The following is a 56,762-nucleotide window of genomic DNA, read 5'->3' on the forward strand; positions in this document are numbered from 1 at the left end:
CTTGGATGGTTAGCCAAGCGCCGTAGCATCAAAATCCGGTGGTGCAAAAAACCGGAAAACTGGATGGCTTTTCTCAAACTCGCCTCGGCTCATATCCTCCTCTGTCTAATTTTGGGATAGGTTCTAAACCACTTCTACGCCGTCCACCAGCGGCCATGAAAGCCTCCTATTCTTGATTGTACATAGGACATCTCTAGCTAATTATACGGCAAAACCAGAATCGCACAAATGTTCCTGACTATATATTTTTGTAAGGATTGCAAGCAATATGCCATTTTCTCAATAAATTCGGAAAAAAAGCAAAAGAAAAGACCCAACCAAGCGGCTGGGTCTTCATCTTTTACTCAAATGGTTTGGATACGGTAGCCGTACTAGACAGCGTTCACAATATTGGAGAAGATCTTACCGATCGCGGGGCCGAGGAGGGCGAGAATAACAATGACGACAACAGCCACCAAAACGAGAATCAACGCGTACTCAACCAGACCTTGACCTTTTTCCTTCGGAGCGAACAACATGTTTTTCACCTCCTTCCTGTTCATAAAGTCGTTCTTTTTTGAACTTGTCCATATTATAAGTGGTTTGAAAAATATTACAAGATCTTTGACATTACAAACACCTTACAGGAACTATTCCGTTTTTTCCCTTTTCTGCCTCCAGCGGGGCGTGGGCAGGCTGGAGGTGCAACTTTTGGGGGCTGTGAGCGTATATACATGCAGAGTGTGATCGTGAATTAGGGCCAAAAATCTACAAGGAGTGCGCTATTGTGCGGGTTTGGAATTAAGCTATAATCAACTTAGCAATTGGAGGAGACCCGAAGGATGGGTTTCTATACGGAAACAATTCTGAAAATGGAGGACGGAACAAAATGAGCGATTTGTTCGAACGGGTGACTGGCGATCAAGATATCTTCAAGAAACTGCTGAGCAAGATCCCTGGCTTCAGCGGCTATATTGAACGCTCCAACCGGCGGCAGGCAGATCAGATTCTGCGCCAGGCTGTCGCGCAGCGTTACGAAGATCAATGGCAGCGCATTTCGGGCTTGCAGCGCGATTTGATCAGCACGGGCGGGATTGCCTATGTGGACGATATGGAAGCTGCGGCGATTAAGCTGCGCCAGTTCATTGACCGGGTGCGCACCGCCTCCTACGGATATTCCGGCTTTTTTGATGCGGTCAAGATCAATGAAGAGGAATTGGCCCAGGTCTATCAATATGATTTAGCTCTGTTGGACGCGGCCGATGAGGTGAAAAACGCGGTGGACAACGTGGAAACCTCGATGGGCACAGACGGCTTGCCGGCGGCCATCCGCCACCTGACCGCTATCGCCCAGCAAAGTGTGGACGCTTATAACCGCCGGTCGGAAGTGATGATCGGCGGGATCACGGGATCGGCCCAGTAATTTGGGCAGCCTGCTGACGACCGTATTTACAGAATTGGAGCGAAAACATGGCTAGAATTTTTGATGTCGTTGAGTATCCCAGTGAGATGGCTGATGAGCTGGTACACCGTTTTCCTGAAACCGGTGTGGCGGACCTGCGCATTGGCTCACAGGTGATTGTACGCGAATCGCAGCGGGTGGTCTTCTTCCGCGACGGCCAGGCGTTGGACAGCTTTGGCCCTGGCCGGCATACCATCGTCACGGCCAACATTCCCAAGCTGATTGACCTGGTGGGAAAGCTGTTTAACGACCGCACGCCTTTCACCGCGGAAGTGTATTACGTATCGGTCAAAGAATTTGCGGATCGCAAATGGGGCACCCCGCAGCCGATTATCGTGCGCAACCCCGGCATGGGCCTGGGCGTGGCGCTGCTGCAGGCGTTTGGCTCCTACAGCTTCCAGGTGAAGGATCCTCAGCAGTTCATCACCCAGATCGTGGGCGCGCAGGGCATTTACCGCACTTCAGACATTGAGAACCGCCTGCGCACGATGCTGCTTTCCAAGCTGCAAGACCTGCTGGGCGAGACCGCTGCCAAGAGCAGCGTGGTGGAACTGATCGGTCTGACGGATGAACTGAGCGCGGGCGTGCGCGCCAAGGCGCAGGATGACTTCGCGGCCATCGGTTTGCTGCTGAAGAGCTTCTACATTGGCAACTTGAAGCCCTCCGAAAAGTCTGCCGAGGAACTGCGGGCGATGGGTATGCTGGACATGACTACCTATACCCAACTGCAGGCGGCGGATGCGCTGCGCGATGCGGCTCAGAACCCGGCCGGCGGCGCTGGCCTGACGGCTGGCATCGGCGCTGGGATGGGTATCGGCAACGTGCTCAGCCAGTCGCTTTCGGGCATGACCCCGGCGGCGGGTGCGGCGGCCACAGGGGCTGCGGTGGGCGCGGGCGCGACCGCAGGAGCGGCAGCCGGTGGGGCGAATATCCCTTCGGTGATGACCCCGGCAGAAGCTGCCCAGATCTTGCGGGTGTCGGAAGAAGATGTGGTCGCGGCGATCAACGCCGGTGACCTGAAGGCGCGCAAGATCGGCAGCGCTTTCCGCATCAGCAAAGAGGCCTTGGAAGAGTTCCTGAAGGGCTAATTGGCCCAGAAACGAATTTTAGCAACCCGGTCCACTGTGGCCGGGTTGTTTTTTCTGAGGACCTGGCCTGGCCGCGAAACCCCTGGGGATTGTCAAAACTTTGCAGGGGCCTTCCATGATATAATTTTTTCGTAGGTGCTTGGACATCCTTCTTTAGGAAGCCTGGGGAGACCGGATGAAGCTTCACGAGTACCAATCCAAAACCATTTTTTCACGCTATAAAATACCGATACCGCGCGGCCGGGTAGCCGCCACGGCCAGCGAAGCCAAGCAGATTGCCGAAGAGCTGGGCGGCCGTGTGGTGATTAAGGCGCAGGTGTTGGTGGGCGGACGGGGGAAAGCCGGTGGAATTCGACTGGCCAAGAACTCAAAAGAGGCAGAGGAACTGGCCACGGTGATCCTGGGCATGGACATCAAAGGGCTGCCGGTGCGCAAGCTGCTGGTGGATGAGACCGTTCGCATTCAGAAAGAGATTTACCTGGGCATCACCAATGACCGCACAATGAACCGGCCAGTGATGATGGCTTCCTCGGAGGGGGGTGTTGAGATCGAGGAAGTGGCGCGGATCAGCCCGGACAAGATCATCAAGACTCATATTGATCCCCTGCTGGGCCTGCGGGACTATCAGGCGCGCGACCTGGCGGTTTCGATTGACTTGCCTCGCGATTTGTGGCGAGGGTTTCAGGAGATTTGCCACGGGCTGTGGAACGCGTACAGCCAGTCAGATGCGTCGTTGGCGGAAATTAACCCGCTGGTGATCACCGTGGAAAACCGGCTGTTGGCTCTGGACGGCAAGATGGTAGTGGATGATAACGCCCTGTTCCGCCATCCTGACCTGGCGGATATGCGCGATTTGGATGTGGAGGCTGCACCTGAAGTGGAGGCGCGCAAATACGGCCTGTCTTACATCCAGCTGGACGGGGAAATTGGCTGTATGGTGAACGGGGCCGGCCTGGCGATGGCCACGATGGATATCATTCAACTGTACGGCGGGACCCCGGCCAACTTTTTGGACATCGGTGGGGGGGCCAGCGCCGAAAAGGTGGGGGCGGCTTTCCGCATTATTCTCAGCGATCCCAAAGTGAAGGTGGTGTTGATCAACATCTTTGGCGGCATCACCCGCTGTGATGAAGTGGCGCGGGGGATTTTGGGGGCGATCTCGGAAGTGAAGCCGAAGATCCCCATGGTGGTGCGCCTGGTGGGGACCAATGCGGCCGAAGGATTGCGGCTGTTGGGGGATGCACACATGGTCACGGCGGAAACCCTGGTGGATGCAGCCCAGACCGCGGTTCGCATGGCGAAGGGAGAGGGACGATGAGCATTCTAGTGGATAAAACCACGCGCTTATTGGTGCAAGGCGTCACCGGCCATGAGGGCTTGTTCCACACCCAGCAGATGGTGGAGTACGGCACGCAGGTGGTGGCGGGGGTAACGCCTGGGCGCGGCGGCGAATGGGTGCTGGACGGCAAAGTTCCCGTGTTTGATTCGGTGCGGCTGGCGGCGGATTACACCGGCGCCAACACCAGTGTAATTTTCGTCCCAGCGCGGGCCGCGGCCGACGCCATGTTTGAGGCGGCGGACGCGGGGATTGAACTGGTGGTGTGCATCACCGAAGGCATTCCGGTGCGCGACATGATGGAAGTGCGGCGTTACTTTGACCAGAAGAATGTACGTCTGATTGGGCCGAACTGCCCGGGGCTGCTGACGCCTGGGGGGGCCAAGGTGGGCATTATCCCGGGGAATATCGCGATACCAGGGAATATCGGCATTGTCTCACGCTCTGGGACGCTGACCTATGAGGTGCTGTACGCGCTGAAGATGGCGGGGATGGGAGCCAGCACCTGCGTGGGCATCGGCGGCGATCCGGTGAACGGGACCAATTTTGTGGATGTGCTGCAGCTGTTTGAAAATGATCCTCACACCGAAAAAGTAGTACTGATCGGTGAAATTGGCGGCAGCGAAGAAGAAAAAGCCGCGGATTTCATCAGCCATCACATGACCAAGATGGCGGCGGCCTTCATCGCCGGCCAGGCGGCACCGCCTGGCAAACGCATGGGCCACGCCGGGGCGATCATTGAATCGGGGTCGGGGACGGCAGCGGAGAAGATTCGGGCGCTGGAGGCAGTTGGCGTGCGTGTAGCCAGGCACCCTGAGGAAATTCCAGCGTTATTGGCGTAGAGTCAGCGGCACAGACAGCCGTAAACCACAACCAGCCGGAGCAGATTGGGTCCACTTCTGGCTGGGCGGTTTACGGCTGAATTGTGAAGTAAGCGCGGGTTAGTTTTTATGTGTACTGATATAGTTCACGGCGTCGCCGACGGACTTGATGGCGCGGGCATCATCGTCAGAAATATTCAGACCGAATTTTTCGCAAAAGCCGTCAATCAGGAAAAACTGATCCATCGAATCCGCTTTGAGATCCTCAATAAAGCGGGTTTCCATGTTGAGGTTGCTGGCATCGATTTTCAGGACTTCGGCGATGACGGTTTTCACATCTTCAAAAGTATCACTCATTTGTAGTTCTCCATTTACCAGGGATGGGTTGATCCATGTATGTATGAATTGTATCTTCAGCGGAAGATCTGTCAAGTCCTCCGCGCCTTGTTCTGGTTAATGATAACCCCGTGATGGGCGCCGGGGTGCGCTGCCGCCGAAAGCTTCGACAGACCGCTCGGCCGGCGCGGCGTATTTTTGATACAATACTTCAAAAAACAGGGCAGGGAACCATGCCAGATAACAGTCAAGTTGCGGGCCGTAAAGCGGATCACATCCGCATCAACCTGGAAGCAGACGTACAGTCGGGAGTCACCACCGGTTTGGAGCGCTATCGTTTTTTAAACGAGGCCCTGCCGGACCTGAATCTGGCCGAAATTGACCTGAGCCAGGAATTATTTGGGCGAACCGTACGCGCGCCCATCCTGATTTCTTCGATGACGGGGGGCACACAGGAGGCGGGTGAGATTAACCGGCGGCTGGCCGAGGCAGCCCAATTTCACGGCATCGCCATGGGCTTGGGTTCCCAGCGGGCGGCGATTGAGCATCCGGAACTGGCGGACAGCTTTCAGGTGCGGAAATTTGCACCGGATATTTTGCTGCTGGCTAACCTGGGGGCGGTACAGTTAAATTACCGCTACGGCACGGCGGAATGTCAGCGGGCGGTGGAACTGGCTGAGGCCGACGCGCTGATTTTGCACCTGAACGCCTTGCAGGAGGCTCTGCAGCCGGAAGGCGAGACGCAGTTTAAAGGACTGCTGCACAAAATTGAGGCGGTGTGCAAGGCGCTGAGCGTGCCCGTAATTGTGAAAGAAGTGGGCTGGGGATTTTCGGCGGCTACGGCGCGGCGGCTGGCACAGGCCGGCGTGGCCGCGATTGACGTGGCGGGGGCAGGCGGCACCTCGTGGTCGCAGGTGGAGATGTACCGCATCGCCGATCCACGACAGGCGCGGGTGGCGGCAGCTTTTCGCCATTGGGGTGTGCCGACCGCGGATTCCATTTTAGAAGTAAAGAGCGGCGCACCGGACCTGCTGGTTTTTGCATCGGGCGGTCTGCGGGATGGGTTGGATATTGCCAAGTCCATCGCGTTGGGAGCCAGATTGGGGGGGATGGCTGGGCCGTTCTTAAAGGCGGCGGCGGTTTCCACCGAAGAGACCATCGGCGCGGTGGATGAAATTCGGCAGGAACTGCAAATCTGCATGTTCGCGGCGGGAGCTGGCAGCCTGGAGCAGTTGGCCCGGACGCGTTTGATTCGGACAGAATAAGCCAGGCGGCCCTGGCATGGGAGGCAGACAACATGGCACTGCGTGAGATGATGACGGCGATGCGGCCCGATGTGGAAGCGCAATTGCAAAAGGTGGTCTACACCATTCAGCCCTACCCAGAACTGCTGAGCATGCTCACTTACCATATGGGTTGGCAGGGGGAAGGGGCCGGCCCCGAGGCACAGGGCAAGCGCATCCGCCCGATTTTGGTGCTGCTGAGCGCGGCGGCGGTGGGCGGCAATTGGCGGGCGGCGCTGCCCGCGGCGGCAAGTGTGGAGCTTCTGCACAATTTCTCGCTGATTCATGACGATATTCAGGATCAGAGTGAGGTGCGGCGGGGACGCCCCACGGTTTGGAAGAAATGGGGTGTGGCTCAGGCGATCAACGCCGGGGATTTGATGTTCACCCTGGCCCAGCAGGCGATCTTGGAACTGGGCACCAGCGCAAACCCGGGTGTGGGGCTGGAGGGCGCGAGAATACTGAACCACACCTGTGTGGCGTTGACCGAGGGACAGTATCTGGATATGGCCAACGAACAGGCGCGCAGCCTGCCGCTGAGCGATTACTGGCCGATGGTGGGTGGAAAAACCGCGGCGCTGCTTTCGGCCTGTGCCGAATTGGGCGGGTTGGCGGCGGGGGGCAGCGAGACTCAGCGCATGGCCCTGCGCACCTTTGGCTGGTCTTTGGGGTTGGCTTTTCAGGTGTTGGACGATTGGCTGGGGATTTGGGGCAACGCCGACAAGATCGGCAAATCAACCAGCAGCGACCTGGTGACGGGCAAGAAAACCTTGCCGGTGGTGTATGCCTTGGCACAGGGAGGTGCCTTTGCCCGCCGCTGGCTGAGCGGGCCGGTGAGCGCTGAAGAAGTGGGTGAGGTGGCGGCCATGTTGGCGGCAGAAGGTGCCGAAGCTTACACCCTGGCCGAGGCTGAACGCCTGACGCGCCAGTCGCGCGAGGCGCTGGACAGCCTGGAAGGTGAGGCGGAAGCCTGCGCGGCGCTGCGCGAGCTGGCTGACGGCCTCTTGCAGCGCCAGGCGTAACCGTCCGCGCGTTCATTTTCTGTGTTTTCAGGGTATAATCAGCCTGTCTGCAAAGCGCGCCCGGCTGTCGGCTGGGCGGCTTTATCATACGCGAGGATTATGAAGGGAGCCGCGCAGTTCGCCACGAGGAACGGGCGCGGGTAAACAGAGCACGATATGGCAGGAAAAAACGGTTCGCTGATTCAGGCCGCGGCCTTACTGGAAAGTCCCACGATGGACCATGACGCAATTCAAGATGCTGTCCGGAAGATTCTTTCGGCGGTGGGGGAAGACCCCCAGCGCGAAGGCTTGCAGCGCACGCCCGAACGGGTGGCGCGGGCCTACGATGAATTGCTGGCGGGGTACCGTATGGACCCGGAAGCTTTGATCAACGGGGCGCTGTTTGAAGATTCGTACGATGAAATGGTCATTGTGCGGGACATTGAATTTTACAGTTTATGCGAACACCACATGCTGCCGTTTATCGGGCGGGCGCATGTGGCTTATATGCCCAATGGGCGCGTTTTGGGGCTTTCTAAGATTCCACGGGTGGTGGATCTTTTTGCGCGGCGCTTGCAGGTGCAGGAGCGCATGACCCGCCAGATCGCGGACTTTTTGAACGAGCTGCTGAAACCGCGCGGGGTGGCAGTGGTGGTGGAAGCCCTGCACCTGTGTTCGATGATGCGCGGCGTGAAAAAGCACGACTCGCGCATGACCACCTCAGCCATGTTGGGCGCATTTCGCAATAATATGGCCACGCGCATGGAGTTTTTGGATAATATCTCGCGCAGTTCCATGCCCCTGCATTTTTAAATTGCTCTCATTGTAGATCCTCTCCGGACGGCTGGCATCTTCGTGGGTGAAGGCTGGCAGCGTTGGAGATCATCGGCAGGCGAGCCAGGCGAATTATTGGACGGTAGATTATTCTCCGCCTGGGCAGCCTCATTGTTCCCTCGATTCATAGGAGAAACGCGCATGGATATCTTCAAGAAGTGTTTTGAGTACACGGACGTCAAAGAAGCCATTGAACAAGGGTTTTACCCATTTTTCATCCCTTTGACTGACAACGAAGGCACAGAGGTGGTGTACCGCGGCCACCGGTTGATTATGTGCGGTTCGAACAATTATCTGGGTCTGACGACCCACCCCAAAGTGCGCGAGGCGGCCATTCAGGCCACGGCGCGTTACGGCACAAGCTGCACAGGTTCCCGCTTTTTGAATGGGACGCTGGAGATGCACGAGCAGCTGGAAAAAGAACTGGCAGAGTGGGTGGGCAAGGATGCCTCGCTGGTCTTCTCGACAGGGATGCAGGCCAATTTGGGGGCGGTGAGCGCGCTGGTGGGGCGCAGCGACGTGGTGATTTTGGACAAGGACGACCACGCCAGCATTGTGGATGGGGCACGGCTGGGGTACGGCAAGATTGAGCGCTTCCGCCACAACGACATGGAGCACCTGGAACGGGTGATGGAATGTCTGCCGGAGAACGCCGGCCGATTGATTGTGGTGGACGGGCTGTTCAGCATGGGCGGTGATTTGGCCCCGCTGCCGGAACTGGTGAAGGTGGCCCAGAAGTTCGGCGCGCGCCTGATGGTGGACGACGCGCACGGCATGGGCGTAATGGGCGGCGGCCGGGGGACGGCGGCGCATTTTGGCCTGACCGAATCGGTGGATTTGATCATGTCCACCTTCAGCAAGTCCTTCGCTTCACTGGGCGGGTTTGTGGCGGGGGACGCGGATGTGATCAGCTACATTAAGCACCACGCGCGTTCGCTCATTTTCAGCGCCAGCATCCCGCCTGCCAACACGGCCGCGGCCCTGGCGGCCCTGGATGTGATGCGCACCGAGCCTGAGCGGGCGCAGCATGTCAACGAAATTGCGGAATACATGCGCAAGGGCTACCGCTCGATGGGGTTCAACGTGGGCGAGTCGGTGACGCCCATCATTCCGGTGATCATTGGGGATGACCAGAAGACTTTCGCTTTTTGGAAGCTGCTGTTTGACGCGGGTGTGTTTGTGAACCCGGTGATCAGCCCGGCGGTTCCGCCGGGAATGCAACTGCTGCGCACCAGCTATATGGCCACCCATACCTATGAACAGATGGACCGCGTGTTGGAGATCTTCGGCCGGATTGGCAAAGAAATCGGCGTGATCTAAGCGATATCCAAAAAAAACGCGCGTGAGGGCCGGTTTCACTGCCTCACGCGCGTTTGATTTTAACCCGGGGAGGGCTTATTTTTCCAGGTAGATGATGCCCAGGGTATTGGGGCCGCAGTGGCTGGCCACGGTGGCTCCGGCATGCGTGATGCAAATCTCCTGGATGGGGGCCAGGGCAGCAATTTCTGCGGCAACAGCCTGAGCGTCTTCGTCACAGCCGGTGTGGGTAATGAACACGCGGTGCAGATCCATTTGCTCCAGATTTTTGCGGAAGGATTCCACCAGGCTGGCGAGGGCTTTTTTGCGCGTGCCGCGCACTTTGCTTTGGATGCCGAGGGTGCCGTCGGGGCGGCACTCAATGACGGGGCGAATTTGCAGCAGGCTGCTCATGACGTTCTGCATGGCCGAACAGCGCCCGCCCATGTAGAGATATTCAAGGGTGTCGATGATAAAAGCAGTGCGAATTTTGGGCGCGGTTTGGGTGATGTCCTGGACAATTTCATCCAGGCTTTTACCAGCGTCACGCAGCTCCGCGGCGCGCAGGGCCAACAGACCGATGCCGGTGGACAGATTGAGGGTGTCCACCACACGGATGGTGCGCTCGGGAAAGGATTGGCTGGCCAGGACGGCACTCTGGTAGGTGGCGGAAAGCTGGCTGCTGATGGTGAGCACCAACAAGTCGCCGTCCAGGGCCTGAAAGGCCGCTTCGAACCTGCCCTGGGGCACGGCGGAGGTTTTGGGCAGCTGGTTGTGGTGCTTAACCCCGGCGAACAGATCCGCCAGGCCAATTTCTTCACCGTCCAGGTAGGTTTGGCCGCCCAGGAATACGCTGAGGGGGACTGTGTGGATATGATAGCGTTCTTTGAGGGCTGGGCTGAGGTCAGCGCAGCTATCGGTTATAATGTGAATCATAATGGGCACCTTTGTATGATTTTCGGATGAAAACAATGGCAACATTATAGCAGGCTTTCTGCTGTCTGCGCGCAGGCTGAACGGCTGAGAGAAAGCTCAGCCGTTTTTATTCCATCACGGCGAGGTGTGTTTTGAAGCGTATTTTGCTCTTTGATCTGGACGGTGTGTTGATTCTGCCGCGCGGCTACCGGGCTGCTGTTCACGACACGCTGACGTATTTTCTGGAAGATCTACACCTGAGCCATTTGGCGGTGGATGACGGCCTGCCGCCGCTGTTTGAATCCCTGGGGGTGACCTCCGAATGGGATATGATCGCCGTTTCGTTGGCGGTGGCGTTGGACGCGGCGGCGGGAGCCTTTCCGCACCTGGCGCAGGTGGGCACACTGGTGCAGATGAAGACCGCGATGGAGAATTTGGACCTGCACGAGCTGCGGGTGGAATGGCGGGAGCGCGTGCGCGCGCTGGGGCCTTTTATGAAGCGCGAGCCTTCGCCTTCAGAGGCGCTGCTGGCGGCTTGCCGCGGGAACGGTACGCATTTGCTGCCAAACCTGAGCGGGCGGGAGATTTTGGAAGATTTGCTGGGGCGCACGCGGGCGCTGTGGAGCTGCCCTACCACGCGCTTTTTCCAGAATCTGGCGCTGGGGGCGGAGATGTTCCGCGAGTATTACGACCAAGAGCCGTATTTGGAGGTGCCCTCTTACCTGCTGGCGATGGATGAGCCGCTGGCGACGCCGGAAACCTCGGCGCGCATCTTGGCGGGGATGCGCAGCGGGGCGCATTTTGCTGCGGCGCTGACTGCCCGGCCCAGCCTGCCGCCGCGTGGGGTGACCAACGAGCCGCGCGAGGAATATTCACCGGAGGCCGAGCTGGCGCTGCAGGCTGTGGGACTGAGCGAGCTGCCCTCGGTGGCCTGGGGGCGGCTGGTGTATCAGGGGAAGAAACTGGGAAAATCACCGGATTTGCTGTTGAAGCCCGCGCCTACGCAGGCCCTGGCGGGCATGGCGGCGGCCCTCACCGGCGACGAGGTGGGCGCGCTGGATTGGGCGGCGGAGATGTTGACCAGCCCGACCCCAGCAGAGACAGCCAAACGGATGCTGCCGGAGAGCCTGGAAGTGCATGTGTTTGAAGATTCGCCGGTGGGGATCCTGGCGGTGCAGCGGGCGGCGGACTTGTTAGCTCAGGCGGCCGTTGCTGTGCAGGTGCGGGGCTGGGGGATTGCCTCGGGGCACCCCGAGAAAACGGAAGCGCTGCGCGCTTTGGGCGCGGAGATCTGCGAGGATGTGAACCAGGCGGTTGCCAGGGCTTTGGGCTAAAACCAACCGCGCTTTTTGAAGAAAAGGACCATTCCACCCGCGATGAGGGCAAACACAACCCACACCAGGGGATATCCCCAGGGGTGGGTTAATTCTGGCATGAAATGAAAATTCATACCGTAGACTCCGGCCACGAAGGACAGCGGCAGGAAGATGGTGGAAACGATGGTGAGGGCCTTCATGACTTCGTTCAGGCGCAAGGAGGTTGAATTCAGGTAGATATCCAGGGCGCTGGTGGCGATATCGCGCAGGGTTTCGGTGAGGTCCTGGATGCGCACCAGATGATCGTAAATGTCGCGGAAGTAGATCTGGCTTTGCTTGTCCACCATGGGGAATTCATCACGGGTGAGGCGGTTGATGATTTCTCGCTGGGGGCTGAGGATGCGGCGCAGGGTCATCAGGCTGTGCTTGATGGACAGGATGCGTTGGAGAGTGATGGGGTGGGGTTTTTGCAGCACGGCGTCTTCCAGGTCATCCAATTCATCATCGAGCTGATCCACCAGGGGCATGTAATCGTCCACCAGGGCGTCGATGATCGCATGACAAAGGAAATCAGAGCCGTTGAGATAGACGCGTTGGTCGCGGGCCAGGCGCTGAATGACGCGTTCGACGGGCGGCATGCTCTCTTCGGCGTAGCAGGTGACCACAAAGTTCTCACCCAGATAGAGGTTTAGTTCGAAGGTTTCCAGGGTATCCAGGCGGTGATCAGGGTGTAAGGCGTGAACGATGAGGAAAAGGTAGCTGCCGAAGTCGTCAATTTTGGGGGGTTGGTAGCCGACGGAGAGGCAGTCTTCAATGGTCAGCGGGTGAAAATTGAATAGGTCTCCCAACACATATTGCGTTTCCTGGGGGGTGGCATTGGCCAGATTAACCCACAATAAATGATCCGGATTCGGCAGACTGATGCGGATTTGGTCAAGGGTGAGGTCTTTATGGCAGTTCTTTTCTTCGTCAAACAGAAAAATTTGGATCATGGCCGAGTTTCCTATCCCATCGCCGTATGAAGTGCACGAATTTGCGGGATGAGTCCGTGAGTTTGGGGTGATAACCGTTATAATTATACTGGTAGATAAGGAATTTCTGACGGCTTGCCGGTGGGTGGGCTTCTTTTACCGCCCTTGTGAAAGGGTGTTTTCTGGGAGAAAAAATGAGCGAATATACCATTGCGGAACTGTTGGAACGAATGCCGGAAGCCTTTGTGCCGGAACGCGCGGCAGGGGTGAATGCCACCGTGCAGCTGCATTTGAGCGGGCCGGGCGGCGGGGATTGGGTGATCACCATCGCCAATCAGCAATGTAAGACGGAAGTGGGCACGATCCCCAACCCGAATTTGACCTTTTTAGCGTCGGCACAGGATTGCCTGGATATTTTTACAGGCAAACTGGATGGAATGAAGGCGTTTATGCTGGGCAAGCTTCAGCTCCGGGGGGATATGAGCCTGGCGATGAAACTGGTGAGTTACTTCAACGTCAACCGCAGTTTCTAGGCAGCACCTGGTGAACAAAAACCGCCGTGGGAAGGCTCAGCCATCTCACGGCGGTGATGTTTCTTGCGGATGAAGGCAGACTTAGAACAAACCCCAATCGTCGGCCAGCCCTTCTTCCATCATCGAAAAATCCCACACATCCAGACCCAGGTCCACATGGGTGGGGCGCTCTAAAATCGATTCAGCCTTTTGGCGGGTGCTTTCGATCATGGCTGGGCCGTAAGGGCAAAAGGGGGTGGTGAGGATCATGCGAATCAGGGCGTGATCGGCTTCGATAGTGACATCGCGAATAAGGCCAAGCTGAATGATATTGAGGCCAATTTCGGGATCAATCACTTCCCGCAGTCCATCGCGCAGAGCGGCGCAAAGTTCGGGATGTTCACTTTCAGCCTGCCAAACAGGCTGGTTGGATCCTGGGGGGGTGGGGGTGGTCATGCGGGTTGATCCTCCGAGGGAGCAAGATCTGAAACGATATAGGTGCAGTGCTGGTCGCCGCGCAGCAGGCATTGGACCTTGGCGGTGGGGATGGCCAGGACGGTGGAGATGAGGGTTTGATCCAGGGAGCAGACTTCGGGGTGCTGTTGGCCCACCTGGTAGTAGGGGCAGCTAATTTCGTGGATCAAATAATGATCGCCTTGTTTTTCCCATTCCACGGAAAAACCTTCTTGAGAAAGCACTTCTTTGATCACTTCCAATTTCTCTTCAATGGGCAGGGCCTGCACTTTTTGGGCGATATCTGTGCCCAGGTCGGTGGCCATCTGGACGAAGAGGCGGTCCACCACCTCGGACGGCAGGGTTTCTTTGAGCTGATCCAGCAAACGGTTGGTGAGGCGAAGGTAGCGGGTGGGGAAGCGCTCCATGCCTTTTTCGGTGAGAGAGTACACCAGGCGAGGGCGGCCCACACCGTGGCGTTCTTCTTCAACGGCAATCAGCCCATCGCCCTGCAAATTGCTGAGGTGGTGGCGGACGGAAATACCGTTAATGCCCACCGCATCAGCCAATTCGTTGATGCTGCAGCGCGGGTGATTAAGCAGGGTGTGTAAGATTCGGTCTCGGGTGCTTTTCATCGGGACATCACGTATGCTATCCATAAAAGGGTACAGCCTTCTCTCTGCGCGGGGCGAAGAGAGATGCGGAACGTACCGCATGTGGGCAGTATATCACAGGCGTTTCAATAATGTCAATATATAAGATTTATATCCTAAATATTCGCTGAGCGGGAGAGTGGGTACAGCTGCACGGAATCAATTTGGATATCTCACGTTATAATACGTACAGGTGCAATTCTTTCGAAGGTTCAAAGGCAGGTGGATTTGAATTCGATTGGGCGAATTTTACTGGCGGCTGCCGCGGCGTTGGGGGGACTGTGGTTTCAGGGGGCGACCCGCGGGCTAACCCAAACCAAAGCGGTGAGCTGGGTGGTTTACGCGGCGGAAAACGCCGGAGGCACAGATCTGTATTGGGCGCGCTCCGACGGGGGGACAGCTGTGGCCCTGACAGATACCCCGGCGCGTGAAGATTTGCCGCGCTTTTCACCGGACGGTACGCGCCTGGCCTTTTTGGAGGGGCAAGGGGAGGCCGCTGGGCTGGTAGTGATGGACGCCGGAGGTCAAAACCGGCTGCGGCTGAGCCCCGACACATTAACGGTGCGGGATTTGGCCTGGTCGCCGGACGGCCAGCAGCTGGCCTTTTCAGCGGCGCCTATTGCGGGCGGTAAGCTGCGCGTTTACACCGCTGCGGCGGACGGCAGCGGCAGTCTGAAGGCCCACAGCGCGGAAAATGAGGCCTGTTGGCAGCCGGTTTGGTCGCCGAGGGGAGACCAACTGGCGGCGATCTGCGCTCCGTTTGGCCCTTCTGAAACCCCTTACCCTGAAAGTCAGGTGGTGCTGATCCAAACGCAAAGCGGTGAACGCCGCGCGCTGATTTCGCAGCTAGGGACGGCCCAGTTTTCACCCGCCTGGTCGCCGGACGGGAAACGCATCGCTTATGCGGCTGCGGGCGGCGGGCAAAGCGGCATCCATGTAGTGGAGACGGCGGAAGGCAGCGCGGATCTGGCTTTGAGCGCGCACGAGGGGGATCATTCGCCGCAGTGGTCACCGGATGGAAGCTGGATTGCCTTTGCCTCAGACCCCGCTATGGGTCAGCGGGCTTTGTTTACCCCGCAGCCCGACGCTCAAGCTGAGATCTATTTGGTGCGGCCGGACGGCAGCGGGCTGCTGCTGCTGGTTTCAGGTTTGCCGTTTGCAGATTTCTGCTGGACAGCGGAGGGAGATCGGATTGTTTTCACGCAGCGGCCTGACGCTCAGACGGGCAATGCGGGATTAAACCTGGCTTCGGTGCGCACTGACGGATCGCAGATGCAGTGGATCACCTCGGTGGAGGGGGCGGCCTTTAGCCCCAGCGCTGCGGCGGGCGGAGGGCTGGAGCCGAGCCTGACTCTGGAGGGGGTGGTGCGAACAGCGGATGGGCAGCCCCTGGCGGGAGTGAGCGTGCATTTGGCGGATTCTGAGCCGGCCCTGACCGGTGCGGACGGACGTTTCAGCTTCCAGCATTTGAGCGCGGGCAGCTACGCGCTGCGGCCGGTGTTGAGCGGGTATCAATTTCAACCGTCAGAGCAGCAGGTGAATTTGCGCCAGGGGGGTGAGGCGGTGGTGTTTGAGGCTGCCCAGGCGGACGGGCTGTTTATCTCTCATATTCAAGCGATTCAAGCGGTGGACGGAGAAGGGCAGCTGACGGCGGGCAAGCCCACTGTGGTGCGCGTGTATGTGGACTGCGGCGAGGGCTGTACCGAGCTGGCGGGGGTCACAGGGACGCTGCGGGGGGTGAGCGGAGAAGGACGCGATTTGGGGATGCTGATGCCGGAACCGGTCAGCATCACGGCTTTCCATGAAGATTGGACGCAGCAGCAGGGCGACCCGCAGCGCAGTCTGAATTTCCTGCTGCCTGAGGAGTGGCTGAGCGGTACCCTGCGGCTGACTGCGGACGTGGGGGGCACACAGCGCGAAACGAGCCTGACCTTTGCGCCGGGGATCCGACTGCGGCTGGCCTGGTTTGATCTGGGATACCGCCCAGCGGCGGGAGCCGGCACGCCGGAACCCGCGCAACAGACCCTGCTGCCAGACCGCAGCGCAGCTCAAGAGGCTGTGCGCGATTTGTGGGATATGCTGCCGTTGGCTCCGGATGGGTTGACCTATGTGTACCAGCCGGGGATTTTTCAGACCTTTGAAAGCACCCTGGATTGCCCGGCTTTGAGCGGCGGCAGCGGCTGCCCGGCGGTGACGGATTATCTGCTGACCCTGCGGCTGCTGTATGAGCGCACGGCCCGTGAAGGACGGTGGGCAGGTGGGGAAGCCCCCGGTCGGGTGATGGCCTGGACGCACCCGGATACACAAAACGACGGGCAGTGCAGCCTGGCGGATACGGGCTGGTCGCACGGCGATACGCTGCCTTCGATCGGAAGAGTGGCTGTGGGCGCTTCCACCTGCACCTTTAACCTGAAAACGATGGATTCCGGCCAGACGCTGACGCGCGAAATGGGCCATTTGCTGAACGCGAACGGGCTGCGCCCAACGGCTGCCAAAAACCGTCTGGCTTGCTGGTGGGGCGAGGCGAACACCACAGGTACCCTGGGAGGCTGGGGAGCGCGGGTGAGCGCATCGGGCTTTGAGCTGTTTGACCCGGCGGCCACTTTTGATGTGTTGTCGTACTGCACACCGGCCTGGGTTTCTCCGGCGACGGCGCAGGCTTTTGGTACCGGCTTTGCCAATCAGGATGTGTTCCTTTCGGGCGGAGATCTTCCCGTAGGCGGGCGGCTGGCGGCGGGGCTGCCGCGAGACATGCGCGCGCCCGCGGAAGGGCAGCTGCTGACGGCTGCGGTGATCCGACAATCGGGGCAAGCGGAGATTCTGCCGGCTTTCCGCATCGCCTCACGCATGCCGCCGCTGGTGGGGGGTGAAACGGGGACCTGCCTGCAGGTGCGCGACGCAGAAGAAAACGTGCTGGAGCAGATGTGCCAGGAATTGGATTACCTGCATCCCACCCTGGGGCAAAACATCGGCGTGGATTTTATCACGGCCAGTTTTACCGCGGACACAGAGCTGGCGGCTTCTTTGGTGGTGGTGCGGGGTGAAACGGAATTGGCCCGGCGGACGGCTTCGGCTAACCCGCCGATGCTGACCCTGCTGGAACCAGCAGGCGGAGAAGCCTGGGCGGACGGGCAAACGGCCTGGGTGCGCTGGCAGGCTTCGGACGCGGATGGGGACGCCCTGAGCTACACGGTTTCGTATAGCCAGGATGAAGGACAGACATGGAACCCCATGTCGACGGGGATCCGCGCCAGTGAACTGGCTGTGGACCCCGCCCGGCTGCCGGGGGGAAAGCCGCTTTGGCTGCGGGTGGACGCCAGCGACGGCTTCTACAGTACCTCGGCCCAGTCGGCTGGAGCGGTGACGGTGACGGATCACGCGCCGGTAGCTGTCATTCTTTCGCCGTTGGATGGGGGCGGCGCCTCAACTCAGGGGGTCTGGCTGCGCGGGTACGCATACGACCTGGAGGATGGGGCCATCACCGGCGAACGGATGGAATGGAATTCCAATCTGGACGGTGTGCTGGGCAGCGGGCCGCAAGTTTTTGCGCGACTGAGCGAAGGGGTGCATGATATTTCGCTGACGGCATCTGACGCAGCGGGAACCTACCGCGGGGTGAGCGTGCGCGTGGACGTGCGCCAGGCGGCCGCGGCTCCCACCGAAGATGCGCCGGCTGGTGCGGTAGGTGAGCCGACTCCGGCTACTGCCCCTGGCATTGTGCTGCCGGGGCTGCCGAATTTGAATATGAATACGCCGGTGTTGTGGTTGGTTCTGGTCGGGCTGATTTTGCTGCTGTTGGTGCTGCTGTTGTGGGTGCTGATTCGGCGGGGGATTCGCCGCCGCGAACGCGAGACGGAAGCCCGCCTGGAGGCTGCCGCGGCCACTGAAAGCCAGCCGGAAGGGTTGGAAGGACGACAAGCGCAGTTTGCTCCCACGCCAGAGCCTGCACCGGAGCAGGCTGCGGTGGTGACCCCGGCGCCCGCGCCGCCCGCAGCGCCAAAGACGGAAGAACGTATGGCGGCGCGTCCGCCGCAGGTGGTGCCGCGCGAGCGCGTGGATGGGGTGGATCTGTTGGCACAGGGGATTCAGCAGGTGAAGGGCGGCAACATCCGCCAGGGGTACGCAATTTTACGCAAGGTACTGGAACAGCAGCCGGACAACGCGGATGCGTGGCTGTGGCTGGGGTGGGCGGCTGCCCGCCAGGGGGATCGGGCGACGGCGCAGCGCTGCTTCTTACGGGCGGCAAAGCTGGGGCACGGCGCAGCAGAGCAGGCCCTGGCCTGGCTGGAACGACAGGCTTAACCGCTGATTTTTACACCAACCGCCGCAGAAGACCGCGGCGGTTGGTTCTTTAAGATATTAGAATATATAAGAATATTATAATAAATATTGACCGAATTACCTCTATTATGATATAATCCGGCCAGATTTCATACATCAACTGCATTTCGGTTCGCCGAAATGAAATTGTGCAAAAAGGAGCAGCGCTTCCATGTCCGTTCTGGAGATTCGCAATTTACATGTCAGCATCGAAGGAAAAGAAATCCTCAAGGGATTGGATTTAACTGTAAAATCCGGCGAGGTGCATGCCATCATGGGCCCCAACGGCACGGGGAAATCCACGCTTTCGTACACGATCATGGGCCATCCGGCCTATGAGGTGACAGACGGCGAGATTTTGTTTAACGGCCAGAACATTCTAGAGATGGAAACGGACGAACGCTCTCGGCTGGGGCTTTTCCTGGCGTTCCAGTACCCGGTGGCGATCCCGGGGGTGACGCTGGCGAACTTCCTGCGCACCGCCCTGAACGCGCGCCGTAAGGCAGTTAACCCGGAAGATAAGGGCATGCCTATTCCCGAATTCCGCAAGATGCTCAAAGAAAAGATGGATATGCTGCGGATGGATCACGCCTTTGCCGGACGTTACTTAAACGACGGCTTTTCGGGCGGTGAGAAGAAGCGCGCCGAAATTTTGCAGATGGCGACACTGAAGCCGGAAATCGCCGTGTTGGATGAGACCGACTCAGGGCTGGATATTGACGCGCTGCGGATTGTCTCCGAAGGCGTGAACACGCTTCGCGGAAAAGACCTGGGCGTGATGGTGATCACCCATTACCAGCGCATCCTGAATTACATCCAGCCGGATTTTGTGCACGTGATGTTGGGCGGGCGCATTGTGGAATCGGGCGGCCCGGAACTGGCCCTGAGCCTGGAAGAGCACGGCTACGAATGGGTGCGTGAAAAGTACGAAGGCGAAGCGGTTAACGGCTAAATTACTGGTATGTGACCTGACTGCCTGGAGGCGATGATGAGTTCAAACCCGCAAGCCGAATATTTAGAGAAGCTGGGTGAGTATAAATACGGGTTCAGCAACCCCGACACCTCGGTGTTTAACACCGGCAAAGGCCTGAATGCGGAAGTTGTGGCGCAGATTTCGGCCATGAAGGGCGAGCCGCAGTGGATGTTGGATTTTCGCCTGAAGGCCCTGGCCCATTTTCAGGCGCGGCCCATTCCCACCTGGGGGCCAGATTTATCGAGCCTGAATCTGGACGATTTGATTTATTATGTGAAGCCCTCGGACAAGGAAGGCCGTTCCTGGGACGATGTGCCGGATGATATTAAGAAGACCTTTGACCGCCTGGGCATCCCCGAAGCCGAGCAGCACTTCTTGGCTGGGCTGGGGGCGCAGTACGAGTCGGAGATGGTGTATCACCGCGTGCAGGAGCACCTGGAAAAAGCGGGCGTGATCTTTGTGAGCATTGAGGACGGCCTGCGCCAGTATCCTGACCTGTTCCGCGAACATTTTGGCACGATCATCCCCATTGAGGACAACAAATTTGCGGCCTTGAACAGCGCGGTATGGTCGGGCGGTTCGTTCGTGTATGTGCCCAAGGGGGTCAAGGTGGATTTGCCGCTGCAGGCATATTTCCGCCTGAACGTGGCCAACATCGGGCAGTTTGAGCGCACCCTGATCATCGCGGATGAAGGCGCGCAGCTGCACTATGTGGAAGGCTGCACGGCCCCGCAGTACACCACCGATTCATTCCACAGCGGTGTGATTGAAATTGTGGTGAAGAAGGGCGCGCGCGTGCGCTACTCCACCATTCAGAACTGGTCGACCAACGTTTATAACCTGGTGACCCAGCGCGCCATCGTCCACGAAGAAGGCACGATGGAATGGGTGGACGCCAACCTGGGTTCGAAGGTGACGATGAAATACCCCTCCTGCTACCTGGTGGGGCGCGGCGCGCACGGGGAAATCCTTTCGATGGCCTTTGCTGGGCCGGGTCAGCAGCAGGACGCGGGCGGTAAAATGGTGCATCTGGCACCCGATACGAGCAGCAAAATCACCTCGAAATCCATCAGCCGCGGCGGCGGGCGGTCTTCGTACCGCGGGCTGCTGAAAGTACACCGCGATGCGGTCAATTCGCGTTCGAATGTGGTCTGCGATGCGCTGCTGTTGGATCCACAGTCGCGTTCGGATACCTATCCGTATATTGAGATTGATCAAGAGCGGGTCAATATTGGGCACGAAGCGTCTGTGTCGAAGGTAGGCGAGGAACAGCTCTTTTACCTGATGAGCCGCGGGTTGAGCGAGGAAGAAGCGACCACGATGGTGGTTTCTGGTTTTATTGAACCGCTGGTCAAGGAACTGCCCATGGAATATGCCGTGGAAATGAACCGCCTGATCCAGCTCCAAATGGAAGGCTCCATCGGTTGAGGAAGGACAGCGAACACTATGGCAGACACCCCTAAAATTGTTCGAGGCGTGCGCCGCAGCGCGGCCGCCCAAGATTTTGTTTTTACAGAAAAAGACCTTCCTGCTGGCGGGCCGAACTTTCTGCAAGCCTTCCGGCAAAACGCCTGGACGGCGTACCAATCCCTGCCCATTCCAACCGTCTCTGAAGAGGCCTGGCGCCGCACGGATTTGAAAGCCTTGCAGCCGCAGCAGTTCCGCATTCCCGCGGAAAACGCGTATCTGGACCTGGAGCCGGCCCCGGCGGAGCTTTTGCGCCCGTTGACAGCCAACCAACACGGCGGTCAGGTGATGCTGATGGCGGGCGGGTCGCATGTGACGCTGGACCCGGAGGTGGCAGCGCAAGGCGTGATCTTCACCGATCTGCGCACGGCCCAGGCGCAGCACCCTGAGCTGTTGGAAAAAGTCATCGGCAAGGTTGTGCGCCCGGGCGAAGGCAAATTCGCGGCGATGGCCGCGGCGCTGGCGCAGAACGGCCTGCTGCTGTATGTGCCGCGCGGCGTGCGTGTGGAACAGCCGCTGCACAGCCTGCTGTGGGGCGCGGGCGAAGGTCTGGCGCATTTCTCACACCTGCTGGTGCACCTGGAAGAAGGCGCTGCGGTGACGTATGTGCACGAGGCAGCTTCCCCCGAGGGCAGCCTCCAGGCGGCCATGCACGCCGGTATTGTGGAACTGTATGTGGGGCCGGGCGCATCGCTGACCTTTGTGGAGCTGCAATCCTGGGGCGAGAATATCTACAATTTCAGCCATGAGCGCGCGCGGGTGGACCGCGACGGCACGCTGGACTGGGTTTTCGGCGCGGTGGGCAGCCATCTGACCAAGAATTTCTCCGACCTGGAACTGGCTGGGCCGGGGAGTGTGGGCAAGATGTCGGGCTTCTACTTCACCGACCATGATCAGCATCTCGATCACGATACCCAGCAGAACCATCTGGCTCCGCATACCACCAGCGACCTGCTCTTCAAGGGCGCGCTGCTGGATCGCAGCCGCTCGGTGTGGCAAGGCATGATTTATGTGGCCCCGGGAGCGGCCAAGACCGACGGGTATCAGGCGAACCGCAATCTGGTGCTGAGTGAGCACGCCCGCGCCGATTCGATCCCTGGTCTGGAGATTTTGGCGGACGACGTGCGCTGCACGCACGGCGCCACGGTGGGCCGGTTGGATGAAGAGCCCGTGTTCTATCTGCTCAGCCGCGGTATCCCCCGACGGATGGCTGAACGGCTGATTGTGGAAGGCTTTTTTGACCCGATTATGCAGCGGATTCCTTTTGAGGGTGTGCGCGCCCGGTTCCAGGCGGCCATTCAAAAGAAGATGCAGGCGATGGGTGACTGACCTTCGATGATTTACCCAGGCTGCGGCCGTGCGGCCACAGCCTGGGTATGATACAATATTCCGTTAAATCTGAACGGCGGAGAAATTAAATGGCACCGGTTCCTTTCATGCGTCCCCCTGATTCTGAATATGTGTTTGATGTGGGTGATATTGTTGAGGTGTTTTGCGACCACGAAAAAGGCGGCCAGCGCATTCGCGGATGGCTCAAGGGGATTGTGGTGCAGGTGGACTCCAAAATGGCGGCTGTGCAGTTTCGCAGCAACGTGTATTTGACCGACGGCTGGATGGTGCCGGACCATATTCTATGGTATCCGGTGAATTCAACCAATATTCGCCTGCCCCGCAAACCAGCCAAACCCAACCTACCGCGGGCGGAGTAATCTCTTTTACCGCATTTGAGTCAACAGTCGAGGATTTCGGTGAACTCTTCCATCCCCTTTGATTTGCAGCGCATTCGCTCCGATTTCCCAACCCTTCAGCGCCAGATTCACAACGGCGTGCCCTTGATCTATCTGGATTCAACCGCGACCGCCCAAAAACCGCAGTCCGTGCTGACGGCGATGGATGAGTATTACCGCCGTTCGAATGCCAATATTCACCGCGGAGTGCACACCCTGGCGGAGGAAGCCACGGCGGCCTATGAAGGCGCACGCCAAAGCATCGCCCAGTTCATTGGAGCGCGTACCGCGCGCGAGGTGATCTTTGTGCGCAACACCACAGAGGCGATCAACCTGGTGGCGATGACCTGGGGGCGGACGCAGCTTCAGACGGGTGATCTGGTGATTTTAACTGAGATGGAGCACCACTCCAACCTGGTTCCGTGGCAGATGTTGGCGGCGGAGCGGGGTTTGCGCCTGGAATTCATCCCGGTGACGGACGACGGCCTGCTGGATCTGGCGGTGTACCAGCAGCTGCTGGAGCAGGGGCCCAAACTGGTGGCTTTTACGCACATGTCCAACGTGCTGGGGACGATTAACCCGGCCAAAGAGATGATCGCGGCGGCACATCAGGCGGGGGCATTGGCTTTGGTGGACGGGGCGCAGAGCGTGCCGCATTTACCGGTGGATGTGCGCGACCTGGACGCGGACTTTTTGGCCTTCTCAGCGCACAAGATGGTGGGGCCGACCGGTATCGGTGTGCTGTACGGCAAAGAAGCTTTGTTGAACGCCATGCCGCCGTTCATGGGCGGTGGGGACATGATCAAGAAAGTGACCCTGCGCACGTTTGCGGCTAACACCCTGCCGCATAAATTCGAGGCGGGGACGCCCGCCATCGCCGAAGGGATTGGCTTTGGGGCGGCGGTGGATTATCTCAAAACCGTGGGCATGCAGGCGGTGGAAGAACACGAACAAACCATCATCCGCTACGCCCTGGAGCGCTTTGCCGAAATCAGCGGGGTGACGGTGATCGGCCCGGCGGCGGAACACAAAGGGGCGGTGTTGGCCTTCACCATGCAGGAAGCGCACCCTCACGACGTGGCGCAATTATTAGACCGCGAAGGCATCGCCGTGCGGGCGGGACATCACTGCGCCATGCCGCTGCACGAACGCTTTAAGCTCCCGGCCACCACACGCGCCAGTTTTTACCTGTATAACACGATCGAAGAAGTGGACCGCCTGGCAGAAGGGGTAGAGAAGGTTAAGCGCATGTTTGCGTAGGGGCAAAGGAGTTGGTTATGGACGACATGTACCGCGAAATCATCATCGAACGCTATAAAGACCCCCATTACCGCGGGACCCTCGATCCGCATGATTACACCTTTGAGGATGAAAATCCCCTGTGCGGCGACCAGATTCGGGTGGATGTGCGCGCGGACGAGGCAGGCATGATCACCGAGGCGGCTTTCAGCGGGCACGGCTGCGCCATTTCTCAGGCATCGGCAGACCTTTTGATCGAGTCCATCCTGGGCAAAAACGTAGAAGACGTGAAGAAAATGACCAAGCAGGATATTCTAGACCTGCTGGGGATTGAATTGGGGCCGGTGCGCCTGAAATGTGCGCTGCTTTCCCTGAAGGTGGTGAAGGCGGGACTGTACGGCCTGGGTGAAGCCAGCGATGCTCTGGTGGACGACGACGAGGAGTTTTAAGCATGGCGGATGAGCACAAAGCGGAGTACACGTTCTACGGCGTGGCAGATGTGGACGAATTACCCAATGGGGAGCGGCTGTATCTGGAAATTGACGGCCAGCCGGTGGTGGTGTTTAACATCGCGGGGTACTTTTACGCGATTTCGGATGTGTGTACGCACGATATGGGCCCGCTGGGGGACGGCGAGGTGGAAGGGCATGAGATTGTTTGCCCGCGGCATGGAGCGCGCTTTGATATCCGCACCGGGGAGGTGAAGAAACTTCCGGCGGTGGGGGATATTGCGGCCTATCCAGTGCAGGTGGTGGAGGGCGAGATCCAGATCGGAATTCGTCACAGTTAAGTTGTTTTTGTCAGGGGGCAATTTCTGCGATGATGGGCAGAATCAATAAAAAGTTTGTACAAACCCTATAACGATTATCGCGATCGAGCGTATAATCATAGGTATGAAGCCCAAATCCCAACTCCGTTTTGATCAAATTGCCCCTGACGCCGACGTGGTCACCGGTGAAGGACGCAGCTTGCGGCTTTCAGACTTGTGGCAAGCCCGTCCTATTGTGCTCGCATTCATTCGTCATTTTGGCTGTCCGCAGTGCAAGACTCTTTTGGATAATTTATCTCAACTGCGCCCGATAATGGAAGAAAATAACCTGGGACTGGTGGTGGTGACCCAGGGTACGCAGGAAGAAACCGCGGTTTTTTGCGCGGAGCGCATCCCCGGCACGCTGTGCCTGGCGGACCCCACGCGGAGCCTGTATCGGGCCTATGGGGTGGGGCGCGGCGGGCTGCGCGAGACCTTCCTTTCAGCTGAGGTGTGGCGGGCGAACGCGCGCGCGGCGAAGAAAGGATTTAAGGCAGAGCTGCCGCCCAAGGGGCAAGATGCTATGCTGATGTCAGCGCTGTTTGTAATTGGGCCGGATGGGCGCATCCGCCTGCCGTACTACTATGACCACATCGCCGATCATCCGCCGGTGGAGGTTTTATTAAGCGGGTTCTTGGGCACGCGCTGGGAGCAGCCTTTTAACGGGGCGATTCATTCAGAGGGAGGCGCGCATGGCGACTAAGGTTTCGAATCCCTCGGCAGACCTGCCAGTTTTTCTGTCTTTCAAAGAAGTATGGCGCAACCGCGGGCGGTTTTTGCTGTTCAGCCTGGTGATCGCCCTGATCACTTTGTTGGTGCTGTTCATTGCGGCGTTGGGTGAGGGGTTGGGCAACGGCAACCGTGAATATTTGGCCAAGCTGGATGCACAGCTGTTGGTGTATTCGGAGAAATCCGATTTCTTGATCGCCGCCAGCCGCGTGGACCCGGCACTGAGCACCTCCATCCGGCGCGTGCCGGGGGTTGAGAACGCCGGCCCGCTGGGGACCTCCTCGGTGAACCTGGTGTCGCGTGAAAGCGGCCAGACTTTGAAGATCTCGCTGATTGGGGCTGAGCCGGGGCGCCCGGGGCTGCCGCCGGTGATTTCTGGGCAGCCGCTGCGTGCCAGCAAAGCCAACGAGATGATCATTGATTCGAATGTGGCTGAGCGCTCGGACATCAAGGTGGGCGATACGGTGGTGGTGCAGTCCACCCAGGGGACGGATACGGAAGAATACCGCCTGCGGGTGATTGGGCTGACTGACAGCCGCCAGTATTCGCTGGCCCCCACGGCGTTTGTGCCTTTTCAGACCTGGGATAAGGTGCGGCCCAAGTCACAGGCGGAGGTGAACAGCAACAACCCCACCGCCAACGTCATCGCGGTGCGGGTGAGCAACCCGGCGGAGATGGAAGTGGTGGAAGCGCGTATTTTTGAGAACATTCAGAATGTGGAGACCGCCACGATTGAAAAGGCCATTCAAAACGTGCCCGGGTACAGCGCCCAGCAAAGCACCATTCAGACCCAGGGCGTGTTCACCCTGTTTATCGGTTTGCTGGTGATTGGCGGCTTTTTCCAAATTCAGGTGCTGCAAAAAGTACCGCAGATTGGGGTGCTGAAGGCGATTGGCGCGCCCAACCCGGTGATCGCGGCAGCTTCGGTGCTGCAAATCTTGATCGTGACGGCTTTGGGCGTGGCCATTGGCGGGCTGCTGACCTTTCTGTTCTCTTTGAGCTTTCCGCCCACGGTGCCGATTGTGTTCAACGGTCAGCGTACGCTGCTTGCCCTGGGGCTGCTGCTGCTGATTGGCCCTGTCGGCGGGCTGGTTTCAATCCGCTACGCAGTTCGCATCGAGCCTTTGAAGGCTTTGGGCTTATCCAGTTAGAGGAAAACAAGCATGGACGCGCAAATTATGGAAGCAGCAACAGCATACGAGATCAAGCCCAGGCAAGCAGTGGCGCTGGAGACGAGACGGGTGGCCAAAACTTACCCCAGCGATTTGGGGCTGATCCGGGCTGTGGATGATGTTTCGTTTGAGGTGCGGCAGGGTGAGTTTGTGGCACTGGTGGGGCCGAGCGGCTCGGGCAAAACCACCATGCTGGCCATGTTGGCTGCCCTGCTATCGCCCAGCTCAGGCCAACTGCTCTTGGATGGGATGGATCTGGCGCAGATGTCGGATATCGAACGGGTTCGGCTGCGGCGGGAGAAGATCGGTTTCACCTTTCAGGCCAACAACCTGGTGCCGTATTTGACCGCGTTGGAGAATGTGGAGCTGATGCTGCGCCTCAACGGGCGGCTGGATAAGGCCGGGCGGGTGCGCTCGCAGGAGCTTTTGGCGCGGCTGGGGCTGGGTGAACGCATGGCCAATTTGCCTTCGCAGATGTCCGGCGGGCAGCAGCAGCGCGTGGCGATTGCACGGGCGCTGATCCACAACCCCAGCCTGGTGCTGGCGGACGAACCCACGGCCAGCCTGGACACGGAACGGGCGTATCAGGTGGTGGAAACCTTTGCCAACTTGATTCACGAGAACAATCGGGCGGGGATCATGGTGACGCACGACCTGCGCATGGTGACCTACACAGACCGCGTGCTGCAAATGCGCGACGGCAAGCTGGTAAAGCAGTACGTGACCCGCGAAGAGATTGAAGGGCTGGCGGGCGGCCGACTGGAGCATTAGGCTTAATCATCGTTTGGCATCACGAGAGGGACGGCGGCCGCTGTCCCTTTTTGATTCTCTTTGCCGTTTTTCCATTTAAGAATTCAGTTGACTTTTGCGATCAAGTTCTATACAATCATCATGCACCTGAGGGGGGTGACGGTGATATTTTCCAGAATCATCGGAACTTAAAATGCAATTGATCGGAGGATGACCAGGGAGACCCCCATTCCCCTCATTATTCTATTCATTCCCTTGTTTTATTCTGTCGCGGACAGAGTAAGAACCCACCCAACCCAACAGGAGAAAGTGTCATGAAGAGAAACGCTGGATGGATTACTTTGTTGTTGTTGGTCACGCTCTTATCTGGCATTCTTAGCGGCTGCCAGCAGGAGAAAGTGGTCAAAATCGGCCTGAATGCGCAGTTGACTGGCCCTGATTCGTATGTGGGGCAGGCAGCCCAGCTGGCGCTGCAGGACCGCGTGGACGAGATTAACGCCAACGGCGGCATCAAGGGTTACAAGGTGCAGCTGGTGGTGTACGACAGCCGTTCCGAAGTGACGGATGCGGTGGCGGTGGCCAAGCGCTTGATGGAGCAGGACCGCGTGGCAGCCATCATTGGGCCGGAATGGTCGGGCGCAGCCATCCCGATTGCAGAAATTGCCAACACCAACAAAGTGCCGGTCGTGGCGACCACGGCTTCCAATATCAACGTGACCGTGACGGAAGACGGCAAGCTGAATCCGTACATGTTCCGCGTGTGCTTCATCGACCCCTATCAGGGTTATGCTCTGGCTGATTTCGCCTACAAGGAATTGGGAATGCGCAAGGCCGCCTTTATTTATGACGTGTCGGCTCCCTATTCCGTGGGCATCATGAACTTCTTCGAAGAACACTTTGTGGAATTGGGCGGTGTGATGGCCACCAAGGAAGGCTATATGGCCAACGATACCGAATTCCGCGCACAATTGGCCAAGGTGCAGGATTCGGGTGCGGATCTGCTGGTGGTGCCGACTGGAACCTACCGCGATATCGCTCTGATCGCCCAGCAGGCGGCGGCTTTGGGCTTGAAGATCCAGTTCCTGGGCGGCGACGGCTGGGTGGCGGATGAGCTTTTGAGCATGGCCGGCAAGGAATTGGAAGGCGCGTACCTGAGCAGCGGCATTTCTTCGGATGCGCCGGAATTCGCCGATTTCAACGCAGCCTTCGAAGCCAAGCACAAGACTGCGGCGAATGTGTACGCTTACTACGCTCTGGATGCGCTGTATTCGATCGAATATGCTGTGGGTGTTGCCATTGATAAGACCGGCAAGCCCGATCCGGCAGCGGTGCGGGATGCGTTGGAGACGATGAAGGATGTGCCGGTGTTCACGGGCAAGATGACCATGGAACCCGACACGCATAACCCCCACAACAAGCCTATCCTGCTGATGCGGATCACCGACAGCAAATGGGAAATTGTGAAGATTTTTACCCCGGGAGAGTAATTCTCGCAGGGCAAATGTTTTGTGGCGGGCTGTCCAACGGGCGGCCCGCCCTTTTGATTCACGCAGGGATTTCTTCCACGGTGATTTCGCGACCCAACTGCTGAGAGAGATAGATGCCGTCGGAGATGCGCTGGGTGTTGAGGGCGATCTCGGCGGTGGGGAGGGGCGGCACCTCGCCGCGCAGGGCGGCGATGAAATGCTGCTGGGGGCCGTCGTAAGCCGTGCCCTGCTGGCGCACGGTGTGCTGGCGGTAGGCGAAGGCGTCCAGATCGGCTGCGGAAGAGAGGGACAGATCGCCGAAGGATTGGAAGAGGCCAAAGGGCTCCAGGCGTAAGCCGCCGCGCGAACCGAGGATGTAAGATCCGCCAAAGGTATCGAGATGCGCGGCCCAGGCCTCGATGATGTGCAGGGTGAGGCCGCCTTGCAGGCGCACAAAGCCAGAAGCAAATTCCTCCACATCGTAGCCGCTGACGCGTTGGCGGGCGGCGTCCATCTCGGTTTCCTGGGCGGTGATGCCGCTGATGCGCAGGGGGGCGGGGTTGCCGAGCAAGTAGAGTAGGGCGGCAATGTGATAGACGCCCATATCCAGCAAGGCTCCCCCGGCGGCCTGACTCTTCTGCACAAAGGCGGGCGTGCCGTAGCCGTCCACATAGGGGCGGCCCTGGCGGCGGAAGCCGGTGGAGGCGGCGTAATAAGGATGCCCCAGCCAGCCCTGGTCCACGGCATGCCGAGCGGCTTTGATTTCGGGGCTGAAGAGGGTAGAAAGCTGGACGGCGAGGTGCTTCCCGGCCGCCTGGGCCGCGGCGAGCATGGCCAGACCGTCTGCATAGGTTCCGGCGATGGGTTTTTCACAGTAGACGTGCTTGCCCGCGCGCAGGGCGGCCTCAGCGGCGGGGCGGTGCAGGTGGTTATGCAGGCAGATGCTGACAGCGTCGATGTCCTCACGGGCGAGGAGCTGGTGATAATCGGTGGTCCACCAGGCTACACCGGTTTCTTGGGCGGCCTGGGCGGTGCGCTGCGGGTCGCGGCCTGCCACGGCAACCACCTCGACGCCGGGGATGGTGCGGTAGGTTTTCAGATGGTGGCGCCCGATTTGGCCGATGCCGATGATGCCGATGCGGATGGGAGAAGGGGGCATGGGATGCTCCTTATTTGCAAAAAGTGGGTAGGAGGTACAAAACCGCCCGAAAGTGAGAACCTTCGGGCGGCGGGGAAAGCAGGGGTCAGGAGGCGGTCTGCGGCGCTTCCGGCGGGCGGCCAAAGACGCTGACGATGCGAAGGATGTCGAAGCCTTCGGCATAGGGGCGTTCAGCCAGGGCGCCGTGACGGATGAGGGTGGAACGGGTGATTTCGGGACTGAAATAGTAGCGGTTGGTGTAGGTCTTATATTCTGCTAAGGCCGCGATTTTCTTCTCCACGTCCTCTTCGCTGACTTCCACCAAGAAGTTGGGGAAGAAGCCGTAGCTGGAGCGCAGCACGTCAAAACCCAAGACGGTGGCCCCGCGAAAAGCGCGCAGGGCTTCTTCCATGACGGTGTTGTGATCCTGGTGAATGTCGTTGCGGGTGTGGGTAAGCACAATTTCTGGCCGGAACTTGCGGCGGATGTCCAGAATGTATTCCAGGATTTCCTGGCGGGCGTGGGGGAAGCGGCGGGTTTCGAAGGGGCCGAGGATGACTTTTTCGGACGGCATGCCGAGCACACCCATGCTGGCGTAATGTTCTCCTACCAGATGATTCAGCTCAGGATTCTTCTGGTTATCCGAGAGGGTGACGCAAAGAACATCCGAAACGGCGGCCATTTGATGCAGCAGGGCGCCGCAGCCGAGTTCGATGTCATCAGGATGGGCGCCAAGGCACAGAATGCGGCGTCCGGTGAAAATCATGGCCTCATTCATGGCGGGCTACTTGGTGGCGAGGAAACCGCCAACCACCTTGGTCATCACCAGCTTGCCGTCACGTTCCAGGCGGGCGGCTGCCACGCGCTGAATTTCGGTCATAACGCGTTCAAAATCATCCTTGCCAGAGAAGAAAGACGACCAAATTTTGCGGTCTTCGTTGAGGGAGGCGCGGGTGTAGGCCACGAAGGGTTCCACTTCGGTGAAGGTCAGGGGGTTTTCGAAGAGGTGAACCTCGACCTTGGAGAACATGGCGCGGATGACCGGCAGGAACTGGCTTTCATAGCGCGAAGAGCCGGGCATGGGCGGGATGGGCTTATTGTTGGTGGCCTCGCGGATCACGTCGTAGAAAAGCTGCTTGTTGGCAGGCATGGGGCCGGTGAGGAACATGCGGCCGCCGGGCTTGAGCACGCGGTGCATCTGGCCCATGGTGAAGGGCACATCTTCGGCATAGTAGATGGCAAAGCAGCAGGAGGTGAGATCGAAGCGGTTGTCTTCGAAGGGGAAGGCTTTGTTGAAATCCAGGTCGATAAAGGGGATACCGGTGCCGCGTTTGGCGTCTTCGGCGCGGGCCTGAGCCAGCAGTTCCTGGTTCACATCACCGCCGGTGATGGTGGCGCGGCCTTTGAGGTAGGTATGATACGAGAAGCACTGTTTGCCTGCACCGCAGCCGACATCCAGGATATCCATGCCGGGCTGAAGTTTAAGCAGATCGAGCATCCAGGCGTCAATGTCACGCCCGCCGAATTGATTGTGGATGTTAATGCGGGTGGCCAGATCGCTGGTGGTTTCCTGATAGTTAATTTTCATAGGTCCTCACATGAAAGGATCGAATTGGGTACAGCGCAGCAATTATACCGGATTTACCCGCGGCTAACAAATACGGGGGAGCATCTCACCAGCCAGTTTGTCCAGCAGGCGCGTGCCGCCGATTTGGGTGCGCAGCAGGACGCGCCCAGGGTCCTGGGACTGCACGGTGCCGATATGGGCTGCCTGAGCGCCGTAGGGGTGGGCGCGCAGGGCGCTGAGGGCGGCGGGAAGCTCTTCGGGGGGGACGATGGCGATGAGTTTGCCTTCGTTGGCCACGTAGAGCGGGTCGAAGCCCAGCATTTCACACACGGTGCGTACGGTGGGCAGGATGGGCACGGCGGTTTCGTCAATGCGGATGGACACCTGAGACTGAACGGCAATTTCGTTCAGCGTGGTGGCCAGACCGCCGCGGGTGGGATCGCGCAGCACATGGGTGTGAGGGGCGGCGGCTAACAGCTCCTGGATGAGACCGTTGAGGGGGGCGACATCAGAGGTAATTTCTGCCTGAAAGCCAAGCTCGCCGCGGGCGGCCAGAACGGCCATACCGTGCTGACCGACGGGGCCGGAGAGCAGAACCTGATCTCCGGCAGCGGCCAGCTCCCCACCGATTTGGCGGCCTTCAGGCAACCAGCCCACGCCCGCGGTGGTGATGAACAGTCCGTCGGCTTTGCCTTTTTCGACCACTTTGGTATCGCCCGCCACGATTTGAATGCCAGCTTCCTGGGCGGCGGCCTGCATGGAGGCGACCACGCGCTCGAGGACGGCGATGGGCAGACCCTCTTCGAGGATAAAGCCCGCCGTCAGGTACAGGGGAACCGCGCCGGACATGGCCACATCGTTAACCGTGCCGCACACCGCCAGACGGCCGATATCACCGCCGGGGAAGAAAAGGGGGGCAACGATGTGACAATCGGTGGATACCGCGATGCGGCCAGAGGGCAGGGTGAGCCGGGCGGAATCGTTGGCCTGGTTAAGGGCTGGGTTGGAAAACGCGGCAGAGAACACGCGCTGGATGAGGTCGTGGGACATGCGGCCGCCGCTGCCGTGCCCCATGACGATTTGATCCTGGTGATCGAGGGGGCGGGGGCAAACAGGGCCTTCAAAAGCGGGTGTGGCTGGGTTCATAGCACCTCATCAACACGGCTCAGCCGGTCAGCGGCTGCGGCCGTAGCGGTAGTAGGCGGCGCAGGCGCCTTCGGAAGAGACCATGGTGGCGCCGAGCGGGGTTTCGGGGGTACATTGCTGGCCAAAGGCGGGACATTGAGGCGGTTTTTTCAGCCCTTGTAGAATTTGACCGGCGATGCAGATGGGGGATTCCTGGGTCTGGATGTGCGCGACCGAGAAGCGCTGCTCGGCGTCGTAGGCGGCCCATTCGGGGCGCAGACCCCAGCCCGACATGGGGATGGGGCCGATGCCGCGCCAATTGCGGTCGCAGGGCTGGAACACGCGTGAGATGATGGCCTGAGCGCCCAGGTTGCCTTGCAGGGTGACGGCGCGGGAGTAGGCGTTTTGCACTTCGTGGGTCCCGGCTTCCAACTGGCGCACGGTGAGCAGGATGCCCTGCACCAGATCCAGCGGTTCAAACCCGGTGACGCTCATGGGGACGCGGTACTGCTCGGCGATGGGCAGGTATTCCTGATAACCCATAACGGCGCAGACATGCCCGGCGGCCAGGAAGCCCTGCACGCGGCAGGTGGGGCTGCCCAGGATGGCGTGCATGGCGGGGGGGACGCACACATGCGAGACCAGCAGGGAATAGTTTTTCAGGCCCAAGGCGTGCGCCTGGAGCAGGCTGGCGGCGTTGGCGGGGGCGGTGGTTTCAAAACCGATGGCAAAAAAGACCACCTGATGGTCGGGGTTTTCGCGGGCAATGCGCACGGCATCCAGCGGGGAATAGACCACGCGCACCTGCGCCCCGCGGGCGCGCAGCGAGAACAGATCCTCGTGCGAGCCGGGAACACGCAGCATGTCGCCGTAGGAGGTGAAGATAACGTTAGGCTGGGCGGCGATGGCCAGGGCCTTATCAATTAGCTCCAGCGATGTGACGCACACGGGGCAGCCAGGGCCGTGCACCAGCTCAATTTCGGGCGGGAGCATTTCATCCAGGCCGGTGTTGAGCAGGGCATGGGTTTGCCCGCCGCAAATTTCCATCAGCGTCCAGGGGCGGGTGACGGTGCGGCGAATTTCTTCAATGCCCTTGTGAACCAGGGCTGCATCGCGGAATTCGGCGGTGAACTGCATGGCGGTCAGCTTTGCGCCGGGGGCGCGGGTAGGTCAAGCTCGTCGTTGAGCAGCTCAATTTCGCGCAGGCAGTCCAGGGTGGCCTGAGCTTCTTCTTCAGAGAGGATACTGAGGGCAAAACCGGCATGGATGATGGTCCATTCGCCGGGCTGAATTTCGGGCAGGGCTTCTACGCACACTTCGCGGATGACGCCGCCAAAATCTACTTTGGCCATGTGCATGCCGCTGTCTTGATACACTTCGATGATCTTACCGGGGACACCCAGACACATGTTAAACCTCCGAAGGCAAAAGCACGTTTTCATTCCGGCTGTGGGCGGCGATGAGGGCCTGACCCAGGGCGATGCCGCCGTCATTGGCGGGCACACGGCGGTGGATGAGGACGGTGAAGTTCGCGGCGCGCAGACCGGAGAGGGTTTTGGTGAGTAAGGTACGATTCTGCCACACTCCGCCGCTGAGCGCAACCGTGCGGGCGGAGCTTTGCTGGCGAATGTTCAGGCACATCTGTACGGCAAGAGCGGCCAGGCTGTTGTGGAAGCGGGCGGATAAGACCGGTGCGGGCGTTCCGGCGCGCCAATCGGCCAACAGAGCCTGCCAGAGCGGCCCAGGGTCAATTTGTACGCCGTGCAGGTCAAATTCATAGTACCCAGTCTCCTGCGGGTCTGCCAGGGCTTCCAGTTCAATGGCGGCCTGTCCTTCGTAGGTGGCTTCGGCGCGCACGCCGATGAGAGCGGCGGCGGCGTCAAACAGGCGGCCGGCGCTGGAGGTGAGCGGAGCGTTGATGGACTTCTCTAACTGAATGCGAATCAGGGTGCGCTCTTCGTAGCACAGGGCCTGGACCGGCGGCAGGTCGGGTTCCCAATCGAGACCGGACTGCCACAGGTGAGCCAGGGCCATGCGCGCAGGTTTGCGCACAGACTGGTCGCCGCCGGGGAGGGGGGTATAGGCCAGATGATAGAGACGCTGGCAGTTGGCGTAGTGGCCCAGCAGAAATTCGCCCCCCCAGATGGCCCCATCCGGCCCCAGACCAGTGCCGTCAAAGGACAGGCCGATGACCGGATCGGGGTTGAGCCAATCGTTATCGGCCAGGCAGGCGGCCAGGTGGGCGTGGTGATGCTGCACCTGCAAAATGGGCAGGCCGCTTTCGGCGGCGCGCTGCTGGGCGTAGCGGGTGGAGAGATAATCGGGGTGCAGGTCACAGACAAGGGTGTGGGGCTGCACGCGGAAGAGGCGTTCGTAATGGGCAACGGCTTCTTCGTAGGAGCGCAGGGTTTCGTAGTTTTCCAAATCGCCGATGTGATGGCTTAGAAAGGCGTAGCGGTCCTGGGTGAGGCAGAAGGTGTTCTTCAGCTCGGCGCCCGCGGCGAAAATGGGCGGCAGGGCGGGGCCGGAGAGGCGGACGGGATCGGGCGCGTAACCGCGGGCGCGGCGGATGGGGTAGGGCTGACCATCGGCCAGGGCGAGGACTGAATCATCCACGCGCATGTGAATGGGGCGGTCGTGCAGCAGGAAGGCGTCGGCCAGGGAGGAGAGGCGTTCCTGGGCTTCACCGTCCACATACGCGATGGGCTCTTCTGAAAGGTTGCCGGAGGTCATCACCCACAGATCGGGGTAGCCCGGCTCTGGTTCCAGCAGCAGCAGGTGCAGGGGGGTGTAGGCCAGCATGACCCCCAAAGTCACCTGGCCGGGGGCCACCTGGGGGGCGACGGACGCGCCCGGCAGGCGGTTGAGGAGCAGGATGGGGCGCTGGGGGGCGGTGAGGAGGGCCTCGGCGGCAGGGTCTAGCTGACAGTGGCGGGCCACAGCGGCGGTGTCGAAGGCCATGAGGGCGAAGGGCTTATCGGAGCGCTTCTTGCGGCGGCGCAGCTCGGCCACGGCCTGGGGGTTGGCGGCGTCGCAAGCCAGGTTGTACCCGCCCAGGCCCTTGACGGCCAGGATGGCGCCTTCTTTGAGCATTTTGCGGGCCAGGCGCACCGCTTCGTCCCGCTCGGCCAGGCGCGTGCCGTCGGCGGCTTGCAGCCAGACCTGGGGGCCGCAGACCGGGCAAGCCACCGGTTGGGCGTGAAAACGGCGGTCGAGGGGGTTTTGATACTCTCGCAAACAGTCGGGGCACATGGGGAACCCGGCCATGCTGGTGAGGGGGCGGTCATAGGGGATGTCGCGGATGATGGAAAAACGCGGGCCGCAGTGGGTGCAGTTGAGGAAGGGATAGCGGAAGCGGCGGTCGGCGGGGTCGAAAAGCTCGCGCTGACAATCGGGGCAGATGGACATATCCGGCGAGACCGGAATGAACGCGCCGGGTTCGGGGTGACTTTCCAGGATGACAAAGGCGCTGCCCGCGGCGGGGGGGATGGACTCGGTGACGACCGAATCAATTTGCGCCAGGGGGGGTGGGTTGTCTTTCAGCGCGGTGAGGAATGACTGCACCCCGGTAGGTTGGCCGGTGATTTCGATTTCGACGCCGCTGGAGGTGTTGCGCACCCAGCCGGTGAGCTGGTGGGTGACGGCTTGCGTATAGACAAAGGGGCGAAAGCCAACGCCCTGAACGATGCCGCGCACCCAAATTTTGCAACCGATATTGCCGTCCGTCATAAAGGTATCAGGCTTTCTTCTTCGCGGCGACCTGCTCTTGCAGCCATTGGATCCAGGCGTCCATGCCGTCCCCGCGCAAAGCGGCCACGGGGAAATGCACCAACCCTGGGTTGAGGGCTTCGACGCCTTTCAGGAAATAGTCCATATTGAACTGGATGTAGGGGAGCAGATCGGTCTTGCTGACGATGAGGGCCTGCAAGCCGCGGTAGATGTTGGGATACTTATAGGGTTTGTCGTCACCTTCGGGAATGCTGGCGATGAGGACGTTGGCGTGCGTGCCCAGATTAAAGGCGGCGGGGCAGATGAGATTGCCGACGTTTTCGACAATCACCAGATCAAGGCTTTCCAAGGGGAGCTGATCCATGCCGCGGCTCATCATCATGCCGTCCAGATGGCAGTCGCCGCCGGTGTTGATTTGCACGGCGGGCATACCCGCTGCGGTGACTTTATCCGCGTCAATGGTCACGGGGGCGGTGTCGCCCTCGATGACGCCGATGCGCAGGCGGGGCGCCAGGCGGTGGATGGTTTCGAGGATGAGGGTGGTCTTGCCCGCACCCGGGGAGGCCATGAGATTGACGGCAAAGACGCCGGCACGGTCAAAGCGGGCGCGGTTGAGGGCGGCGATTTGATCGTTGGCATCCATGATTTTTTCGACGATGGTGACGCGTTCTGGGCTCATGTTAAGGCTCCTGGTCGGGTTGGTCGCGTTCGATTTCGATACTGTCGAGGAAGAACTCTTCGCCGGAGACGATGCGAAGGTCCATGGAACTGCACTCGGGGCAGGGGATCAGCTCTCCGCGGATGAGGGTGAAGGTGTGCTGGCAGGCACGGCAGTGCATTTGGGCGGGTTTGCGGCTGAAATGCAATTTGGCCCCGGTGCACAAGGTGCCTTCGGAGATCATATCCCAATAGAATTGGACCGAATCGTCCACGATGGAGGAAAGCTGGCCGATAACGATGTGGATGTCGGTGACGCGCGTTGCGCCGGCTTTGCGGGCGTGCTTCTCGGCGATGGCGAGGATATTTTCGGTGACGGATAGCTCATGCATGGGCGTAATTATAAACCAAAACAGGCAAAAATCTCCGGAACACCGGCAGCTGTTGACTGCGGGAAGCCAGCAAAACAGGCGCTCTTGATTTAGGGATGGGGCAGAGGCTGCTGCAGGATCAAATCGTAGAGCTGAAGCCGCGTGGCAAGCAGGCGGCTGGCAACGATGTTGGAGATGCGGCGCATGAAGATGTATCCGAGGTCGTGGTCGGCTTCACATAAGGCGCGCAGCCCGTCGCCGTCCAGCGCAAGGAGGATGGAATCTTTGAGGGCAACAGCCGAGGCGGTGCGTTGGCGCACAATGGGGGTCAGGGCAGACCAGCCGATGATATCCAAAGGTTCCGCGGTGAAAACATCAAATTCGCCGTGATTGGGGATGTGGGCGGTGATCTGAACCTGACCTTCCAGAAGAATGTAGAGTTCGGTTTCTCGGTCGCCTTCTTGAAAGAGGATCTCCCCCGCAGGGACCAGGCGCAGTTGACTGATCTCCACCAGCGGTTCTAAAGAGCGCGGAGATAGTTCTAAAAAGAAGGGGATGCTGCGCAGCATCGTGTTGAGGTCGGGTTGTTCAAACATGGCGGTAATCCTATCAATGCTTCCCATCTTGTTTTATCACTGATGGGGAGGTGTTTTACAGTGTGTACTGTCACCGCGGGAGGGGTGAATTGTCACCATCTTGGTTGACTTTTCGTGACGCAAATTGGGTTTGAAATGTGCAAGAGAGTGACAAATGGGGGGATAAATGTCGCCGCGGCGGGTTTTGCAACCTGCCGCGGCGTTGGTTCTTGAAATGTGTTTGGGTGAAGCTTACTTGACCAATTCGACTTTGACCGCGCAGATCTTGTATTCAGGGATCTTGGCGATGGGATCAAGAGCAGCGATGGTCAGCTGATTGGCGTTGACCTCAGGGAAGTGGAAATTGGCGTAGACCATGCCCGGCGGGACGCGGTCGGTGACCCAGGCTTCGGCTTCGATGACGCCGCGGCGAGAGGCCACACGCACCCGCTTGTTGCCGTTGACGCCCAGACGGCGGGCATCATCGGGGTTGAGTTCCACCAGCGACTGGCCGTAGACTTCCATCAGGCCTTCGGCGCGGCGGGTCATTTCGCCGCCGTGCCAGTGGTACAGGACGCGGCCGGTGGAGAGCAGCATGGGGTAGTCGTTATCGGGCATTTCCACCGGCGGGACATGAACGGTGGCCGCGAATTTGCCCAACCCGCGGGCGAATTTGCCCACGTGCAGGATGGGGGTGCCGCCGTGTTCCGCGTCTTTGACGGGCCAGTGCAGGCGCTCACCGCGGTCGAGGCGTTCATAGCTGATGCCGGCGTAGGAGGGGGCCAGCGCGTTGATTTCGGCCATGATGTCGGCCGGGCTGGTGAAATTCCAGGCGGCATGCGGGGCGTCGCTGGGTTTGCGGCTGCCGAGTTCGATGACGCGGCGGGCAATTTCCTGGGTGATTTCCCAATCCTGGCGGGCGTTCCCGATGGGCTGGATGGCCTGATGGACTCGCTGAACGCGGCGCTCGGTGTTGGTGAAGGTGCCTTCTTTTTCCGCAAAGCTGACGCCCGGAAGCAATACATCAGCGTATTCCGCGGTTTCCGAGGGGAAGATCTCCTGGAGGACCATGAAGTCGAGGGTGTCCAGGGCGTGGCGGATGTGATTGGTGTCCGGATCGGACATGATGGGGTTTTCGCCCAGGATGTAGAGCGCCTTGAGCTTGCCGTTGGCCGCCGCGGGCATCATTTCGGTGACGGTCATGCCGATATTGGCGGGCAGGGAGACGCCCCAGGCCGCTTCGAATTTCTTCTGGTTCGGTTCCTGGTTGACCCACTGGTAGGCAGGGTAGAAATTGGGCAGGCCGCCCATGTCGCAAGCACCCTGCACGTTGTTCTGACCGCGGAGCGGGTTGACGCCGCCGCCGGGAACACCCATGTTACCGAGCAGCATTTGGAAGTTGGCGCAGGTCATCACGTTTTGGACGCCAACGGTGTGCTGGGTAATGCCCATGGCCCACATGATCGAGGCGGGTTTGGTGGTCGCCAGGATTTCGGCGGCTTCGTAGAGCTGTTCCACAGGGATGCCAGTCGTTTCAGAGACGGCATCCGGCGGGTAATTCATGATATTGGCTTTGAATTCGTCGAAGTTTTCGGTGCGCTCGGCAATGTAGGCCTTATCTTCCCAACCTTTTTCCAGGATGATATACATCAGGCCGTTGAGCAGGGCGATGTCTGTGCCGGGTTTGAGGCGCAGATGGAGGGTGGCGAATTCGGTGAGATCAATTTTGCGCGGATCGGCAACGATGAGCTTGGCATGGCGCTTTAATACCGCCTGCCGCAGCATGGTGCCGAAGACGGGATGCTGTTCGGTGGTGTTGGAGCCGATCACGAGCATCGCCTGAGAATGGGCGGCAACGTCGTCCATAGGGTTGGTCATTGCGCCGGAACCGAAGGAAGTGGCCAGACCGGCCACAGTGCTGGAGTGTCAAAGACGGGCGCAGTGATCGATGCTGTTTGTCCCGACCACCTGGCGGGCAAACTTGTTCATCACATAGTTTTCTTCGTTGGTGCATTTGGCCGAGGTGAGGACGCCGACGCTGTCTGCGCCGAAGGTATCGCGCGCAGCGGCGATCTTGCGGGCGGTCAAATTGAGGGCGGTGTCCCAATCCACCTGAACCCAGGGCCCGCGGTCTCCGTGGGGGCGCTCTTTGCCCTGAAGGAGGTATTCACGCACCAGCGGCTCGGTGAGGCGCTCTTCATGATGCACGAAGTCGTAACCATAGCGGCCTTTGACGCACAGGCGCATGCCGTTGACGGGGGCGCTGGGGTTCGAGGTGACGCGCACGATGTGGTTGTCGCGCACATTGAGATCAAATTGGCAGCCGACTCCGCAGTAGGTGCAGGTGGTGGTGACTTTCTTTTCAGCTGCGCCAGCACCCACAGACATTTTATTATCGAGCGCGCCGGTGGGGCAGTAGGCAACGCAGGCGCCGCAGGATTCGCAGCGAGCTTCCAGCATGGTTACACCGGAACCGGCGACGACGTGCGAGTCGAAACCGCGATTCTCCAGACCCCAAACGAAGCGGCCCTGCACTTCGGCGCAGGCGCGAACGCAGCGCGAGCACAGGATGCACTTATTCATGTCCACCCATACAAAGGGGTTGGGGTCGCTGTTGACCGGGTAGCGGGGTTCTTTGGCGGCGAACTCGCTGTACGAGACACCGTAGAACTCGGCCCAGTGGAGAAGTTCATTTTCGCGGCCGTCATCCTTGTTGTCCCCGCGGTCATAATAGGCAGACAGCAGGAGCTTGAGGATCATGCGGCGGTGTTCGATGACTGCGGGGCTTTCGGTGACGACCTGCATGCCCTCGGTCGCGGGGGTTGTGCAGGAGGTTAACGGCCCGCGAGCACCGGCGACCTCAACGATGCACATACGGCAGCCGCCGTGCGGCGAGAGGTCTTTATGATAACAGAGGGTCGGGATGGTAATCCCGGCCTCCTGCGCGGCTTCCAGGATGGTTTGCCCTGGGTGAGCCTGGACGGGTTGACCGTTGATCGTGAAGTTAACCATTGTTTCTCCAGTCTAGTTCAGCCGTGCACCAAAGATCAGGCGAGGCTGCGAATGATGACGTAAGCTGGGTGGTTATTTCTTTTTTCCGTTGAAGATGAACCAGTACATCAGGCCGACCATCACGGCGCCGCCGATAATATTGCCAATGGTGACGGGCAAAAGGTTCGCCAGGAAGAAGTTACCCCAGGTGAGGTTAGAAAAATCAGCCGCGGTTTTACCGATGCTTTCAAAGAAGGCAGGGGAGCCCCAGGATTTGATGAACAGACCCATGGGGATGAAATACATGTTGGCAATGCTGTGTTCGAAGCCGGCGGCCACGAAGGCGCTGATGGGGGGGATGATGGCCAGGATTTTATCGGTGGTGGAGCGGGCCGAGAAGCAAAGCCAAACCGCCATGCAGACCAGGGCGTTGCACATGATGCCCAGGGCGATGGCCTGGAAGAAGCCCAGACCGCACTTGGCATTGGCGGTGTTGAGCGCAGCCAAACCGACGGCGCCTTTACCAAAGGTGTACTGCGCGGAGACGAACATCAGCAGGGCGGTTCCAATGGAACCCAGGAAGTTTCCGAAATACACAATGCCCCAGTTGCGCATGAGCTGGGCGAAGGTCACTTTGCCCGAGGTGAAGGCCATGATGATCAGGTTATTGCCAGTGAACAGCTCGGCGCCGCCCACGATGACCAGGATGAGGCCCAGGGTAAAGGAGAGGCCTACGGCAAATTTGGCCAGGCCGAAGGGGACGTCGGCAGTGCCAGCACCCACGGTGGTGGCAAAAATCGCACCGGCGGAAATGAATGCGCCGGCCAGGACTGCCAGGCCCAGCATGGGGAGAGTGGCCATGTTGGCCTTCTTAACACCGACGGCTTCGGCTTTTTGAGCCATTTCAGCGGGCATGAGAGCATCAATATTGAATTCAGCGGACATGTCTGGGTGACCCTTTTCTGGTTGAGATAGAATGAGTGACTATACTGAGTTTAACGGTTTGTGGACAATTGTCCAGGTTATGAATGTAACCAATACAACTGCAAAATCTCCAAATGTCAGCGATAATGAATCCTCCTGTCTGATAAAAGTTTTTTGTCATTTTTTGTAAGCAGATCTTTATTGTTCTGATATATGGTGAATAGTTGGGCGCGGGCAGTTTATTTTAGACGGAATCCACGGCCAGCAGCCATTGGCAAACGGTTTCCACAGCCTGCTCAGCCAGTTTGGCGGTGGGTTCAGAAAGCGAATTGGTGAAATTGAAACTGAACCCGCGCACCGAGACGAGCAGGGCTTCGGTTTGTGCATTGTAGAGGCTGTGGGCTAAAGCCAGGCAGGTCTGCGGGGTCATATGGTGAGTGAAGGGGGATTGCTGAAAATTGGGGGCCAGGTGTTCGATATTGAGATCGTTGGGGACGCGGCCTGTGTGGGCATCTACAAAACAGACACGCTCATATTGCGCGAGGGTTTCAGCCAATTCTGGATACAGCTGTAGGGTAAACTGCACGTGCGGGTAGGTATCTGTGGGATGGGGTTCAAACACCTCTTCAGGGGATGAAGGCACCTCTCGTCCCAGAGCATCCAGGACGCCGACCAGGATATGCCATCCAACACCGTCATCTTCGCGATCGATGTTTCCATATGCAATGATCAATGTTGATTTCATGCATTCCCTTACAGAGCCTGGGTTTATTTTCCCGAAGGGGGGCAGTATTAACTGCCCCCCTTCGGCAGCGTAACTAATCCATGTTGCGGCTGAGGGTTTGAATGAGCTGTCCCTCAGGATCGAGGATTTCGATTTCCATCGGCATTTGGCCCACGGCATGGGTGGAGCAGGAAAGGCAGGGGTCGTGGGCGCGGATGGCAGCCTCGACGCGGTTGAGCAGGCCTTCGCGGATGGGGTTGCCGTTGATGTAGGTTTTGGCCACCGAATCCACCGATTCGCTCATGGCCCAGTTGTTGTGGCCGGTGGCAACGATGAGGTTGACTTTGGTGATCTGACCCGTTTCATTGGCCCAGTAGTGATGGAAGAGCGTGCCGCGCGGGGCTTCGATGACGCCCACACCTTCGCCGCGGAAATCGTGGCGCGTGTTGAGGATGTCTTTGCCGAGCAGGTCGGGATCATCCAATAAGATGCGTACGCGTTCGAGAGCAAACAGGGTTTCGATCAAGCGGGCGTAGTGGTAATAGAGGGTATTTTCCACCGGCAGACCGCCGTTGAGCGACTTCCAGATTTTCATCTCTTCGCCGGCCAGCGGGGTTTCGATGGTGTCCGCGGCGTTGAGGCGGCCCAGCGGACCCACGCGGTACACGCCGTTGGGCCAGCCCATCTTCTTGTAATAGGGGAACTTGAGGTAGGACCAGGATTCGACGTGTTCGGCGATGTAATCCAGATAGTTGCGGCCGTCAAAATGCTCCAGCTGCTGGCCTTTTTGATCCAGGAGGCGAATCTGGCCGTCGTAGAGTTCCAGGCCGTTGCCAGGGGTGACCATACCAAAGTAACCAGTCTTGAGAACGGCGAACTTTTCGATATCTTCGCGGTTCTTTTCGGCCCAGCCTTTCATAATGCTGATACCGAGCTGGGTGGTGGCGACGGCTTCATCCAAACCAGCGAGGATGCCGTTGCGGTCTTCGACGGAGAGAGCCTTGTTGACGCCGCCAGGGACGGCAAAGGTGGGGTGAATGCGGCGGCCGCCGACGCGGAAGATGATATCCTGCCCAAACTTGCGCAGGTTGATGGCTTTGAGTGTGAGGGCGGGGTCGGCCTGGAGCAGACCGACAACGTTACGCACGGCGGGGTCGGCATCGAATCCCAGGATCAGGTCAGGCCCGGCCAGCTCAAAGAAGTGCATGCCGTGGCTTTGGATAATCTGACCCATGTGCATCAGGTCGCGCAGCAGGGTGGCCGTGCGAGGGGGCGGGCAGCCCAGGACCTCATCACCGGTTTTGGCGGCAGCCAGGTGGTGGCTGACGGGGCAAATGCCGCAGATGCGCGGGGTGATGTAAGGCATTTCAAAAACCATGCGCCCTTCGCAGAATTTTTCAAAGCCGCGGAATTCATTCACATGGAAATAGGCGTGGTTGACCGTGCCGTCATCATTCATGCGAATGGTAATTTTGGCGTGGCCTTCGATACGGGTTACGGGTTCAATGGTAATTTTTTCAGTAGTCATCATGCCCTCCTAATGCCAGTGCAGGAGGTCGCCCTTGAGGTCGGGTTTGCGACCCTGGGCTAACTCGGAGAGCACATGGAAAATGACGTCTGCATCCGGCGGGCAGCCGGGGACATGGTAGTCCACGGGGACCACTTCGTGGATCGCGCGCACAGGGGTCATGCGGGCCAATTCCGGATCGTCGGGGATTTTGCCCTCGGAATCGGTGGATTCGGTCTCGACATAGGCACGCTGCAGGGCAGCTTCTTCACCCACAAAATTGCGCATGGCAGGTACACCGCCGAAGACGGCGCAGTCGCCCAGGGCCACTAAGATTTTGCAACGTTTGCGGAAATAATGGGCAACCTCTTCATTGGCAGTATTGTTGATGCCGCCTTCGAGGACGCCCACATCTACACCACTTTCATCGGGTTCTTTGAGGTCGGTGATGGGGGTGGAGCGGAGGTCTACCAGTTCAATGACCTGTGCCAGGCGTTCATCCATGTCCAGGAGGGACATGTGGCAGCCTGCGCAGCCGCACATCCAATCACTTGAGACTTTTGGTTTAGCCATTTGTGCGTATCCTTTCAACAATTAAAGAACCAGAGCAACCGGAGAAGCTGCGGTGTTGAGTTCGGCGCTCCAGGAGTTAAGGTTTATGGCCGCCCCGAGGTGCGCAGCCAACGCTTGGAGGATCTCCAGGTTGGCACGAACATCCTCCGTGCACTGCAGGGCAGCTTCGGATTTCTGCAAACGGCCGTCCAAATTGAGGTACGATCCGGCCTGTTCAAAAGCGGTCTGGGCAGGCAAAACCACGTGAGCCATGCCGGAAAGCTGTGAAGTATAAGCGGCCTGCACAACCAGGAAGGGGGCTTTTTCGAGCTGCTGGGTGAGCTTGCGCGAGGGTTCTTCATCTCCCAGAGCCACATAGACAGCCTTGATGTCCTGCAGATTCAGGGGTGCGCTGAGACCAAAGAGGGCGGCGGTGAGGCTGTTGGCCTGTCCCTTGGTGCTGAGCAGGGATGCATGCGCGGCCTCGGCCAGCTCGATGACTGCTTGCACCAGGGCTTCACCCTGGCTGACCAGGTTCTTCCCGAAGACGATCACGGGTTTTTCGGCCTCAGACAGTTTTTGGGCGGCCTGGAGGAAGGTGTCGGCGGCAATGCCGGTTTGAGCGGCGGCATCCGACACAGCGGTGTGATTCTGCGCTAAAGCAGCGCGCAGACCCTGGATGACAGCGGCGAGGGTGCCCTTCTTGAATTTCAGGTTGGCGTCGGCGTTCAGATCCAGCGGGTGTGCGCCTTCATTGACCAGCACAAGGCTGGCGCCCAGGGGCAGGCTGCGTTTGATGAAGAAGCCAGCGACTTCGTGATCGGCGACGATGTCTTCATCCAGCAGGAGGAAGCAATCTGCGGTGTGCAGGTCTTCCAATTTGCCTTCGAAGGCGTGCCCTAAAGCTGCGGCAGTTTTGACCAGGTTGGCGGTGGCGGCGCATTCATCGGTGGTGGTGACGGTTGAGGCAGCCAGGTGATCTTTGAAGATCTGTTTGAAGGCGTGCAGGCTTTCGGCAGAGAGACGCGGGGAAGCCAGCGCGGCCACTTTGCTGCCCTGTGCTTTCATTTCCGCGGCGACCGCGTCCAGAGCTTGTTCCCAGGTGGCGGCCACCAGCTTGCCGTCGCGGCGCACCAGCGGGGTGACAATGCGGGTGCGGTCTTCCACGGTGGGAAGGAAACGCCCGGTCTTGCAGATGACGCCGCCGTTCAGCTCGGATGTCCAATCGCCTTCGATGCGCATCATGTTGTTATCGCGCACGAGGACATCCAGGGTGCAGCCGACAGAACAGCCGGTGCAGATGGAGGGATGACGCTCTACCTGAGTTTCACGGCCGCGGTAGGCGCTGGAGCGGTCAATGAGGGCACCGGTGGGGCAGATTTGAACACAGGTACCGCAGGAGATGCAGCTGCTTTCACCCAGGGGAACGCCCAGATCAGCGACCAGGAAGCTTTTGGCGCCGCGTTCTTCAAACCCGAGGGTGAAATTGCCCGCGAGCTCGCCGCAGGCGCGCACGCAGCGGCGGCAGAGGATGCAGCGGTTATGATCCAGAACGAAGTAGGGATGGGAGGCGTCCACTGGGTAGGTTGTCCAGGCGGGCTGGATGGGCCAGTGGGTCATTTCTTGCTCGTAAGCGGCATTTTGCAGCTCGCAGTCGCCGCCAGAGACCTGGCAGAAGGGGCAGAAATGGTTGCGCTCGCTGAAGATCATGGTGAGGACGAACTTACGAGCGGAGCGAATCCGCTCGTTGTCCGTGAATACGACCATATTATTGGTCGCCGGCAGGGTGCAGGAGGGCTGCAAGGTGCGGGCACCTTCGACCTCTACCAGGCACAATCGGCAACCACCGTAAGGGGTCAGGTTGGGATGATCGCAGAGGGTAGGGATGTTAAGTCCATTGGCTTGGGCTGCGCGGAGAACGGTGGTTCCTTCGGTTACTTCTATTTTTTTGCCATCAATGGTTAACGTGATCATCGTTTTCTTCTTTACGAGAAAGGAAATGGGTCTATCTGCTTAATTCTTGTGCCCAGACATGGGGCAGACTCCGGACGGGCAGACTTTGAGGCGGATATGAGCTTCCACTTCGGCGCGGAAATGGTTGAGCACATCGCGCAGCGGCGTTCCGGCCGTTTGGCCCAGGCCGCAATTGGAAAGCTGGGTGAGGCTGTCGTTCAGCGTGCGCAATTCTTCCAGGTCTTCCAGTTTGCCCACGCCGTTGGCGATGTTGGTGAGAAGGGTGTAGGCGCGCTGGTTGCCGATGCGGCAAGGGGTACATTTACCGCAGGATTCGACTCGGAAGAAGTTCACAAGAACCTTGGCCAGGTCTACCACGCAGGTATCTTCATCGCAGATGAGCAAAGCCCCCGAACCCAGGGCGACGCCGGCTTTGGCGAAGCTGTCGAAGTCCATGGGCGTGTCTTGAAGGCTGGCGGGAATGATGGAGCCGCTGGAGCCGCCGGTTTGGGCCAGCTTGAAGGTGCGGCCGGGTTTCATGCCTTTGGCGTAGATGGCGATGACTTCGCGCAGGGTGATACCCATGGGCACTTCGATGAGGCCGGTGACGTTGACATGGCCCATGATGGTGTACACTTTGGTGCCGGGGCTGGAGGGGGTTCCGATGGCCTTATACCAGGCGGCGCCTTTGCGGAGGATGGGCGGGATGTTGGCCAGGGTCTCCACATTATTGACCAGGGTGGGCATGCCCCACAGGCCGTTGGTGGTGGGGTAGGGCGGGCGCGAACGGGGTTCGCCGCGTTTGCCTTCGATGGATTCGATGAGGGCGGTTTCTTCGCCGCAGATGTAGGCCCCGGCGCCGGAATGTACATGTAAATGGAAGCTGAAACCGGAGCCGAAGATGTTATCGCCCAGGAAGCCCATTTCTTCGGCCTGGTGAATGGCGGTGCGCAGGCGCTCTTGGGCCAAAACGTACTCGCCGCGGACGTAAATGTAGCCTTCGCTGGCGCCGACGGCATAGGCGGCGATGAGCATGGCTTCGATGATGGAATGCGGGTCACCTTCGAGCACCACGCGGTCTTTGAAGGTGCCGGGTTCGCTTTCATCGGCGTTGCAGACCACGTATTTCTTGGCGCCTTCGGCTTTGGCCACAAAGCCCCATTTCATGCCGGTGGGGAAGCCCGCGCCGCCGCGACCGCGCAAGCCAGAGGCTTTGACTTCGTCAATCACCTGGGCGGGGGTCATTTCGGAGAGCACTTTGCCGAGGGCTTCGTAACCATTGTGGAGCAGGTAATCTTCAATGTTGGTGGGGTCGATGATGCCGGCGCGTTCGAGGACGATGCGGTTTTCGGCGGGGAGGGTGCCCTTGCGGGCGGAGAGCCAGGCGATGCGGCCGGAAAGCTCACGGGAGGAGGCTTGCAGTTCAGGAACCACGCGGCCTTTGTACAGATGTTCTTCTACGATGCGCTGAACATCTCCGGGCTTGACGGGGCCGTAGATGACGGCTTCGGGATAGACGATGACCAGGGGGACGGCGTCGTGGCGGCCTACATCACCCACCATCGAAAGGGAAATTTCATCGGCGATGCCGAGGGCGCGAGTTTGTTCTTGGAGGTTGCGAAAAACATCCTGTGCGCCGGATTCAAGACTTTTGGTGTCGCTGGATACCAGAACCATTGAGCGATAGGGTTTCATATGGATCTCCTAATTGTAGCGCGCCAGAATGTCGGGGATTTGCTGCGGGGTGACATTGCCGAAGATTTCATTGTCAATGATGAGGACTGGACCGACCCCACAAACACCCAGGCAGCTAACGGTGATCAGGCTCCATTTTCCGTCCGGCGTGGTTTCGCCGCCGCTGATTTTGAGCTCATCTTGTAAGGCCTGCCAGACTTCCCTGCCGCCCACCACATGGCAGGGGGCGCTTTCACAAAACTGGATCACGTGGCGGCCGAGGGGCTTGGTGGAGAGCATTTGGTAGAAGGTGGCCACGGAGTGGACACGGCTTTGGGGCATTTTCAGCCGTTTACTCACTTCTTCCAGTGCTTCTGGAGGGAGGTAGCCAAAAGACCGATTGACTTGATTCAGGATGGGGATCAGCTCATCCGGGTTTGAATCAAACTGCTCTACGGCGGTTTGAACAGCGTCGAGCAAACGAGAGTGGCGATCTGCTTCCATCGTCATGCGTATCCTCCAAGGCTTGGGAAAAGGGAGAGCGTTTTTCCGCAGCCGGAGCCTTTGGGGGGCATCCGGCTGCGTTCATTTTGCTGGTGATCTAGTGAATTTCGATGGCGTTGAAATTACACACCTGCATGCAGATACCGCAGCGAATGCAGATGTCGGAGTCGATGTGGTGGACGCTGCGGCGCTCGCCGGTGATGGCGTTGACGGGGCAGTTGCGGGCGCAAACGGTGCAGCCGGTGCAGGCATCGGGCTTGATGACGTACTCGATGAGGGCCTTGCAGACCTTGGCGGGGCAGCGCTTTTCCTTGATGTGGGCTTCATACTCATCGCGGAAATATTTCAGCGTGGTGGCGACGGGGTTGGGCGCACCCTGACCGAGACCGCACAGGCTGGTGGAACCCACTTCGCGGCACAGCTCTTCGAGGGTGTCAATGTCGCTTTCCTGACCTTTGCCGTCACAGATGCGTTCCAAAATGTCCAGCATGCGGCGGGTGCCGACGCGGCAGGGGACGCATTTGCCGCAGCTTTCGTCCTGGATGAAGTCCATGAAGAAGCGGGCGATATCCACCATACAGGTTTCGTCATCCATGACGACCAGACCGCCAGAGCCCATCATGGCTCCCGCGGAGCGCAGGGATTCGTAATCAATGGGGTAGTCGAGGTATTGGGTGGGCAAACAGCCGCCCGCCGGACCGCCGATCTGCACGGCCTTGAAGCCTTTGCCGTCCTTGATGCCGCCGCCCACATCGTAGACCACTTCGCGGATGGTGATGCCGAGGGGAACTTCGATGAGGCCGGTGTTAACCACATCGCCGGCCAGGGCGAAAGTTTTGGTGCCTTTGCTGGTTTCGGTGCCGAGGCTGCTGTACCATTCGGCTCCGCGCAGGACGATGCGCGGGACGTTGGCATAGGTCTCAACGTTATTGATATTGGAGGGCTTGCCCCACAAGCCGCGCACCGCCGGGAAAGGCGGACGAGGGCGGGGTTCGCCGCGGCGACCTTCAATGGAATTCATCAGGGCGGTTTCTTCGCCGCACACAAAGGCGCCAGCGCCCATGCGCACTTCAAGATCAAAGGAGAAGTCGCTGCCAAGGATGTTCTTACCCAGGAAGCCAAATTCGCGGGCCTGCTGGATGGCGACATTGAGGGTTTTAACCGCCAGGGGGTATTCGGCGCGGCAGTAGATGTACCCCTGCGTTGCGCCAATGGCGTAGGCGGCGATGGTCATGCCTTCCACGACGGCATGGGGGTCGCTTTCCAGCACGCGGCGGTTCATGAACGCCCCCGGGTCGCCTTCATCGGCGTTGCAGATGACGTACTTCACTTCGCCGGGATTCTGACGAGCGAACTGCCATTTTTTGCCGGTGGGGAAGCCCGCACCGCCGCGACCACGCAGACCGGATTGAAGGACTTCATCAATGACGCCTTCGGGAGTCATTTCGGAGACGACTTTTGCCAGAGCCATATAGCCGTCTTCGGCGATGTAATCTTCGATGTTGAAGGGATCAATTTTGCCGCAGTTGGACAGCACCACGCGCATTTCTTTGGGCTTGGGGGCGCCAAGCTCTTCATCCACGACGGCGCGCTTGGTTGACTGGAATTTCTCGACAACGCGGCCTTTGAGGAAGTGTTCTTCAACCAGGAAGGGGATGTCGTCGGCATTGAGGTTGATATAGTGAACCCCTTCAGGGTAGACCATCAAATCGGGGCCTTCAGAAGCGGGGTCGCCGAGGCGAGAGGTTTCCAGAACCTGGATTTCATCGATCAGGCCTTGATAGACCAGTTCGTCGTGCAGTGAGTCAATGATATCATGCGCACCTTTGGCAAGGCACTGCGGGTCCACGGATACCAATATATGCGATCTATAAAAAGCCATAGAAGCACCTTTTCTTTTGTAGAGTGAAACCACCCGGCCCCGCAGGCAAATGCCGCGGGCGGGGTGATTAGCTTTGGACGACGAACGCCTTCACGACGGAACCGCCGACGACGTGTTCGGCCATGATCTGGCGGGCAATTTCGGGGGTGACTTTGCCGTAGGTAACTTTTTCGCCTTCGCCCAGCGAAACCTGGACGATGGGTTCCATCGAATCCAGGCCGATGTTGCCGGTTTGGCGGACAACGATATCGGTGAGGTTGTGCTCTTCGATGTATTCAAGGATGGCTTTGAGGGTTTGGCGCGCGCCAGCGGCGATGCCGACGGTGCCCATGCCGACGACGATCTCTTTTTGCCCAGAGACGTTCTTGGCCTGGCGTTTCTTGAGCGCTTCTTCGCGGATGCGCTTCAAATCTTCGAGGGATTTCACTTTATCCATGATTTTCTCTCCATTTTGATGGTAGGCAAGTTCTTTTATTAGGCTTGGTTAATGTGGACCTGGCGCAGCCCTTCTTCGAGATATTCACGGACGAAACGCAGGACATCCGGTTCGGTGAGGGGAACGCCGTCCAACTCTTGTTTGATGGGCTGGTCGTCGAATACAAAGCCGTCTTGATCCACCTGCACATCGAACACCCAATGGACATGGGGGGAGCCGATGAGCAGGCTGAGGAAGGTTTCGGCCAGGCTGCCCAGGGGCATGCGGTCAATGTGGCTGAGCTGAAACTCAACCTCAATTGTGGTTCCGACCCCAGGGGCAGAGGTGATGGTGAGACCGCCGTTGCAGGCTTCGGCGGCTGCCTTGAGGAGGGGGATGCCCAGGCCCACCTTGCGGGTGGTGCGGCTGGTGACGAAGGGGTCAATGACGCGCGCGACCATTTCAGGATCCATGCCCTTGCCGTCGTCTATCACTGCCATGAACAGACGATCCGCGGCCCGGTCTTCGCGCACCTGAATGGTGATGTTGGAAGCCTGGGCGGAGATGCTGTTTTCAGCGATATCCAACAGGTGAAGGGCTAATTCTCTCAATTGTTCTCAGCCTTTTTTTGCAGCGGGTGGACGATTTGAGGGAATTTATTGGGGCGAATGCGGCCGACAACTTCTTCGTCCACGGTGATGACCGGGGCCTGGCTGCAGGCACCCACACAGCGGCACAGCTCCAGGGTGATCTGACCGTCGGGGGTGGTTTGACCGGGGTTGATGCCCAGCACTTGCTTGGCCTTTTCGATGATTTGGGGGACGCCGCCCACGTAGCAGGCCGTTCCCATGCAGAATTTGATGGTGTGGGCGCCGCGGGGGGTGGTGGTGAAGAAGGAATAGAAGGATACAACACCGTGCACGGTGCTGGGGGGGATTTGCATCCGGTTGGCGACGTAGAGCTGGATGGGCTCAGAGACGTACCCAACCTGCCCCTGAATTTCATTCAAGACGACCATCAAACCGCCGGGGCGGTCGCGGTTTTCATCCAGAATTCGATCAATTACCTCTTTGATTTCCGGTTTGGCGAGGGGATTGTTCCCCGTCTTCGGTTCAGCAGTATTCAACATGGTGTAACTCCGTTTCCCGTATTCAGGTAATATTTGTATAAAAATGGCACAGTACTACTTTACAGAGTCTAACGGTGACCTGTAGTTTGGGTCAATTATCAAATGTCACTATTATAACAGTCCTTTGTCTGTGTAGTGAAAATTGTCACAAATTAAAAATAAAGGTTCAAGCGAGCGGGAAAGGCATCAGCGGCTGCGGTTTTGGACTGTGCCTACGGGATGGGGGCGATTCTGACGCTGCGTCCTTCCAAATTTTGAACGGCTTTGCGGATTTCGGCGATGGTGGGGGCGGCAAGGGTGTAATGGGATGTGCCCAAAAAGCCATCCAGGCCGTGGACGTCGCCATTTTGGATAAGGGGATAGGCGGCGATTTGGGGGAAGGTCTCGCGGGCTTTTTGGGGGGTGATGTGGCGCGATATTTCGAGGGCGTCCACGGGCACTTCCACGGGGACAAAGCCCAAGATTTCCAGCAGGCCGAAGCTTTTGCGGTTCACATGGGCGGGGATTAAGATGCCGCCCAACTGATCTACCTGGGCCCAGGCTTGTTCGAAACTGAGGTCAGCAGAAGAAAGCAGCAGACGTTCTTCGCTGCGGATGAAGTCTCCGGTTTCATCCACCACGAACTGCTCGCCGAAGAAATCAGGGTTGTTGGGGATGTTGGGCAGGTGGGCGTCGACGATGGTCTGGAAGGCGAAGGTCTGATCAAGGGTGTCGAACAGGCAGAGGAGGTGCACCTCTTCGCGGGTTTGCAGCTCCATGCCGGGAAGGACGATCAGCTCGGTATCTTGAGCAGCTTTCATGACCGCCTGAATGTTGGCGGTGGCGTTGTGATCGGTGACGGCGATGAGCTGAATGCCCAGATCCAGGGCTTCCCGCACGATTAACGGCGGAATCATCTCAACTTGAGCGCAGGGAGAGAGAACGGTATGGACGTGGAGGTCAGCGCGGTAGGTTTTCACAGGCGCTGTCTTTGGGCAGGTTATCCGGCGCGCAAGCCGAGGTCCCACAACCGGCCGATGACATGGAAGCTGGGGTCGGTGGTAGCCAGCAAGGTGATGCCTTCCTGGTTGGCTTTGGCGATGGTGGCGGGGTCGGGCATGGCGCCTTCGGTGATGATGATGGCGGTGAGCTCCAGCAGGGCAGCCACGGCGACGATGTTGGAATGGGCTTGAAGGGTGACCCACACAGAATGTTTGGCGGCGCCGGACATGACGCAGCTGAGGAGGTCTGAGGTGTAGCCGCTGGAGGGTTCAACGGCGGCAAAATCCTGGGGTTCGGTGAGGACTGTGAGATGGAGTTCTTGGATGATTTGGGCGAGGTTCATGCGGCATCTCCTTGCTTGCTGGCATAGCCTTCACCAACGGTTTCGGCTTTATCGAGGAATAGTTTCATGCGGAGGCGGGTGCCTTTATCCAATGAGGATTCGAGCACCATGCTGTCGACACAACGGGCGATGTTGACCAGACCCATGCCGGCGCCAAAACCCAGTTCACGAATTTCTTCGCTGGCGGTGGAGTAGCCGGGTTTCATGGCCAGTTCAATATCTTTAATGCCGGGTCCGTCATCATAGGCATCAATGGAAATGCGATGGGGTTCAATTTCAACCCGCAGCACGCCGCCGTTGGTGGTGTGGATGATGAGGTTCATCTCGGCTTCGTAAATGGCGATGCCGCAGCGGCGGGCGATTTGGGGGCTGGCACCCAAACGGAGGAGGGCGCGTTTGATGTTGCCAGAAGCTTCGCCGCCGTGGTTGAAATCGCGGTGGCGGATGGTATAGCGCAGGATGAGGCTGGTGCGGTCGGAGATGATATCTTCGAACAGGTGGCTGGCGCGGTAGCGGCGGACTTCTTCGGCCTGGTAGTCGTGCTGCAAGGCGCGCAGCAGGCCGCGGGTGATATCTCCTTTGGTGAGGATACCCACCAGATGCTCGTTTTCGTCTAGAACGGGTAAGCGGCCGACTTGGGAATTGACAAAAACCTTGAGGGCCTCGATGACCGGATCGCCGGCTTTGACGGTGAGCGGGCTGGGGGTCATATATTTGCTGATATTGGCCGCCAGATCGGATGTGACCAGACAGCGGATCAGGTCTTCCATGCTGATGATGCCGACCAGCTGGTTGTTTAAAACAACCGGCGCGCCAGAAATGCGCGCCTGCCGGAAGAGATCTACCACGTCCTGCATAGTTTGATCCGGGGAGATCTTATGCATGTTGCTGGTCATCACTTCGCTGATCTTGAGCTCATAAGCCAGCTCTTCGGCACGGGTGATGGTCTCAGCGACTTCGTCGTTGATCAGGCGCCCTTTGTGGGGAGAGGTTTCTTCCATTATGCCTTTTTGCGTTTACTCAAGTTCTGAGGGACCGTCCGAAACGGAACGCTCCAACGAAGGAAGCCCTGCTCGGTGCAGCCGGCCGCAGAGTTCGAACATCCCAAAGGGGGAAGTGATGAGGGCGATGTTCTCTTCCTCGGCGAGATCAATGGTGACCTGGGGTGGATTTTTGCCGCGAACCAAAACGATGGCGGCGACGTCGGCCATAACCGAGGTGCGCACCACCTGGGGATTGCAGAGACCCGTCAGCAGCACCGCTTCAGGCTGAATGGAGGCGAGCACATCGCTCATCAAATCCGCGCCGCACCCCCCTTTGACTTCGCGGGAGAGATCGGCAGAGGTATTGATCAGATGGCCGTCAACAAGTTCGATAAGCTCTTGAACATTCATAATCACCTGTGAATGCAGCTAAACCGGTTTTCGCGGAATAATCCAACATAATCTTTATCATTTTACCTTAATTCCTGACGTGCGTGCTACTTAAACAGGGGTGCCTTTTGTCATACAATCGCCTGATTCTTGAGTCAATTGAAATCTGACACCCTACGGGCTTCCGAATTTTGGGTGGAAGTATGTTAAAATTCACGAAAACTGGCACGGGTGAGGTGTTTCATGAAAGCGATCATTCCCAGCGTGAAAGGTACCCGAGATTTTTACCCGGCGGATATGGCGGTGCGCAATTATTTGTACCGAACGCTGCGCACGGTGTCGGAGCAGTATGGGTATCAAGAATACGACGGTCCATTCTTAGAGCGAATTGATCTTTACGCCGCTAAATCAGGTGAAGAACTGGTGAAAGAACAGGCCTTTGTCTTCCCCGACCGCGGTGGGGATGAAATTACTCTGCGGCCGGAGCTGACGCCTACCCTGGCGCGCATGGTGGCTCAGCGGCAAGGTGAGCTGACCGTTCCGCTGCGTTGGTGGTCCTTTGGCCCGTTCTGGCGCTACGAACGCCCGCAGAAGGGACGCACTCGCGAATTTTTTCAATGGAATATTGACCTGATCGGTGTCAGTTCCCCTGAGGCAGATGCGGAATTGGTGGCGATTTGCGCTGAATTCTTTCGTGCGGTGGGGTTGAAACCCAGCCAGGTGCAAATTATGGTCAACAACCGCAAGCTGATGGATCAATCGCTGGCGGATTTGGGGGTGGGGGCAGAGCTTCGCCCGCGGGTGTTCCGTCTGGTGGACCGGCGCGATAAGATGAGCGCGGCAGATTGGGACGGCTACGCCCTGGAGATGGGGCTGGGCGCAGAGCAGTTGGCGGGTTTGAAGGCGCTCTTGGCTGACGGTGAGCTTTGGCGTAAGTCGGAGGACTTCTTGCGGTTCTTCGCGGTGTTAGACGCCCTGGGTGTGCGCGAATACGTGCGCTTTGACGCTCAGATCATCCGCGGCCTGGATTATTACACCGGCACGGTGTTTGAGGCGCGCGACGTGGACGGCGGTCGGGCGGTTTTGGGTGGGGGACACTACGATAATTTGGTGTCTGATGTAGGCGGAGACCCGCTGCCGGGAGTGGGTTTTGCGATGGGGGACGTGATGATCGGCGTGGTGTTGGAAAAATACGGGCTGCTGCCTCACAGCGGTGCATTGGAGGGGGCGGCGTTGGTGACGGTGTTTGACGGTGAGCGGCTGATTGATTCGTTCCGGTTGGCGGGCGAGCTTCGTCAGGCGGGGCTGCGGGTGGTGTGTTACCCAGAGCCAGCCAAGCTGCCCAAGCAGTTGAAGTTTGCCGATAAGATGGGCATCCGCTTTGCTCTGATCGTTGGTCCGGATGAGGCCGCGCAGGGACTGGTGACGATTAAAGATCTGGCCACCCGCACCCAGGAGACCACCGCGCAGGAAAAAGCAGCGGAGAAAATTGCCGAAATGCTTGCGAAGCCCGCGGCTGTGTGATAAAATCGCTCTTGTTGTGGTGGCTGTAGCTCAATGGCAGAGCATCGCACTGTGGATGCGAGGGTTGTGGGTTCGACCCCCATCAGCCACCCCTTTCTAATCAACTGGCGAGCAGTATTCGCCCAACTGCGCTCATGGTCACCATGAGCGTTTTGTGTTAAACCGGGGTGGGTGATGCACCCGGTTTGGCTTGTTTTTATCTTTTAGCCAGGGTATC

The 56,762-nt window shown here is 59.0% G+C and carries 55 protein-coding genes and 1 tRNA gene; 24 read left to right on the top strand and 32 right to left on the bottom strand.

Translation table 11 applies throughout. The features are described from left to right. Positions 1-371: 371 nt before the first annotated feature. On the bottom strand, positions 372-518 hold the full coding sequence (locus ADN01_RS05325) for a Flp family type IVb pilin (protein WP_062418157.1): 147 nt from the start codon (positions 516-518) through the stop codon (positions 372-374). 350 nt (positions 519-868) lie between these two features. On the opposite strand from ADN01_RS05325, the gene ADN01_RS05330 reads away from it, so the two are divergent. The 4 genes from ADN01_RS05330 (at position 869) to sucD (ending at position 4,707) form a co-directional block, all read left to right on the top strand. Next, on the top strand, positions 869-1,402 hold the full coding sequence (locus ADN01_RS05330) for a hypothetical protein (protein ID WP_062418158.1): 534 nt from the start codon (positions 869-871) through the stop codon (positions 1,400-1,402). A gap of 47 nt (positions 1,403-1,449) precedes the next feature. Continuing rightward, positions 1,450-2,529 (top strand): SPFH domain-containing protein, encoded by a 1,080-nt coding sequence (locus ADN01_RS05335; protein WP_082142760.1) that lies wholly within the window; start codon positions 1,450-1,452, stop codon positions 2,527-2,529. Between the two features lie 175 nt (positions 2,530-2,704). After that, positions 2,705-3,847 carry an ADP-forming succinate--CoA ligase subunit beta gene (gene sucC, locus ADN01_RS05340; RefSeq protein ID WP_062418160.1) on the top strand — a complete coding sequence of 381 codons (1,143 nt, stop codon included), beginning with the start codon at positions 2,705-2,707 and terminating at the stop codon, positions 3,845-3,847. Further along, positions 3,844-4,707 carry a succinate--CoA ligase subunit alpha gene (sucD, locus tag ADN01_RS05345; protein WP_062418161.1) on the top strand — a complete coding sequence of 288 codons (864 nt, stop codon included), beginning with the start codon at positions 3,844-3,846 and terminating at the stop codon, positions 4,705-4,707. The genes sucC and sucD overlap by 4 nt, the downstream gene beginning before the upstream one ends. A 99-nt stretch (positions 4,708-4,806) precedes the next feature. On the opposite strand, the gene acpP is transcribed toward sucD, so the two are convergent. Continuing rightward, complete coding sequence (gene acpP / locus ADN01_RS05350) at positions 4,807-5,043, bottom strand: acyl carrier protein (RefSeq protein ID WP_062418162.1); 237 nt, start codon at positions 5,041-5,043, stop codon at positions 4,807-4,809. Positions 5,044-5,255: 212 nt separating this feature from the next. On the opposite strand from acpP, the gene fni reads away from it, so the two are divergent. The 4 genes from fni to ADN01_RS05370 all read left to right on the top strand — a co-directional run bounded on the left by fni (position 5,256) and on the right by ADN01_RS05370 (position 9,460). Beyond that, positions 5,256-6,287, top strand: coding sequence for a type 2 isopentenyl-diphosphate Delta-isomerase (fni, locus tag ADN01_RS05355; protein ID WP_062418163.1), 1,032 nt, complete (start codon positions 5,256-5,258; stop codon positions 6,285-6,287). Between the two features lie 32 nt (positions 6,288-6,319). Continuing rightward, the gene (locus tag ADN01_RS05360; RefSeq protein WP_062418164.1) at positions 6,320-7,327 is read left to right on the top strand and encodes a polyprenyl synthetase family protein; all 1,008 of its coding nucleotides are present in this window, start codon (positions 6,320-6,322) and stop codon (positions 7,325-7,327) included. Positions 7,328-7,540: 213 nt separating this feature from the next. Beyond that, positions 7,541-8,119: a GTP cyclohydrolase I FolE gene (gene folE, locus ADN01_RS05365; RefSeq protein ID WP_082142768.1), complete on the top strand. Its 579-nt coding sequence runs from the start codon at positions 7,541-7,543 to the stop codon at positions 8,117-8,119. 162 nt (positions 8,120-8,281) lie between these two features. Further along, the gene (locus ADN01_RS05370; RefSeq protein ID WP_062418165.1) at positions 8,282-9,460 is read left to right on the top strand and encodes an aminotransferase class I/II-fold pyridoxal phosphate-dependent enzyme; all 1,179 of its coding nucleotides are present in this window, start codon (positions 8,282-8,284) and stop codon (positions 9,458-9,460) included. A gap of 75 nt (positions 9,461-9,535) precedes the next feature. Here ADN01_RS05370 and ADN01_RS05375 read toward each other — a convergent pair whose 3' ends face one another. Further along, complete coding sequence (locus ADN01_RS05375) at positions 9,536-10,372, bottom strand: DegV family protein (RefSeq protein WP_062418166.1); 837 nt, start codon at positions 10,370-10,372, stop codon at positions 9,536-9,538. Between the two features lie 131 nt (positions 10,373-10,503). Here ADN01_RS05375 and ADN01_RS05380 point away from each other — a divergent pair, with 131 nt between their 5' ends. Beyond that, positions 10,504-11,685: a hypothetical protein gene (locus tag ADN01_RS05380; protein WP_062418167.1), complete on the top strand. Its 1,182-nt coding sequence runs from the start codon at positions 10,504-10,506 to the stop codon at positions 11,683-11,685. Here the strand turns inward: ADN01_RS05380 and corA are convergent. Next, positions 11,682-12,659, bottom strand: coding sequence for a magnesium/cobalt transporter CorA (corA, locus tag ADN01_RS05385; RefSeq protein ID WP_062418168.1), 978 nt, complete (start codon positions 12,657-12,659; stop codon positions 11,682-11,684). The two genes, ADN01_RS05380 and corA, sit on opposite strands and share 4 nt — an antisense overlap. A gap of 173 nt (positions 12,660-12,832) precedes the next feature. On the opposite strand from corA, the gene ADN01_RS05390 reads away from it, so the two are divergent. Further along, positions 12,833-13,171 carry an SCP2 sterol-binding domain-containing protein gene (locus tag ADN01_RS05390; protein WP_062418169.1) on the top strand — a complete coding sequence of 113 codons (339 nt, stop codon included), beginning with the start codon at positions 12,833-12,835 and terminating at the stop codon, positions 13,169-13,171. An 81-nt stretch (positions 13,172-13,252) separates the two neighbouring features. Here the strand turns inward: ADN01_RS05390 and ADN01_RS05395 are convergent, their stop codons facing one another. Together ADN01_RS05395 and ADN01_RS05400 are read right to left on the bottom strand one after the other, a co-directional pair. After that, positions 13,253-13,606, bottom strand: a complete 354-nt coding sequence (locus tag ADN01_RS05395) for a metal-sulfur cluster assembly factor (protein WP_062418170.1) — start codon at positions 13,604-13,606, stop codon at positions 13,253-13,255. Next, positions 13,603-14,238 carry a helix-turn-helix transcriptional regulator gene (locus ADN01_RS05400; RefSeq protein WP_062418171.1) on the bottom strand — a complete coding sequence of 212 codons (636 nt, stop codon included), beginning with the start codon at positions 14,236-14,238 and terminating at the stop codon, positions 13,603-13,605. Before ADN01_RS05400 ends, ADN01_RS05395 begins: the two co-directional genes overlap by 4 nt. Before the next feature lie 246 nt (positions 14,239-14,484). Here ADN01_RS05400 and ADN01_RS05405 point away from each other — a divergent pair, with 246 nt between their 5' ends. The 12 genes from ADN01_RS05405 to ADN01_RS05460 all read left to right on the top strand — a co-directional run bounded on the left by ADN01_RS05405 (position 14,485) and on the right by ADN01_RS05460 (position 28,928). Then, positions 14,485-18,558 (top strand): carboxypeptidase regulatory-like domain-containing protein, encoded by a 4,074-nt coding sequence (locus ADN01_RS05405; protein WP_062418172.1) that lies wholly within the window; start codon positions 14,485-14,487, stop codon positions 18,556-18,558. A gap of 190 nt (positions 18,559-18,748) precedes the next feature. Next, positions 18,749-19,528 carry a Fe-S cluster assembly ATPase SufC gene (sufC, locus tag ADN01_RS05410; protein WP_062418173.1) on the top strand — a complete coding sequence of 260 codons (780 nt, stop codon included), beginning with the start codon at positions 18,749-18,751 and terminating at the stop codon, positions 19,526-19,528. A gap of 36 nt (positions 19,529-19,564) precedes the next feature. Beyond that, positions 19,565-20,977 carry a Fe-S cluster assembly protein SufB gene (gene sufB / locus ADN01_RS05415; RefSeq protein WP_062418174.1) on the top strand — a complete coding sequence of 471 codons (1,413 nt, stop codon included), beginning with the start codon at positions 19,565-19,567 and terminating at the stop codon, positions 20,975-20,977. Between the two features lie 18 nt (positions 20,978-20,995). Next, entirely contained in the window at positions 20,996-22,345 is a 1,350-nt protein-coding gene (gene sufD, locus ADN01_RS05420; RefSeq protein ID WP_062418175.1) for a Fe-S cluster assembly protein SufD, read from the top strand. A gap of 89 nt (positions 22,346-22,434) precedes the next feature. Then, positions 22,435-22,725, top strand: a complete 291-nt coding sequence (locus ADN01_RS05425; RefSeq protein WP_062418176.1) for a hypothetical protein — start codon at positions 22,435-22,437, stop codon at positions 22,723-22,725. A 33-nt stretch (positions 22,726-22,758) separates the two neighbouring features. Then, positions 22,759-24,003, top strand: coding sequence for a cysteine desulfurase (locus tag ADN01_RS05430; RefSeq protein ID WP_062418212.1), 1,245 nt, complete (start codon positions 22,759-22,761; stop codon positions 24,001-24,003). Positions 24,004-24,020: 17 nt separating this feature from the next. Further along, the gene (gene sufU / locus ADN01_RS05435) at positions 24,021-24,431 is read left to right on the top strand and encodes a Fe-S cluster assembly sulfur transfer protein SufU (RefSeq protein WP_062418177.1); all 411 of its coding nucleotides are present in this window, start codon (positions 24,021-24,023) and stop codon (positions 24,429-24,431) included. Positions 24,432-24,433: 2 nt separating this feature from the next. Next, positions 24,434-24,772, top strand: coding sequence for a non-heme iron oxygenase ferredoxin subunit (locus ADN01_RS05440; protein WP_062418178.1), 339 nt, complete (start codon positions 24,434-24,436; stop codon positions 24,770-24,772). A 103-nt stretch (positions 24,773-24,875) separates the two neighbouring features. Beyond that, complete coding sequence (locus ADN01_RS05445; RefSeq protein WP_075070990.1) at positions 24,876-25,493, top strand: peroxiredoxin-like family protein; 618 nt, start codon at positions 24,876-24,878, stop codon at positions 25,491-25,493. Continuing rightward, complete coding sequence (locus tag ADN01_RS05450) at positions 25,483-26,670, top strand: ABC transporter permease (RefSeq protein WP_062418180.1); 1,188 nt, start codon at positions 25,483-25,485, stop codon at positions 26,668-26,670. The genes ADN01_RS05445 and ADN01_RS05450 overlap by 11 nt, the downstream gene beginning before the upstream one ends. A gap of 12 nt (positions 26,671-26,682) precedes the next feature. Further along, complete coding sequence (locus tag ADN01_RS05455; RefSeq protein ID WP_201778636.1) at positions 26,683-27,462, top strand: ABC transporter ATP-binding protein; 780 nt, start codon at positions 26,683-26,685, stop codon at positions 27,460-27,462. 293 nt (positions 27,463-27,755) lie between these two features. After that, positions 27,756-28,928: an ABC transporter substrate-binding protein gene (locus tag ADN01_RS05460; protein WP_062418181.1), complete on the top strand. Its 1,173-nt coding sequence runs from the start codon at positions 27,756-27,758 to the stop codon at positions 28,926-28,928. 58 nt (positions 28,929-28,986) lie between these two features. Here the strand turns inward: ADN01_RS05460 and ADN01_RS05465 are convergent, their stop codons facing one another. The 26 genes from ADN01_RS05465 to ADN01_RS05590 all read right to left on the bottom strand — a co-directional run bounded on the left by ADN01_RS05465 (position 28,987) and on the right by ADN01_RS05590 (position 55,042). Next, complete coding sequence (locus tag ADN01_RS05465) at positions 28,987-30,066, bottom strand: Gfo/Idh/MocA family protein (RefSeq protein ID WP_062418182.1); 1,080 nt, start codon at positions 30,064-30,066, stop codon at positions 28,987-28,989. Positions 30,067-30,151: 85 nt separating this feature from the next. After that, entirely contained in the window at positions 30,152-30,823 is a 672-nt protein-coding gene (locus tag ADN01_RS05470) for a PIG-L deacetylase family protein (protein WP_062418183.1), read from the bottom strand. Between the two features lie 6 nt (positions 30,824-30,829). After that, positions 30,830-31,633, bottom strand: a complete 804-nt coding sequence (locus tag ADN01_RS05475; RefSeq protein WP_062418184.1) for a class I SAM-dependent methyltransferase — start codon at positions 31,631-31,633, stop codon at positions 30,830-30,832. A 63-nt stretch (positions 31,634-31,696) separates the two neighbouring features. Then, complete coding sequence (gene hypE / locus ADN01_RS05480; RefSeq protein WP_062418185.1) at positions 31,697-32,758, bottom strand: hydrogenase expression/formation protein HypE; 1,062 nt, start codon at positions 32,756-32,758, stop codon at positions 31,697-31,699. 27 nt (positions 32,759-32,785) lie between these two features. After that, on the bottom strand, positions 32,786-33,874 hold the full coding sequence (hypD, locus tag ADN01_RS05485; RefSeq protein ID WP_062418186.1) for a hydrogenase formation protein HypD: 1,089 nt from the start codon (positions 33,872-33,874) through the stop codon (positions 32,786-32,788). A gap of 5 nt (positions 33,875-33,879) precedes the next feature. Continuing rightward, positions 33,880-34,146 carry a HypC/HybG/HupF family hydrogenase formation chaperone gene (locus ADN01_RS05490; RefSeq protein WP_062418187.1) on the bottom strand — a complete coding sequence of 89 codons (267 nt, stop codon included), beginning with the start codon at positions 34,144-34,146 and terminating at the stop codon, positions 33,880-33,882. Between the two features lies 1 nt (position 34,147). Beyond that, complete coding sequence (gene hypF, locus ADN01_RS05495; RefSeq protein ID WP_062418188.1) at positions 34,148-36,466, bottom strand: carbamoyltransferase HypF; 2,319 nt, start codon at positions 36,464-36,466, stop codon at positions 34,148-34,150. 7 nt (positions 36,467-36,473) lie between these two features. Next, complete coding sequence (gene hypB / locus ADN01_RS05500; RefSeq protein WP_062418189.1) at positions 36,474-37,145, bottom strand: hydrogenase nickel incorporation protein HypB; 672 nt, start codon at positions 37,143-37,145, stop codon at positions 36,474-36,476. 1 nt (position 37,146) lies between these two features. Then, entirely contained in the window at positions 37,147-37,515 is a 369-nt protein-coding gene (hypA, locus tag ADN01_RS05505) for a hydrogenase maturation nickel metallochaperone HypA (protein WP_062418190.1), read from the bottom strand. Positions 37,516-37,604: 89 nt separating this feature from the next. Continuing rightward, a complete protein-coding gene (locus ADN01_RS05510; protein ID WP_062418191.1) occupies positions 37,605-38,090 on the bottom strand; it encodes a cyclic nucleotide-binding domain-containing protein in 486 nt (161 codons plus the stop codon). 231 nt (positions 38,091-38,321) lie between these two features. Continuing rightward, the gene (gene fdhF, locus ADN01_RS20040; RefSeq protein WP_082142766.1) at positions 38,322-41,081 is read right to left on the bottom strand and encodes a formate dehydrogenase subunit alpha; all 2,760 of its coding nucleotides are present in this window, start codon (positions 41,079-41,081) and stop codon (positions 38,322-38,324) included. 72 nt (positions 41,082-41,153) lie between these two features. Next, positions 41,154-41,975: a formate transporter FocA gene (gene focA / locus ADN01_RS05520; protein ID WP_236690974.1), complete on the bottom strand. Its 822-nt coding sequence runs from the start codon at positions 41,973-41,975 to the stop codon at positions 41,154-41,156. A 253-nt stretch (positions 41,976-42,228) separates the two neighbouring features. After that, entirely contained in the window at positions 42,229-42,729 is a 501-nt protein-coding gene (locus tag ADN01_RS05525) for a hypothetical protein (protein WP_147239034.1), read from the bottom strand. Between the two features lie 73 nt (positions 42,730-42,802). Then, positions 42,803-44,236 carry a Ni/Fe hydrogenase subunit alpha gene (locus ADN01_RS05530; protein WP_062418196.1) on the bottom strand — a complete coding sequence of 478 codons (1,434 nt, stop codon included), beginning with the start codon at positions 44,234-44,236 and terminating at the stop codon, positions 42,803-42,805. 9 nt (positions 44,237-44,245) lie between these two features. Further along, complete coding sequence (locus ADN01_RS05535) at positions 44,246-44,788, bottom strand: NADH-quinone oxidoreductase subunit B family protein (protein WP_062418197.1); 543 nt, start codon at positions 44,786-44,788, stop codon at positions 44,246-44,248. A 21-nt stretch (positions 44,789-44,809) separates the two neighbouring features. Beyond that, a complete protein-coding gene (locus ADN01_RS05540; protein WP_062418198.1) occupies positions 44,810-46,741 on the bottom strand; it encodes a molybdopterin-dependent oxidoreductase in 1,932 nt (643 codons plus the stop codon). Between the two features lie 39 nt (positions 46,742-46,780). Beyond that, complete coding sequence (gene nuoF / locus ADN01_RS05545; RefSeq protein ID WP_062418199.1) at positions 46,781-48,415, bottom strand: NADH-quinone oxidoreductase subunit NuoF; 1,635 nt, start codon at positions 48,413-48,415, stop codon at positions 46,781-46,783. A 9-nt stretch (positions 48,416-48,424) separates the two neighbouring features. Beyond that, positions 48,425-48,904 carry an NADH-quinone oxidoreductase subunit NuoE gene (gene nuoE, locus ADN01_RS05550; RefSeq protein ID WP_062418200.1) on the bottom strand — a complete coding sequence of 160 codons (480 nt, stop codon included), beginning with the start codon at positions 48,902-48,904 and terminating at the stop codon, positions 48,425-48,427. 91 nt (positions 48,905-48,995) lie between these two features. Then, the gene (nuoF, locus tag ADN01_RS05555) at positions 48,996-50,780 is read right to left on the bottom strand and encodes an NADH-quinone oxidoreductase subunit NuoF (RefSeq protein WP_062418201.1); all 1,785 of its coding nucleotides are present in this window, start codon (positions 50,778-50,780) and stop codon (positions 48,996-48,998) included. A 67-nt stretch (positions 50,781-50,847) separates the two neighbouring features. Then, entirely contained in the window at positions 50,848-51,216 is a 369-nt protein-coding gene (locus ADN01_RS05560; protein WP_062418202.1) for a (2Fe-2S) ferredoxin domain-containing protein, read from the bottom strand. A 38-nt stretch (positions 51,217-51,254) separates the two neighbouring features. After that, complete coding sequence (locus tag ADN01_RS05565) at positions 51,255-51,806, bottom strand: ATP-binding protein (RefSeq protein WP_062418203.1); 552 nt, start codon at positions 51,804-51,806, stop codon at positions 51,255-51,257. Next, positions 51,803-52,324: an NADH-quinone oxidoreductase subunit NuoE family protein gene (locus ADN01_RS05570; RefSeq protein ID WP_062418204.1), complete on the bottom strand. Its 522-nt coding sequence runs from the start codon at positions 52,322-52,324 to the stop codon at positions 51,803-51,805. Before ADN01_RS05570 ends, ADN01_RS05565 begins: the two co-directional genes overlap by 4 nt. Positions 52,325-52,536: 212 nt before the next feature. Further along, positions 52,537-53,331 carry a PHP domain-containing protein gene (locus ADN01_RS05575; RefSeq protein WP_330218294.1) on the bottom strand — a complete coding sequence of 265 codons (795 nt, stop codon included), beginning with the start codon at positions 53,329-53,331 and terminating at the stop codon, positions 52,537-52,539. Beyond that, entirely contained in the window at positions 53,304-53,648 is a 345-nt protein-coding gene (locus ADN01_RS05580) for a hypothetical protein (protein WP_062418206.1), read from the bottom strand. Before ADN01_RS05580 ends, ADN01_RS05575 begins: the two co-directional genes overlap by 28 nt. After that, the gene (locus tag ADN01_RS05585; protein ID WP_062418207.1) at positions 53,645-54,649 is read right to left on the bottom strand and encodes a CBS domain-containing protein; all 1,005 of its coding nucleotides are present in this window, start codon (positions 54,647-54,649) and stop codon (positions 53,645-53,647) included. The genes ADN01_RS05580 and ADN01_RS05585 overlap by 4 nt, the downstream gene beginning before the upstream one ends. A gap of 15 nt (positions 54,650-54,664) precedes the next feature. Further along, the gene (locus ADN01_RS05590; protein WP_062418208.1) at positions 54,665-55,042 is read right to left on the bottom strand and encodes a DRTGG domain-containing protein; all 378 of its coding nucleotides are present in this window, start codon (positions 55,040-55,042) and stop codon (positions 54,665-54,667) included. Positions 55,043-55,264: 222 nt separating this feature from the next. Here ADN01_RS05590 and hisS point away from each other — a divergent pair, with 222 nt between their 5' ends. Together hisS and ADN01_RS05600 are read left to right on the top strand one after the other, a co-directional pair. Next, entirely contained in the window at positions 55,265-56,545 is a 1,281-nt protein-coding gene (hisS, locus tag ADN01_RS05595; RefSeq protein ID WP_062418209.1) for a histidine--tRNA ligase, read from the top strand. A gap of 19 nt (positions 56,546-56,564) precedes the next feature. After that, positions 56,565-56,636 (top strand) — tRNA-His (locus ADN01_RS05600). Positions 56,637-56,762 lie beyond the last annotated feature (126 nt).

It is taken from the genome of Levilinea saccharolytica, from assembly GCF_001306035.1.
Classification (GTDB): domain Bacteria; phylum Chloroflexota; class Anaerolineae; order Anaerolineales; family Anaerolineaceae; genus Levilinea; species Levilinea saccharolytica.

Coding starts and splice junctions, on each gene's coding strand:
- ADN01_RS05530 (WP_062418196.1), bottom strand. CDS start 44,236: ATGACTACTGAAAAAATTACCATTGAACCCGTAACCCGTATCGAAGGC.
- hypB (WP_062418189.1), bottom strand. CDS start 37,145: ATGAGCCCAGAACGCGTCACCATCGTCGAAAAAATCATGGATGCCAAC.
- sufU (WP_062418177.1), top strand. CDS start 24,021: ATGGACGACATGTACCGCGAAATCATCATCGAACGCTATAAAGACCCC.
- sufD (WP_062418175.1), top strand. CDS start 20,996: ATGGCAGACACCCCTAAAATTGTTCGAGGCGTGCGCCGCAGCGCGGCC.
- ADN01_RS05470 (WP_062418183.1), bottom strand. CDS start 30,823: ATGAATGAGGCCATGATTTTCACCGGACGCCGCATTCTGTGCCTTGGC.
- ADN01_RS05335 (WP_082142760.1), top strand. CDS start 1,450: ATGGCTAGAATTTTTGATGTCGTTGAGTATCCCAGTGAGATGGCTGAT.
- ADN01_RS05525 (WP_147239034.1), bottom strand. CDS start 42,729: ATGAAATCAACATTGATCATTGCATATGGAAACATCGATCGCGAAGAT.
- ADN01_RS05440 (WP_062418178.1), top strand. CDS start 24,434: ATGGCGGATGAGCACAAAGCGGAGTACACGTTCTACGGCGTGGCAGAT.
- ADN01_RS05570 (WP_062418204.1), bottom strand. CDS start 52,324: ATGTTGAATACTGCTGAACCGAAGACGGGGAACAATCCCCTCGCCAAA.
- ADN01_RS05510 (WP_062418191.1), bottom strand. CDS start 38,090: ATGTTTGAACAACCCGACCTCAACACGATGCTGCGCAGCATCCCCTTC.
- ADN01_RS05325 (WP_062418157.1), bottom strand. CDS start 518: ATGTTGTTCGCTCCGAAGGAAAAAGGTCAAGGTCTGGTTGAGTACGCG.
- ADN01_RS05370 (WP_062418165.1), top strand. CDS start 8,282: ATGGATATCTTCAAGAAGTGTTTTGAGTACACGGACGTCAAAGAAGCC.
- nuoE (WP_062418200.1), bottom strand. CDS start 48,904: ATGACGATGGAAGCAGATCGCCACTCTCGTTTGCTCGACGCTGTTCAA.
- acpP (WP_062418162.1), bottom strand. CDS start 5,043: ATGAGTGATACTTTTGAAGATGTGAAAACCGTCATCGCCGAAGTCCTG.
- ADN01_RS05400 (WP_062418171.1), bottom strand. CDS start 14,238: ATGAAAAGCACCCGAGACCGAATCTTACACACCCTGCTTAATCACCCG.
- hypF (WP_062418188.1), bottom strand. CDS start 36,466: ATGACGGACGGCAATATCGGTTGCAAAATTTGGGTGCGCGGCATCGTT.
- ADN01_RS05390 (WP_062418169.1), top strand. CDS start 12,833: ATGAGCGAATATACCATTGCGGAACTGTTGGAACGAATGCCGGAAGCC.
- ADN01_RS05475 (WP_062418184.1), bottom strand. CDS start 31,633: ATGAAAATTAACTATCAGGAAACCACCAGCGATCTGGCCACCCGCATT.
- ADN01_RS05395 (WP_062418170.1), bottom strand. CDS start 13,606: ATGACCACCCCCACCCCCCCAGGATCCAACCAGCCTGTTTGGCAGGCT.
- ADN01_RS05465 (WP_062418182.1), bottom strand. CDS start 30,066: ATGCCCCCTTCTCCCATCCGCATCGGCATCATCGGCATCGGCCAAATC.
- nuoF (WP_062418201.1), bottom strand. CDS start 50,780: ATGGCTTTTTATAGATCGCATATATTGGTATCCGTGGACCCGCAGTGC.
- sucC (WP_062418160.1), top strand. CDS start 2,705: ATGAAGCTTCACGAGTACCAATCCAAAACCATTTTTTCACGCTATAAA.
- fni (WP_062418163.1), top strand. CDS start 5,256: ATGCCAGATAACAGTCAAGTTGCGGGCCGTAAAGCGGATCACATCCGC.
- hypE (WP_062418185.1), bottom strand. CDS start 32,758: ATGAACCCAGCCACACCCGCTTTTGAAGGCCCTGTTTGCCCCCGCCCC.
- ADN01_RS05560 (WP_062418202.1), bottom strand. CDS start 51,216: ATGGATAAAGTGAAATCCCTCGAAGATTTGAAGCGCATCCGCGAAGAA.
- corA (WP_062418168.1), bottom strand. CDS start 12,659: ATGATCCAAATTTTTCTGTTTGACGAAGAAAAGAACTGCCATAAAGAC.
- sufB (WP_062418174.1), top strand. CDS start 19,565: ATGAGTTCAAACCCGCAAGCCGAATATTTAGAGAAGCTGGGTGAGTAT.
- ADN01_RS05445 (WP_075070990.1), top strand. CDS start 24,876: ATGAAGCCCAAATCCCAACTCCGTTTTGATCAAATTGCCCCTGACGCC.
- ADN01_RS05535 (WP_062418197.1), bottom strand. CDS start 44,788: ATGGCTAAACCAAAAGTCTCAAGTGATTGGATGTGCGGCTGCGCAGGC.
- sufC (WP_062418173.1), top strand. CDS start 18,749: ATGTCCGTTCTGGAGATTCGCAATTTACATGTCAGCATCGAAGGAAAA.
- ADN01_RS05425 (WP_062418176.1), top strand. CDS start 22,435: ATGGCACCGGTTCCTTTCATGCGTCCCCCTGATTCTGAATATGTGTTT.
- folE (WP_082142768.1), top strand. CDS start 7,541: ATGGACCATGACGCAATTCAAGATGCTGTCCGGAAGATTCTTTCGGCG.
- ADN01_RS05360 (WP_062418164.1), top strand. CDS start 6,320: ATGGCACTGCGTGAGATGATGACGGCGATGCGGCCCGATGTGGAAGCG.
- ADN01_RS05375 (WP_062418166.1), bottom strand. CDS start 10,372: ATGATTCACATTATAACCGATAGCTGCGCTGACCTCAGCCCAGCCCTC.
- ADN01_RS05580 (WP_062418206.1), bottom strand. CDS start 53,648: ATGAACCTCGCCCAAATCATCCAAGAACTCCATCTCACAGTCCTCACC.
- focA (WP_236690974.1), bottom strand. CDS start 41,975: ATGCCCGCTGAAATGGCTCAAAAAGCCGAAGCCGTCGGTGTTAAGAAG.
- hypA (WP_062418190.1), bottom strand. CDS start 37,515: ATGCATGAGCTATCCGTCACCGAAAATATCCTCGCCATCGCCGAGAAG.
- hypD (WP_062418186.1), bottom strand. CDS start 33,874: ATGCAGTTCACCGCCGAATTCCGCGATGCAGCCCTGGTTCACAAGGGC.
- ADN01_RS05330 (WP_062418158.1), top strand. CDS start 869: ATGAGCGATTTGTTCGAACGGGTGACTGGCGATCAAGATATCTTCAAG.
- ADN01_RS05460 (WP_062418181.1), top strand. CDS start 27,756: ATGAAGAGAAACGCTGGATGGATTACTTTGTTGTTGTTGGTCACGCTC.
- ADN01_RS05450 (WP_062418180.1), top strand. CDS start 25,483: ATGGCGACTAAGGTTTCGAATCCCTCGGCAGACCTGCCAGTTTTTCTG.
- ADN01_RS05585 (WP_062418207.1), bottom strand. CDS start 54,649: ATGGAAGAAACCTCTCCCCACAAAGGGCGCCTGATCAACGACGAAGTC.
- ADN01_RS05490 (WP_062418187.1), bottom strand. CDS start 34,146: ATGTGTCTGGGTGTCCCCGGTAAGATCATCGAAGTGTATCAAGACAGC.
- nuoF (WP_062418199.1), bottom strand. CDS start 48,415: ATGAAACCCTATCGCTCAATGGTTCTGGTATCCAGCGACACCAAAAGT.
- hisS (WP_062418209.1), top strand. CDS start 55,265: ATGAAAGCGATCATTCCCAGCGTGAAAGGTACCCGAGATTTTTACCCG.
- ADN01_RS05540 (WP_062418198.1), bottom strand. CDS start 46,741: ATGATCACGTTAACCATTGATGGCAAAAAAATAGAAGTAACCGAAGGA.
- ADN01_RS05455 (WP_201778636.1), top strand. CDS start 26,683: ATGGACGCGCAAATTATGGAAGCAGCAACAGCATACGAGATCAAGCCC.
- ADN01_RS05590 (WP_062418208.1), bottom strand. CDS start 55,042: ATGAATGTTCAAGAGCTTATCGAACTTGTTGACGGCCATCTGATCAAT.
- sucD (WP_062418161.1), top strand. CDS start 3,844: ATGAGCATTCTAGTGGATAAAACCACGCGCTTATTGGTGCAAGGCGTC.